Raw genomic sequence first — 57,671 nt, forward strand, 5'->3', positions numbered from 1 at the left:
GCCACACCCTGGACGTCGACCGCAGCGACGCCGCCTACCGGGCCTGGCTGAAAGAAGCCGTCCGCAAGGTCCAGGCGGACAACAACCGCTCCGCCGACACGCACCTGCTGCTCTTCCCCCTGCCGGAACACTGGGGCATCGACCTGTACCTCAAGGACGAGTCGACCCACCCGACCGGCAGCCTCAAGCACCGCCTCGCCCGCTCGCTCTTCCTCTACGGTCTGTGCAACGGCTGGATCCGCCCGGACCGCCCGGTGATCGAGGCGTCCAGCGGCTCCACGGCCGTCTCCGAAGCGTATTTCGCGAAGCTGATCGGCGTGCCCTTCATCGCCGTCATGCCCCGCACGACGAGCGCCGAGAAGATCCGCCTGATCGAATTCCACGGCGGCCGGTGCCACTTCGTGGACGACTCACGGAAGATGTACGAGGAGTCCGCCCGGCTGGCGGCCGAGACCGGCGGCCACTACATGGACCAGTTCACCTACGCCGAACGGGCCACGGACTGGCGCGGCAACAACAACATCGCCGAGTCCATCTTCCGGCAGCTCCGGCTGGAACGGTTCCCCGAACCGGCCTGGATCGTCGCCACGGCCGGCACCGGCGGCACCTCGGCGACCCTCGCCCGCTACGTGCACTACATGCAGCACGACACCCGTATCTGTGTCGCCGACCCGGACAACTCCTGCTTCTTCGAGGGCTGGACGACCGGCGATCCGGACGTCACCTGCGACTGCGGCTCCCGCATCGAGGGCATCGGCCGGCCGCGCATGGAACCGAGTTTCGTGCCCGGCGCGATCGACCGGATGATGAAGGTCCCCGACGCCGCCAGCGTCGCCGCCGTACGGGCCCTGGAACGGGCCATCGGCCGCAAGGCGGGCGGTTCGACCGGCACGGGACTGTGGAGCGCACTGAAGATCGTCGCCGAGATGGTGGCCGAAGGGCGGCAGGGCAGCGTGGTGACGCTGCTGTGCGACCCGGGGGACCGGTACCTGGACAAGTACTACTCCGACGCCTGGCTGGCCGAACAGGGCCTGGACATCACCCCGTACACGGCCGCCATCGAGTCCCTGCTGCACACGGGCGTGTGGCCCGGCGCGGGCGGTGCCGCGGAGGGGCCGGGCGCCGGTCCGGCGAGGTGACCGCGCGGCGGAAGGGCCGCCCCGGCCCCCTCACCGGTGGACGGGCGTGACGTCACCGCGGAGAACCAGCCACCCGGCCCGGCACGTCCCCGGCGAGGGCCCGGAAGCCCGTGCCGGGCGGAGGTCTCCCGTGCGAAGACCGGACGGACCGGAGCGGCCCCGGCGAAGCCGAGCCCCGAACCGGTGACGCGTCGTTCAGCCGGCGTCGTCCGGTTCGCCCGCCACGATCACCCGCAGATGCTCCGAGACCTCCGCGCGGGCCTCGGCCGGCAGCCCGGCGTCGGTCACCAGGGTGTCGACCCGCCCCAGCGCGGCGAACGAACTCAGGCCCACCACACCCCACTTGGTGTGGTCCGCGACCACCACGACCCGTCGCGCCGACTGCATCAGCCGCCGGTTGGTCTCGGCCTCCGCGAGATTCGGCGTCGACAGCCCGGCCTCGACCGATATCCCGTGCACGCCGAGGAACAGCACGTCGAAGTGGAGCGTTGCGATCGCCTGGTCGGCGACCGGCCCCACCAGCGAGTCGGACGGGGTGCGCACCCCGCCGGTCAGCACCACCGTCGCCGTGCCCGGCCGGGCCCCCGAGGTGCGCTGCGCCACGTGGAAGACGTCGGCCACCCGCACCGAGTTGGTCACCACCGTCAGGTCCGGCACGTCCAGCAGCCGGTGCGCCAGCGCATACGTCGTCGTACCGCCCGACAGCGCGATCGCCGCGCCCGGCGCGACCAGTTCGGCAGCGGCCCGCGCGATGCCCTCCTTGGCACTCTGCTCCAGGCCCGACTTGGCCTCGAAACCCGGTTCGTGCGTGCTCGCCTCGGCCACCGGGACCGCGCCGCCGTGCACCTTCTCCAGCACGCCCTGGCGGGCGAGCGCGTCGAGGTCGCGGCGCACCGTCATGTCCGACACGCCGAGCCTGCGGGTCAGCTCGTTGACCCGGACACCGCCCCGGCGGCGGACCTCGTCGATGATCAGGGCGCGGCGCTGCTCCGCGAGGAGGTTCTGATTCTCACTCACGTCGCTTCCGGTCCTTTCGCCTCAAACATGCACATGCGGTCCGACACACCCTGCGCACCTGCCCCGACGAGGACATTCTCCCCGCCCCGGTGCGCGGACGCCCCATCCTCGCACGCCCCGCCCCGGGGCGTGCCACCACCGACCGACGCGCACATGCCACGTCTGCCTCATCCGTGCGCCGTCCGTCGCACGATTCGGGGAGATTCCGTGCCGAGGGGTGTGCGCGGCCCGTTCAGCGGAGATCCTGGTGCCCGCACGGACACAGCCGACGGCGCGTCACGGGGGAAGTGCGGACAGTGGAACAGACCCAGCAGGGTGTCGCCACGGGCGGAACGGACCGGCCCGGACCGCGGGCCGGGGGCACCGGCACCGCACTGGAACTCCTGGTCCACGGAGTGGGCGGTACGACACCGGAGCGGATGCTCGACGACCCGCGCACGGTGCGGATCACCGGCGACGACGTCGCCGCCCTGTTCCGCCGCACCGAGGACGCCGACGCCGAGGCCCGCCCCGAGGACTACCGGGGCCGCCCGGTGCCCGAGGCGTACGTCTGGTGCAACCTCACCTCCGGCAACGGCACCCGGGCGCTGTGGCTGCTGCTCCTGCCGTTCATGGTGGTCAACCTCGCCCACTGGATGCGGCCCACCGCCCACCGCCGGGACCGGACCGTGCGGCTGTACGGAGTGCTGGTGCGACTGGCCGGACTGAGCCTGACCGTGCTGCTGGTCGCCGCGGCCTGCGAAGTCGCCCTCGACCTCGTCGCCTGGCAGTGCGCGGGCACGCGCGCGTGTGCCGACCGGCACTCCTGGCTGGGCTTTCTGTCCCCGACCGGATCGGGCGGCTGGTGGAGCCCGCCCGGCCGCAGGCTCGCCCTAGCGGCCGCCGTACCCGCCGCGCTCACCGGCCTGCTGTGGTACCTGTCGCTGCGCACCTGGCGTGCGTACGAGTCCCAGCAGCCGCTGGACCGCACCGCCGACGCCGACGAGGAGCCCGGGCCCACCGCGCTCGGCCGGCCCGGCTTCTGGTACGGGCGCCGGCTGGTGGCCCGGCTGCGCGCCGCGCACACCGCCGCGGGCCTGCTCACCGTCGCCGCGGCGGTCGGCGCACCGGCGGCCCGCTTCGACCGCCGGGCCGGCGGGCCCGCCGTGCTCGACACGCTGGGCTGGGCGCTGGAGGCCGTACTGATCGCCGGCGGCGTCCTCGTGGTGGGCGTGGTCTGCCGCCGGGGCCGCAGCGAGAACCGCCTCGACCGGACACTCGACGACCACCTGGTGCGCCGCCTGCCCTTCGCCGCCCTCGGCCTGCTCGCCCTCACCGTGCTGTACGCCGGCTGGGAGCGTCCGGGCTGGGCCTCGACCGGCCGGCTGCCGGGGGACGCGACCTTCGGAGGCATCGCCCTGGTGCAGGGCCTGCTCGTCATCGCCCTCGGCGTGGTCGCCCACCTGCTGCACCGCACCGGCGCCGACCCGCGCGCCGCGATGCGCGGCCTCGGCGGCCCGGCGGTCGCCATGCTGGCCTGCGCCCTGGGCGGGGTGATGTCCGGCGGTGTCTCCCAGCGGATGTCGGACTGGCTGGACGGCACCGGTGCCGCCCTCCCCGGACCCCCGGTCCTGCTGACCTGGCAGGCGTCCGTGATCCCTCCGCTGCTCCTGCTCCTGCTGCTGCTGTGCGCCGCGCTCGCCCTGCGCACCTGGCGGCTGGCCCGTGCCGAGCGCGCCGCCGTGGCCGACGACCACCCCGACGAGCCCGGCGACACCGCACGCACCCGGCGTATCGCCACCGTCCGCGCGATGGCCACCCTCACCGACCGCGCGCCCCTCGTCGTCGCCGTCACCTCCGCCGCGACCCTCCTGGCGGGGGCGGGCGCCCTCGTCGGCGCCCTGGCCACCGACCGCGCCCCGGCCGTCGCCGCCCGCGACACGCCCGCCTTCGTCCACGGCGCCGCCCAGACCGCGCAGGCCCTCGGCTCCTGGCTGATCGGCCTCGGCTTCATACTGTTCGTCACCTGGGGCCGCCGCGCCTACAAGGACGCCTCCGCCCGGCGCACCATCGGCATCCTGTGGGACGTCGGCACCTTCTGGCCCCGCGCCGCCCACCCCTTCGCCCCGCCCTGCTACGCCGAGCGCGCGGTGCCCGACCTGACCTGGCGCATGGCGACCTGGACCCGTACCACCGGCGGGCGGCTGGTCATCTCCGGCCACTCCCAGGGCAGCGTGCTCGCCGCAGCCGCGGCCTGGCAACTGGCGCCGTCCGCCCGCAGACGCGTCGGCCTGCTCACCTACGGCTCCCCGCTGGAGCGCCTGTACGGCCGCTGGTTCCCGGCCCACTTCGGACCGGCCGCGCTCGGCTCCCTGCACCGGGAGGTCGACTGCTGGCGCAACCTGTACCGGCTCACCGACCCCATCGGGGGCCCGGTGCGACTGCCCGGCGAGCGCGGTCCCGCGGTGGACCGCGAACCCCTCAAGGACCCCCTCGCCCACGGCCGTACCGACGCGCATCCGCTGCCCGCGCCGGTCCTCGGCCACTCCGACTACCAGGCCGACCCGGCCTTCGCGGAGGAACGGCAGCGGCTGCTGGCCCGGCTGCGCCCGGAGGTGCCGGCCCCGCGCGAGACCGCCGGGCCGCCGGTGCCGGGGGAGCAGGGCGCGCCGGGCGGGCCGCCTGCACGGGGTCAAACGTCGGTCCCGGGTGCGGACGGCGGGCCTCAGGGCTGCTCGGGCAGGTCCTCGGCGTAGAGCAGCGTGAGGTCGTCCGTGCTGGGGTCGGCCAGCTGGGCGACCCGGCTCGCGTGCCGCTCCACCATCGCCTCGAAGGTCTGGCGCGCGGTACGGCCGTTGCCGAACGCCGGGCCCTTCGGGATCGCCGTGAAATACGTCAGCAGCGCCTCACCGGCGCCCGGCGCCAGCCGGTACTCGTGCTCCTCGGCCTGCTGCTCCACGATCCGCAGCAGTTCCTCGGGGCCGTAGTCGCCGAAGGTGATGGTCCGTGAGAAGCGGGAGGCCACGCCGGGGTTGACGGACAGGAACCGCTCCATCTCCGCCGTGTAGCCCGCGACGATCACCACGACCGCGTCCCGGTGGTCCTCCATCAGCTTCACCAGCGTGTCGATGGCCTCCTTGCCGAAGTCGCGGCCCGCGTCCTCGGGGGACAGTGCGTACGCCTCGTCGATGAACAGCACGCCCCCGCGCGCCCGTTCGAACGCCTCCTGGGTGCGGATCGCCGTGGAGCCGATGTGCTCACCGACCAGGTCGACCCGGGAGACCTCCACGAGGTGGCCCTTGTCCAGGACACCGAGGGAGGCGAGGATCTCGCCGTACAGGCGGGCGACCGTCGTCTTGCCGGTGCCGGGGGAGCCCGTGAAGACCAGGTGGCGTTTGACGGAGGCGGCCTTCAGCCCCGCCTGCTGCCGGCGCCGGCCCACCTCGATCATGTCGGTGAGGGCCCGCACCTCGCGTTTGACGCTCTCCAGGCCCACCAGCGCGTCCAGTTCACCGAGCACGACCTTCGAGGTCCGGGCCGGCGTTCCCGACTCCGGGGCCGGGGCCGGGGCTTCCTGCTCGGGGCTGCGCTGCCCCGGGATCGAGCCCAGCAGCCCGGGGGTCCGGTCGACCGTCTGCACCACCGTCTCCCGGGCCGGGGGCGTGCGCAGGCCCGCGCTCTCGTCGCTGGTGCAGTCCTCCACGAGGGGGCCGCCGTCGAAGGACGAGGTGTCCTGGCCGGCCTCCGCGAACTCGTACCCGCCGCGCGCGCAGCGCTCCGTCCGGCACTTCCTGAGCGTCGTACGGCAACCGTCGATCACGTGGAAGCCGTAGCCTCCGCTGCCCGTCACCCGGCAGTTCAGGAAGCTTCCGCGCCCGCCCGCCGACACATAGACGCCGGCCTCGGCGGGGGAGTCGACCGTGCAGCGCTCGATGGTCGGGTCGGCGCCCTTGGTGACGATCACACCGGTCCGGGTGCCGTCCAGGGTGCAGTTGCTCAGGGTGCCGCCGCTGCCGTGGTCCCGGAACCAGGCGCCGGTCGCGGCGTCCCGGATGCGGCAGTCGTCGAGCTGGGCGGTGGCTCCGTCGCTCACCGACACGGCCGTGTTGCGCACCTGCGACAGGTCGCTGTCGACGACGTCCGCGCGCGAGCCGCGGTCCAGCACGAACAGCGCGTCCGGCACGTCGTGCACCCGGCAGGAGTCCAGCACCGCGGTGGCGCCGTCGCTGACCCACACGGCGGGGTAGTCACCGGTGCTGTCGAAGATCTCGCACTGGTTGGCGTCCACGCGCGTGCCCGGGTCCCACACCGACAGTCCGTTGCGGCCGAACTGCCGCACGCTGGTGCGGGTCAGGGTGAGCACCGAGCGGGAGCGCAGGTCGACCGCGTTCTCCGGGATGTCGTGGATGCGGCAGTCGGCGAGCGTCAGCACCGCGTCGGTGTCGAGCGTGACGCCGTCGGCGGTGGTGCGGTGCACGTCGCAGTCGGTGAGGTGGCCGGTGGCGCGGGCGGTGATCTGCACGCCGCTGCCCCGCACCTCGTAGACCTCGCATCCGACGGCCTCCAGCGCGGAGTGCTCACCGGTCGCCGTCAGCCCCGAACCGGCGGCGTGGTGGACCCGGCAGCGCTCCAGGCGCGGGTGGGCGCCGGTACGCACCGCCACGCCCGCCTGCCCGGCGGCGACGACCTCGCACTCCTCGAACACCCCGCCCCCGCCGTCGGCCACGGCGATGCCGATGCCCGCCGGGTTGTCGACCGTGCACCGCCGCACGGTCGGCCGCGCGCTGCCGCGCACCTCGATCCCGGAGGCGGACCGGGTGACCACCCGCAGGTCCAGCAGCTCCGGTGTGCCCGCCTCGACGAGCACCGCGGGCGCCGTCGGGTCCTGCCCCTCGACGTGCAGGTCCTGCACCACCGCCGAGGCGCGCACGATCAGCGGCACCCCGTCCGGGGGCGCGATGCGCACCGAGCCGTGGGCCCCCTCGGGGCCGCGCAGGGTCACCGCCCGCTGGACGACGAGGTTCTCCCGGTAGGTGCCCGGGGCGACGGTGAGGACGTCACCGTCGGCCGCGGCCTCCAGGGCGGCGGCGAGCGATGCGTACTCACCCGTGCGGCGCCGCCACCGCGATGTGCCGGTGTGCGTCACCTGGACGGTGCCCTGTGCCATGGCGTTGCTGTGCCCCCACCTCGTCGTACTGATGGCGTCGTTCGCCGGCAGGGCGCTGCGGCCCCTGCGGCTTCCTCGCCCGCGGGTCGTCAGCCGAATCGGGTCCGGCCGCTACACCGTAGCGTGCGCGCAGGCGGGGGGTTGACCGGAGGCGCAACCCCGTCAACTGCCCGCGCCGGTCAGGCCCCGGTCCCCTCCCGCGCGGTGCCAGGCCCGGTCCAGGCGGGCGTACCGGCGCAGGACCATGCGCCACAGGACGATCCGCCGGGCGGTCTCGACGACGGCCGCGGTCACCAGTGCGGCGCCGGATCCGGCGAGGACCGCGTGGGTGGCGGCCGTGGGGGAGCCGAGGGGGCGGGGCACCCTGCGGCCCTGCCGGTCGGTCCAGCCGGCGAGGACGCGGCTGCGCGGGTCACCGGCGGCGGTCGTCTCCGGGTCGACCGCCGGCGCGGAACGGTCGGGTTCCCTCACCAGGGTGGCCGTCACGAGGTGCCGGGACGCGTGCTGGCCGCGCACGGACCGCTGCAAGGAGTCCTGGGCCATGCCGACGACGACCGTGCCGGCCACGGGTGCGACGCACAGGATGAGCGGCAGCGCCGTCAGGCCCGGCCAGGCCTCGACCAGGTCGGTGGTGCGGCGCAGCGGAGTGTGCCGCCGGCGCCGGAGTCCGCCGACCGCTCGCACCGTCCGCGCCCCCCGGCCCCCTTCCCGCACCCCCCTTCCCGCAGCGGCCCGGACCGCCCCCCGGCTTCGGCGGCCTCTCAGGAACTCACACAGGCCGAACGCGTGGTTCGCGAGCCGGGTTCCCGGATGCGGACGTGCGGGGGCGGTCGTGTCACTCGATGACCGTGACCGGGTCGCCGACCCGGACCGTCCCGGGGCCGAGAGGCACCAGGTTCTGCCCGAAGACCAGCTTGCCGTCACTGCGGCGGTGCCGTCCCAGGGTGTGCAGCGGCTCCCGGCCGCGCCGGGCCGTGGCCTGGTCCGTGGTGGTCACCACGCAGCGGCCGCACGGCTTGGCGACCCGGAAGGCGACCTCGCCGATCGTGATGCGCGACCAGTCGTCCTCGGCCCAGGCGCCGGTGCCCGACACCACCACGTTGGGCCGGAACCGGTTCATGGGCAGGGGCCCCTCGTCCGGGTGGTCGCCCCGCGCGATCAGGGAGTTGAGGGCGTCGAGCGAGGCCGTCGTCGTCACCAGCAGCGGGTAGCCGTCGGCGAAGGAGACGGTCTCGCCCGGCAGCGCGTACTCCGGGTCGACGGGGCGTCGCGTGGCGGGGTCGTCCATGTGCACCAGGCGCACAGCCGTCCCGAGGTAGTCGCTGCACCACGCGTGCGCGGCCTCGCCCTCGGCGGGGACCACCTCCACCTTGTCCCGGAACAGCTCCACCGACACCGTGCCCGCCGGGCGCGGCACCGGCACCGTCAGCGGCTGTGCGCCGGGCGCGGACAGCCGGAGGCCGCCGCCGGGCAGCAGCTCGGCGGCGGCCAGCGCCAGACGCGGCTGCCCTCGTTGCGTGACGACCTTTCCCCCGTCGTCGACCAGCATCCAGCGGCGGTCACCGGCCAGCCCCCAGGGCTCCACGACGGCCTCCCGGAGTGACTGGCCCCGGAACGCCTTGACCGGATGGACGTGGATCGACTGCAGTCGCGTGTTCCCCATGGGGTCATCGTGCCAGGCGGCACCGACGGCCCGGTGGACGGCTCAGTAGCCGCGGTACTGCTGGTTGTTGTACGGGTCCTGGTACGGCGCCGGGGCGGGCCGGGGCGCGGCGGGACGCATCGCCTCGTACCCCGCGGGGCCGGGCGCGACCGGGCGCGGCGGCTGCGGGTGCTGCGGGCCGGGGTAGCCGCGTGGCGCGGTGGCCTGCTGCGGGATGTAGGCGGTGGGCGCCTGGTGCAGCGGTGCCGGCTGGGGCGCCTGCGGATAGCCGTAGGACGGCTGGGACGGGGCCGCCGGCAGGGCCGGCATCGCCGACGGGAGTGCCGGCAGATGGCTGCCGGGCGCGTCGTACGCGGCGGGGACCCGGATCGGGGCGATCTGCGGGGTGCCCCGCTCGGCCACGAGCGAGTCGTAGATCGGGGTGTCCGGGAAGGAGGCGGAGTAGTAGCCGCCGCCATAGGTGGAGCGGGGGGACGTCATGGCACATAAGTTAAGCCCACGATGTGCTGGTTGGGGAGACCGATAAGAGGGTTGTTTTCCGTGTCCGCCGTGACCTGGGATCCCCAATGCGAGCGAACATGTCGAAAAAGGGCAGACGCGAGGCATGATTTTCTGATAAAGGCCGGTTTCCGGCCGGGTTGCCGGCGGTCGCCCGCCCGTCCTGCCGCTCTCCCGCGGAAGTTCTCCGGACGGGGCATAGGTTGGTCACGACAGAATTGACGTGACGGCCGGGGTGCTGCCCGGCACGGTGACTGGTGATGGGGGCAGGCATGTCCATGCCGAAGGGATCGAACACTCCCGTGCCGACGACGGCGTTGCGGGTCGAGGTGGGCCGGCGATCCGGCCCCGGCGTGCCCGACACGGACGCGTCGGCGCTGCTGCTGGTCGGCGGGAAGGTCCGGTCCGACGCGGACTTCGTCTTCTACAACCAGCCGGCCCACTCCTCCGGTGCGGTCCGGCACGAGGGCAAGCAGGACGACGGCGGCCGGGTGACCGACAGCCTGCTGGTCGACCTCGCGCGCGTGGAGCCGGCCATCGAGACCGTGATCGTCGCCGCCTCCGCCGACGGCGGCTCGTTCGGGCAGATCCCCGACCTCTGCATCGAGGTCCGTGACCCCTCCCAGGACACGGTCGTGGCCCGTTTCGACAACCCGGGCGCGACGGTGGAAACGGCGTTCGTGCTCGGCGAGTTCTACCGCCGTCAGGGCGCCTGGAAGTTCCGCGCCGTCGGCCAGGGCTACGACAGCGGGCTGGAGGGCCTGGCCACGGACTACGGCATCTCGGTGGACGAGCCGCAGCAGGCGCCGCCGGCCGCCGCACCCGCGCCCCCGCCCGCTCCGGCGGCGACCGTGGCCCCGCCGCCGTCGCCGCGGCCGGCCGCGGCCCCGGTGCCGCCCGTCGCGCCCCCGGCGGAACCGGTCCGCCTCACGAAGGTGACGCTCACCAAGGCGGCCCCCTCGGTCTCCCTGACGAAGCAGGGCGGCACCTCGGGCTCCCTGCGCGTCAACCTCAACTGGGAGGTGCACAAGCAGTTCTCCGGCTGGGCCCGCAAACTGAGCCGCCCCGTCGCCCTGCACAACGACCTCGACCTCGACCTGTGCGCCCTGTACGAACTCACCGACGGCAGCAAGGGAGTCGTCCAGGCCCTCGGCAACGCCTTCGGCGACCTGCACCGGCCCCCGTACATCCAGCTCGACGGCGACGACCGCACCGGCGCCGTGGCGACCGGTGAGAACCTCACCGTCAACCTCGACCACCAGCAGTCGTTCCGGCGCATCCTCGTCTTCGTCACCATCTACGAGGGCGCGCGCTCCTTCGCCGACCTGCGGGCCACGGTCACCCTCCAGCCCCAGCACGGCGCACCGGTCGACTTCTCGCTCGACGAGTGCACCGTCCCCTCCACGGTGTGCGCGCTCGCCCTGATCACCAACAACGGCGGCGACCTGGTCGTCCAGCGGGAGGCACGCTACCTGGTGCCCGAACGTGGCGTGAGCCCGCAGCGGACCGTCGACCACGCCTACGGCTGGGGCATGAACTGGACCCCCGGCAGGAAGTGAGGCCGAGGGCTCAGCCCTCCTCGGGCACGGCACCCGGACGGGCGTAGGTGCGGCCCTTCCAGGCCGCGCCCCGCCCCCGGTGGTGCTGCACCGCGGAATCGACCGTCATCAGCAGATACAGGAACGCGGTGAACGGCAGCAGGAGCGCCGACCACGGCGGCAGGCGGTAGTAGCGCAGCATCGGCAGGTAGGTCCCCGCCATCACCAGCCACGCCGGCGCACCGAGGGCCACGGTGGCCGCGTTCCCGGTGACCGCGCCGACGACGACGGCGAGGGGCGGCACCAGATAGACGAGGGCGAGCCCGAGGACCGTCCCCGCCAGCAGCAGCGGCTGATGCCGCAACTGGGCGTACGCGCTGCGCGACACCATCCGCCACAGGTCGGGCAGCCCCGGATAGGGGCGCACGCTGTCGACCCCGTCGGCCAGGCCCAGCCAGACCCGGCCGCCGCCGCGCTTGACGGCCCGGGCGAGCGCCACGTCGTCGATCACGGCGTCCCGGATGGCGTCCGGAATCCGCGCCCGCTCGGCGGCCTCGGTGCGCAGCAGCACGCATCCGCCCGCCGCGGCCGCCGTCCGCGCCCCCTCCTTCGCGATCCGGCGGAAGGGGTAGAGCTGGGAGAAGAAGTAGACGAAGGCCGGCACCACGAGCCGCTCCCAGGCGCTCGCCACCCGCAGCCGGGCCATCTGGGAGACGACGTCGAACCCGCCGGTGCCGGCCGCCTCCACCAGCCGCCGCAGACTGTCCGGCGCGTGCGCGATGTCGGCGTCCGTCAGCAGCAGATACTCGGGCGCACGCGCGCGTGCCAGCACGATCCCGTGCCGCACCGCCCACAGCTTGCCCGTCCAGCCCGGCGGCGGTTCGCCGGGCGAGGCCACGGTGAGCGGCAGGCCGTCCTGGTGCCGGGCCAGCTCGCGGGCCAGCTCCCCGGTGCCGTCCGAGCTGCCGTCGTCGATGAGGAAGACCTCCGCCCGTCCCGGATACTTCTGGCCGAGCAGCGACGGCAGGCTCGCCGGCAGCACCGCCGCCTCGTCCCGGGCGGGCACGACCACGCACACGGAGGGCCACGCGTCGGGCCGGCGGCGCGGCGGCAGCCGGACGTCCGTGCGCCAGAACATGCCCTGGCCGAGCAGCAGCCACAGCCAGACGGTGAGGGACACGGCGGAAACGGCGGAAGTCCACAGGGCGGCGCTCACGTGCGCAGTCTGCCCCACCGGACCGGCCCGGCGGCGGACATCGTCTATCGTGGCCGGGTGAAGATCGCGCTCATGGACTCCGGAATCGGTCTGCTGGCGGCCACCGCCGCGGTACGGCGCCTGCGACCGGACGCCGATCTCATCCTCTCCCTGGACCCGGACGGCATGCCCTGGGGCCCGCGCACGCCCGAGGACCTCACCGGGCGCGCCGTGGCCGTCGCCGTGGCCGCCGCCGCGCACCGGCCGGACGCCCTGATCGTCGGGTGCAACACCGCGACCGTGCACGCGCTGCCCACCCTGCGCGCCCGCCTCGAACCCGACCTGCCGGTCGTCGGCACCGTCCCGGCGATCAAGCCCGCCGCGGCCGGCGGCGGCCCCTTCGCCATCTGGGCGACGCCCGCCACCACCGGCAGCCCCTATCAGCGCAACCTGATCGAGGAGTTCGCCGCCGGGGTCCCCGTCACCGAGGTGCCGTGCCCGGGGCTCGCCGAGGCCGTCGAGCACGCCGACGAGGCCGCCATCGACGCGGCCGTCACCGCCGCCGCCGCCCTGACGCCCCACGACGTCACCACCGTCGTCCTCGGCTGCACCCACTACGAACTGGTCGCCGAACGCATCCGGGCGGCCGTCCAGCGCCCCGGCCGTCCGCCACTCGTGCTGCACGGCTCGGCCGGAGCGGTCGCCGCACAGGCGCTGCGCCGCATCGGCGCCCGGCCCGCCGTCCCCGGAGCCCCGGCCGAGGGCACGCTCACGGTGCTGCTCAGCGGACGCGAGGGCGCGCTGCCCGCGCCCGCACTGGCCTATGAGGAGGGCCGGCTGCTGCGCGCGGTCGCGCCCGCGCGCTGACCGCCGGTCGGCCCAGTCACCCTCCTCGGCGAGCCATCCACCCAGCGAAAGCTGAGTAACCTCATAGCCATGAGGGACCACCGCCACGGCGAGCCCGCGCCCCACCCCGATGTCTGGACCGGACGCGCCACCAACCGGATGCAGTGGCTGCCGGCGCTGCTCGGTGCGGCCTGCCTGGCCCTCGGCATCGTGCTGGCCGTCGACCCCGCCTGGGAGTCCGGCATCGCCGCGCTGGTCATGGCGGTCGTCGGCTGCATCGCCGCCGGCCTGCTCGTCCTGTTCGGCACCCTGGCGTTCGTGCACGTGGCGCTGAGAGTCGACGAGGACTGCCTGGAAGTGCGCTGCGGCCATATCGGCGTGCCCCGCCGCCGGATCCCGCTCTCGCACGTCGCCGGCGCCGAGTTCACCCCGCACGTCACTCCGCGTCACTGGGGCGGCTGGGGTTACCGCTGGCGCCCGGAGAAGGGCACCGCCGTCGTGGTGCGGCGCGGTGAGGGCGTGATCCTTCGCCTGTGGGACGGCCACACCTTCACGGTCACCGTGGACGACGCGGAGGCGGCCGTACAGGTGATCAGGGACCGGCTGCGACCGAAGACGCCGGGCCCGGCCGCCTGAGGTCCGGCCCCGTCGTCTGAGACCCCGCCCGGCCGCCTGGGACCCGCGCGGCTCGCCCGGGGGCCGGCCCAGCACCCCGCGCCCCGGGTCCGGTGGTCCGGGACTCGGCGAGGCCGCTTGGGGCCCGCGTCGGTCGTCTGCGCCCGGGGGGCCGGTCGCCCGGTGCTCGGCGAGGCTGCTCGAGGCCTGCGTCGGCCGACTGGGCCCCGGCCCCGGTGCCCGGGACCCGGGCCCGGTTGCGCGGGACCGGCGAGGCCGCGGGCCGCTGCCCGGCCGTCCGGCTCCCGACGAGGTCCCGGTGCCGCGCGGTGGGCCGCTCCCGGCCTTGCGTGCGCCGGCCGTGCTGTCCGGCGGGAAGTCACCGGTCGTAGACTCCGCAGGGTGACCGTCACCGCAACACCCGTCGGCGAGTCGGAACCGGCCGAGCCCCCGACCGCGCCCCCCTCGCGCGCCGCGCGGCTCGCCCGCCGGCTCGCCCCGGCCGTCGCGTCCGCCCTCGCCGGCGTGCTGCTCTACGTCAGCTTCCCGCCGCGCACCCTGTGGTGGCTGGCCCTGCCGGCCTTCGCCGTCTTCGGCGGGGTGCTGCGCGGGCGCGGCTGGAAGGCGGGCCTGGGCCTCGGCTACCTCTTCGGGCTGGGCTTCCTGCTGCCGCTGCTGGTGTGGACCGGCGTGGAGGTCGGCCCCGGCCCCTGGCTGGCCCTGGTCGCGATCGAGGCGGTCTTCGTCGCCCTGGCCGGCGCCGGCACAGCCGCGGTGTCGAGGCTGCCGGCCTGGCCGGTGTGGGCGGCGGCCGTGTGGATCGCCGGCGAGGCCGCACGCGCGCGCGTGCCCTTCGAGGGCTTCCCCTGGGGCAAGATCGCCTTCGGACAGGCGGACGGCGTGTTCCTGCCGCTGGCCGCGCTGGGCGGCACACCGGTGCTCGGCTTCGCGGTGGTGCTGTGCGGCTTCGGCCTGTACGAGGGGGTGCGCCTGGCCGCCCGGGCGCACCGCACCGGCGCGGTACCGCGGGGTGCGGCGGCCCTGGCGCTGCTGAGCCTGGCCGCTCCGGTGGTGGCGGCCCTCGCCGCCCGGCCGCTGGTGACCGACGCCGCCGAGACCGGCACGGCGACCGTCGCCGTGATCCAGGGCAACGTGCCCCGCGCGGGTCTCGACTTCAACGCCCAGCGCCGCGCGGTGCTCGACCATCACGCGCGCGAGACCGAACGGCTGGCCGCCGAGGTCGGGGCGGGCCGGGTCGCGCGGCCCGACTTCGTGCTGTGGCCGGAGAACTCCTCCGACATCGACCCCTTCGCCAACCCCGACGCGCGCGACGTCATCGACCGGGCGGCCAAGGCCATCGGGGCACCGATCTCGGTCGGCGGTGTCGTGGCGCGCGACGGCAGGCTCTACAACGAGCAGATCCTGTGGGACCCGGTCGACGGCCCCGTCGACACCTACGACAAGCGGCAGATCCAGCCGTTCGGCGAGTACCTGCCGCTGCGCTCGCTGATCGGGGCGATCAACAGCGAGTGGACCTCCATGGTCCGCCAGGACTTCAGCCGGGGCAGCGAGCCGGGCGTGTTCACCATGGCCGGCACCGAGGTGGGCCTGGTCACGTGTTACGAGGCCGCCTTCGACTGGGCGGTGCGCTCCGAGGTCGCCGACGGCGCCCGGATGATCTCCGTGCCCAGCAACAACGCGACCTTCGACCGCAGCGAGATGACCTACCAGCAGCTCGCCATGTCCCGCGTCCGCGCGGTCGAGCACAGCCGGACCGTCGCCGTGCCGGTGACCAGCGGCGTCAGTGCCATCATCATGCCGGACGGCCGGGTCACCCAGCGGACCGGCATGTTCGTCGCCGACTCCCTGGTCCAGGAGGTGCCCCTGCGCTCCTCCGAGACGCCTGCCACACGCCTCGGCGTGCTCCCGGAGATCGCCCTGCTGCTGGTCGCCGCCGGCGGTATCGGCCGGGCCGTCGCCACGGGCGTGCGCGGTCGGCGCGCCGGTGACGTGTAGCCGTACGCCCGCCGCACGCCCCGCGAACGGGCCGGGTGAGCGATGGGTGGCCGGTTAGGCTCGGGCGCATGGCTACTCCCGACTTCATCACCGCCCTGCGCGTCTCGGCCGGACACCAGTTGCTGTGGCTCCCCGGCGTCACCGCCGTCGTCTTCGACGACGAGGGCAGAGTGCTGCTGAACCGTCGGTCCGACAACCTCCGCTGGTCGCTGATCGGCGGCATCGCGGAGCCGGGGGAGCAGCCCGCCGTCTGCGCCGTCCGCGAGGTGGAGGAGGAGACCGCCGTGCGGTGCGTCGCCGAGCGCGTCGTCCTGGTCCAGGCGCTGGACCCGGTGACGTACGACAACGGCGACGTGTGCCAGTTCATGGACATCACCTTCCGCTGCCGCGCCGTCGGGGGCGAGGCCCGGGTCAACGACGACGAGTCGCTGGAGGTGGGCTGGTTCGCGGTGGACTCGCTGCCCGACGTGGGCGAGTTCGGGTGGTTCCGGATCAAGCAGGCCCTGTCCGACGCACCCACGTGGTTCGAACCCACTGGTTCGGTCTGAACTATAGGGCGTGAGCACATGGGGCAGGGGGCGGGCGGTGCCTAGGGTCGGCATATGACCTCGCCCAGCGTCCTCCCGGCCTCCCACGCCTCCTCGCCCGACCTCGGCGGCCGAACCGCTCTCGTCACCGGCGCCGCCGGCGGCATCGGCCGCGCCTGCGCGCTGCGACTGGCCGCCGCCGGAGCCAAGGTCAGAGCGGTCGACCGGGACGCCGCGGGCCTGGACGCGCTCACCGAGCGCGCCGGTGATCTCGCGGGCACCGTCGAACCCCACGTGGTGGACCTGACCGACCTGGACGCCGCCGAACTCGCCGCCGCCGGCACCGACGTCCTGGTCAACAACGCAGGACTGCAGTTGGTGCGGCCCATCGAGGAGTTCCCGCCGGACGTCTTCCACACCGTGCTCACCGTCATGCTGGAGGCGCCCTTCCGCCTCATCCGCGGTGCCCTGCCGCACATGTACGGGCAGGGCTGGGGACGCATCGTCAACATCTCCTCCGTGCACGGCCTGCGCGCCTCCGCCTACAAGTCGGCGTACGTCTCCGCCAAGCACGGACTGGAGGGGCTGTCCAAGACCGCCGCCCTCGAAGGCGCCGCGCACGGCGTCACCTCCAACTGCGTGAACCCCGGCTACGTGCGCACCCCGCTGGTCGAGAAGCAGCTCGCCGACCAGTCCCGGGCGCACGGCATCCCGCGGGAACGGGTGCTGTCCGAGGTACTGCTGCGGGACAGCGCCCTCAAGCGGCTCATCGAACCCGAGGAGGTCGCCGAGGCCGTGGCCTACCTGTGCAGCCCGCAGGCGTCCTTCGTCACCGGCACCTCGCTCGTCCTGGACGGCGGCTGGACCGCGCACTGAACCGGCCGGCTCCTCCGGCCGCCGGGTTTTCCACAGGGCTGCCGGGGCGGCCCTGCGATGGGGAATCCTGTGAGCATGTCCCGCGATCACCTGCAGTCCGCCGAGCGCTCCGTCCACGGTGCCGGGGCGCCGGCCGGCGCCCCGGAGAACGGGGACCGGCCGCTGCCCCACGGCACCGAGACGCCGTTCCTGGAGCTGCTCGCCCGCGGTGCCTCCGCCGACGCCTACGAACAGCCGGTGCTGCTCGCCCGCGCCGAGGGCCGCCCGGCCGACCGGATCGCCGCGCTCGAACAGGCCAAGCTGCTCGCCCTGCGGGTGCGCTCCGAGCTGGAGGGACGGCGCCGGCGTGAGGCCGAGCTGTCCGCGCTCTTCGAGACCGCCCACGACCTCGCTGGACTGCGGGACCTGGACGCCGTCCTGCGCGCGATCGTGCAGCGCGCCCGCTCCCTGCTCGGCACGGACGTCGCCTACCTCAGCCTGAACGACCCGGAGCGCGGCGACACCTACATGAGAGTCACGGAAGGATCGGTCGCGGCCCGCTTCCAGCAACTGCGGCTCGGCATGGGCGAGGGGCTCGGCGGTCTCGTCGCCCAGACCGCCCGGCCCTACGTCACCGACGACTACTTCCGGGACGACCGCTTCCGGCACACCCACGCCATCGACGCCGGAGTGAAGGACGAGGGCCTGGTGGCCATCCTGGGCGTCCCCCTGACGCTCGGGGACCACGTCATCGGCGTGCTGTTCGCCGCGGACCGCCGGGCCCGGGTCTTCGAGCGGGAGCAGATCGCCCTGCTCGGCTCCTTCGCCGCCCTGGCCGCGGCCGCCATCGACACCGCCAACCTCCTCGCCGAGACCCGCTCGGCCCTGGCCGGCCTGGAGCGGGCCAACGAGATCATCCGCGACCGCAGCGGCGTCATCGAACGCGCCTCCGACGTCCACGACCGGCTCGCCGAACTCGTCCTGCGCGGCGGCGGGGTCCACGACGTGGCCGCCGCCGTCTCCGAGGTCCTCGACGGCACCGTCGAGTTCACCGAGGCCGCCGCCGCACCGGCGACCGCCCTGGAGGCGTCCCGGGCCGAAGGCCACGCGGTGCGGCACCAGGACGACTGGATCGCCGCCGTCGCCGCCGGCGGCGAACTGCTCGGCGCGCTCGTGCTGCGCGGCCACCCCGGCCTCGACCCCGTCGACCAGCGCACCCTGGAACGCGCCGCGATGGTCACCTCCCTGCTGCTGCTCGCCCGCCGGTCCGCCGCCGAGGCCGAGCAGCGGGTACGCGGCGAACTGCTGGACGACCTGCTCGACGCCCGCGACCGCGACCCGCGCCTGCTGCGCGAACGCGCCTCCCGGCTGCGCGCCGACCTCGACGCCACCCATGCCGTGCTCGCCGCCCGTCTCGACGGCCCCGCGGCCGACGCCGAGCAGGAGGCGGACGCGCGCAGACGGCTGTGGGCCGCCGCCTCCCACCTCGCCGCGACCCGGCACGGCCTGGCCGCCGCCCGTGACGGCGGCACCGTCCTGCTGCTGCCCCTCGGCGCCCGGGACACCGCCACCGACCTGGCCCGCCGCACCGCACGGCAGCTCGGCCGGGCCGTCCACGAGGCCGTCACGGTCGGCGCCTCGGCACCCGTGGAGGATCTCGCCGCCCACCCGGACGCCGTGTCGGCCGCCTACACGGAGGCCCGGCGCTGCCTGGACGCCCTGCGCCTGCTGGGCCGCACCGGGGACGGTGCGGCGGCCGAGGACTTCGGCTTCCTTGGCCTGCTGCTGGCGGGGGACCGGGACATCGAGGGCTTCGTCGGCCGCACCATCGGCGAGGTCGTCGCCTACGACGAGCGGCGCGGCACCGAACTGCTGCGCACCCTCGACGCCTACTTCGCCTGCGGCATGAGCCCGGCCCGCACCAAGGACGCCCTGCACGTCCACGTCAACACGGTCGCCCAGCGCCTGGACCGCGTCGGCCGGCTCCTCGGCGAGGACTGGCAGAGCCCGGCGCGCGCCCTGGAGATACAACTCGCCCTGCGCCTGCACCGGCTGTCGTCCCCGGCACAGCACTGACCCCCGCACGCGAGGGCGTACGGGGGCCGGTGCCGAAAGCCGTCAGACCTTGTGCGCGTCGGTGGCCCGGGCGGCCGGCACCGCCCGGTCGCCGCCGGAGCCGCCCACGTCGGCCAGGTCCCGGTTGCGGGTCTCCTTCGCCGCCAGCACGGCGACCACGGTGAGCAGGGCCGCGGCGATGACGTACAGGGAGATCGGGGTGGAGCTGCCGAAGTCCGACAGCAGCGCGGTGGCGATGAGCGGCGCGGGGGCACCCGCCGCAACCGAGGAGAACTGGGCGCCGATGGAGGCACCGGAGTAGCGCATCCGGGTCGCGAACATCTCGGAGAAGAAAGCCGCCTGGGGCGCGTACATCGCGCCGTGCAGCACCAGGCCCACGGTCACGGCGAGCAGCAGGCTGCCGAAGCCGCCGGTGTCGATCAGCCAGAAGAACGGGAACATCCACAGCCCGACCCCGACCGCGCCCACCAGGTACACCGGGCGGCGGCCGATCCGGTCCGACAGCGCACCCCAGGCCGGGATGACCGCGAAGTGCACGGCCGAGGCGATCAGCACCGCGTTGAGTGCCGTCTGCTTGGAGACGTCGGCCTCGGTGGTGGCGTAGACGAGGATGAAGGCGGTGATCACGTAGTAGCTGATGTTCTCCGCCATGCGGCAGCCCATGGCGATCAGCACATCGCGCCAGTGGTGCCGCAGCACGGAGACCAGCGGCAGTTTCCCGGCGTCCGTATCCTGGGCGGACTTGCGGGCCTCGGCCTGCGCCAGCGCCTGCTTGAAGACCGGCGACTCGTCGACGGACAGCCGGATCCACAGACCGACGATCACCAGGACCCCGGAGAGCAGGAACGGGATCCGCCAGCCCCAGCTGGTGAACGCGGCGTCCGACAGCAGCGCCGTCAGCAGCGACAGCACACCGGTCGCCAGCAACTGCCCCGCCGGTGCGCCGGTCTGCGGCCAGGAGGCCCAGAAGCCGCGCCGCCGCGCGTCCCCGTGCTCCGACACCAGCAGGACGGCGCCGCCCCATTCGCCACCGAGTGCGAATCCCTGCACCAGGCGCAGCACGGTCAGCAGCACGGGAGCGGCCGAGCCGATCGTCGCGTGCGTCGGCATCAGCCCGATCGCGAAGGTCGCCCCGCCCATCAGCAGCAGGCTCAGCACCAGCAGCTTCTTGCGTCCGAGCCGGTCACCGTAGTGTCCGAACACCAGGGCGCCCAGCGGCCGGGCGGCGAACCCGACGGCGTAGGTCATGAACGACAGCAGTGTGCCGACCAGCGGGTCGGAGTCCGGGAAGAACAGCTTGTTGAACACCAGTGCGGCGGCGGAGCCGTAGAGGAAGAAGTCGTACCACTCGATGGTGGTGCCGATGAGGGAGGCGGCGACGATGCGCTTGAGGTTGTTCGGGGTTGGCGGAGCGGTCGCGGGGGAGGACATCGGCACCACTTCCTGGCGTGTGACGGGGACGTTTGCGTGTCGCCACACGGTAGGAACGCGCAGTTCCGTGGCGTATGTGGTGGGACACCATAGTTCTGGGTGCGGAAGTGCGTGCATTCACTATGTAGGCGAGGCCAGGCCTTCCTGAGGCGTTCGAGCTCCGTGGACGCCCCGACCTCATCGCCCGCTTCGCGCACAACGGGGCCGGCAGAGGCGCTCCTCGCTCAGCCGACGTCGGCCCGATGACGGACGCGGTGCCCGTCCGTGCGAAAGGTCCGGGTCTGGGCCCGGTAACTCCGCACCGTCCCGGGCCAGACGGCCGTGTTCAGCCCTTCGCGGGCGTCCAGGTACCAGCTGTGACAGCCGCCGGACAGCCAGACGGTGCGCCGCATGCGCCGGTGGAGCCGCTCGCTGAACCCGAGCTGGGTCTCGGGAAGCACGTCCACGTCGGCGAGACCGCGCCGACGCATCCGCGCCAGGCAGTCGACCACATAGTCGAGCTGCGCTTCGAGCAGCAGTGTGAGGGCGGAGTGGCCCAGCCCGCTGTTGGGGCCGAGCAGCAGGAACATGTTCGGGAAGCCCGGCACCATGATGTTGCGGTGCGCCGCCATCCCCCCGCTCCAGGCCTCCGACAGGCGTCGCCGCTCGCGGCCGACGATGCGCCGGGCGATGGGCGGCCGGTCGGCCGAGAACCCGGTGCCGAGGACGAGTACGTCGGCCGGGCGGACGGTGCCGTCACGGGTGACGACACCGTCCGGGGTGACGCGGGCGACGGTGTCCGTGACGGCCTCGACGCCGGACCGGCGCAGCGCCGGGTAGTAGTCGTTGGACAGCAGCACCCGTTTGCAGCCGAGGCGATAGGACGGGGTCAGCAGTCGGCGCAGTTCCGGCTCGGGCACCCGGCAGCGCAGATGCAGGCGGGCCAGGGCGGCCACGCCCCCGCCGACGATGCGGTGGAGCGGCCCGGTGAAGCACAGCAGCCAGCTTTCGCGGAACCAGTAGGCAACGGCTCTGACCAGTCGGCGAAGGCGCGGCGAGCGGTGGTACGCGGACCACTCGGCGGCCGGGACGCGCCGTTCCAGCCGGGGCAGCACCCAGGGCGGGGTCCGCTGGTAGACATCGAGCGCCTCGGCCAGCTCCGCGAGGCGCGGGACGCACTGGACGGCCGACGCGCCGGTACCGATCAGCGCGACGCGCTTGCCCCTGACGTCACACGTGCCGTCCCAGCGCGCGGTGTGCACGACGGTGCCCCGGAAGGTGCCGAGTCCCGGCAGGTCGGGAACACGGGGCTCGCTGAGCAGACCCGTGGCCGTGATGAGGAACCGGGCGCGGTGGAGACGCCCGGCCGCCCTGACGTACCACCGCCCCTCGGTCTCGTTCCAGTCGGCCTGCTGAACCTCGCTGCGCAGGCGCACATGCGACGCGAGCCCGAAGTCGGCCACGCAGCGGCGCAGATAGGCGTGGATCTCCGCGGCGGCCGGCAATGTCGTGCGCCACCGGGGGACGGGGGCGAAGGAGTAGGCGTACAGGTGCCCCGGTACGTCGCAGGCCGCCCCGGGATAGCGATTGTCGCGCCAGGTGCCGCCGACGTCGTCGGAACGCTCCAGGACGACGAAGTCGTCGATGCCCGTCTGCCGCAGGCGGATGGCCGCGCCCAGCCCGGACAGGCCCGCACCGATGATCACGACTTGGTGGTCCTCGGCGGCGTGCGATTGTGGGGAACGTGCGTCTGCCGACTGCATGCGTGCGTCCATGGGAGAGGTGCGGTCGAGGGGGTGGTCGTGGGTCAGCCGGCCGGAGTGCGGGCGCAGTCGCTGCTGGTGCCGATGACGGTCGCCGGGGCGTCCACCCGGCCGGCTCGTGCCCACAGACCACGGGCCTCGACGTCGGTGAGCAGGAGGTAGGGCACGGGCAGGGGCGGCACCGCACGGGTGGACAGGGACACCGGGAGCAGCCCGAAGACCCGCCCCCGCAGGGACTCGGCACGCAGGCGGACGTCGCCCGTCAGGGTCAGGCGCCCGAACACCGTGCAGGTGGCGCCGCGGGGACCGGTGTAGTCGATGCGGGGGGCCCGCATGTCGACGCTCGTGGCCCGGCACGACGTGGACCCCGGTGGGCAGAACAGCCCGGTCACGGTGAGCGTGGCCGCCCGCAGGGTGGTGCCCGGGTCCCCGGCGGCCGGGGCGACACCGGGCAGACAGGCGGCCACGGCGCGCGCCGCCTGCGCGCGCCGGTCGCGAGCGGGGTCGTCGACGGGCAGGTTCTCCCGCGAGCAGCCCGTCGGCAGCGGTATGCGTGCCGGAACAGGCTGGGGCGCGGCACCGTCGGTCCGGTTCTCGGACCGGTCCGGTCCGGGCGCGGCCGTCGCCAAGCCGAAGGACATGGCCACCGTGCACGGGAACGCGAGCGCTGCCAGCGCCCGGCGCCAGGCGGTCGCGTCCGTCACTCAGCGCCTCGCATCGGCGGCTGCCATGCCAGCGCCAGACACCCGCCGATCAGCGCCAGCAGCATGCCGAGGAGGAACCCTCCGAGGTTGGCCAGCGGATACGACAACAGGCCGAGGACGATCGCTGCCGTGCCGCTGAAGGCGGCGTGGGCGGGTCTGGTCCACAGATGTACGGCGCACCCGGCCAGGGCCACGGAGAGGAGCACGGCCGTGGCCCCGCTCAGCCCCTGGACGGGGAGCAGCGCAGGGTCGGCCAGGGGGAAGTAGCCGAGTTCCAGCCCCGCGGCCGTGACACAGACGCAGGCGCCGACGGGGCGGCTGCCCGACGCTAGCCGCATCGGTGCTCCCCCGCGCGTACGTCCATGGTGGCGCCGTCCAGCGTGAACATCCCGGCCGACAGCGACCAGGCACGCAACCGCATGTTCTTGATCGTCAAGGTGCGGGCCTGCTGGCCGTACGTCCCCGCCGGTCCGGTGAGGCCGCCCTCGAGCGTGCTGGCGTCACGGCCCATCTCCACCGACCGGAACGTCATGTCGCCTTCCAGGCGGGCCAGATCGAGTGCCATTCCCTTGGCTCGTACGGGATGTTCCCGGCCCGCGCGGATCTGGAGGGTGGCGGTGCCGAGCGGGGTGCGGGCCACGGCGGACTGGCACAGGTCCCGGATGCGGGCCTGCCGGATGCCGACGACAGCGGTCGGACGGCTCCGGCCGGAGGCGTCCTCGCGGAAGGAGGCGAACTGGACGGCCCCGTCGGCATGCAGGTGTTCGGCCGTGACGGAGAAGGGGCTGCCCGCGACGGCGAAGGAGACGGGGACCGAAGCCGCCGTCGTGGTCGCCACGGTGCCGAAGGCCAGTGCCAGCGCGCCGACGCTCGCCGCGGCGAAGCGCCGCCAGTTGGTCCGGCCGCGGGGGCAGGCCGCATGGCGTCCGTGCCGTTTCCCGGCGGCCCGTGGCGCTGTCAGCCGGATCACGTTGTCCTCTCTTGATGCGTCGTGGTGTGCGTCGTGGTGCGTCGTCGGCGGATGGAGCGCCCCGGCGGGCGCCGGTGCCGGACCGGCGGGTGGCCGCCGGGAACCCGCCCGAGGAGCATCACGCGGGCAGGAGCGCCTCCGCGGCGCCGAAGGCGCGGGCGAGGTAGGCGTCGTCGACGGGCTCGGGATCGGGCAGGTCACCCACGGCCCGCAGCAGGTTCGAGCGGTCGTAGGTGCGGTGCTGGGCACTGAAGCCGAGCAGCCTCTCACCCTGCTGGGCGATCACGGCCTCCAACGGGCTGGGGCACGGCACGTCCGGGACCAGGTCCACGCGGATGCCCGGGTAGCGGGCCTGCAGTGCCGAAGTGACCGACCCGGCCGAGACGTTGTGCGGATGGGTCACGTGCAGGGTGCGCACGCCTGCCCGGCCGTCGGTGTGTGCGGCCGCCCGCACCATGGCCCGCGCGGCGTACTCGGCGGGCACCACGTTGCCCTCGCCGCCGGGGTCCGCCTGGACCCGCACCCGCAGGCGCTCCCCGCGCAGACCCGCACCCGTGAGGTACCGGGACAGACCGCGGACGCGGGTGGCGCGTGCCCGCACGACGTCGTCGATCAGCCGGAGGAGGACGTCCAGCGGTTGTCCGGGCAGGTGCGCGGGGACGGGCCGGTCCGTGGCCAGCAGGCTCGGCCGCAGGATCGTGGCCCGCCGCCCGTTGCGCCGCGCCCAGGCGTGCACCAGGCGTTCGGCGGTGTACTTGCTCTCCTCGTAGGAGGTCTGGAAGCCGTACTCCTCGGTGAGATCGTCCTCCAGGACGTGCCCGGTGAGGCGGCGGCCGGCCACGTAGGCCGTGCTGACGTGGAGCAGGTGGGCCCCTGGCGCCGCGTCGGCGAACTCCAGGACGTGCCTGGTGCCCAGGACGTTGGAGGTGTGCAGGGGGACGGGGTCGCCCTCCAGGTTCAGCAGGGCCGCGCTGTGCCAGATTTCGGTCAGGCCGTCGGCCGCCCGGGCGCGGTCCCCGGCCGACAAGCCCAGATCCGGCAGCGTGATGTCGCCGCTGAGGAACCGCAGCCGGTCGAGGGACCCTTCCGGCAGGGGCGGAGCGTCCAGCCACGTCACCGCGGCCTCGGTGCGGGCCCGCAGTCTCTCGCTGCTGCCCCGGGCCAGTACGACGATCGGTTCGTCACCTCCCTTGCCGAGCAGTTCGCGCAGGATGCGGCTACCGAGGAATCCGGTGGCGCCGGTGAGCAGGATGGACAAGGCGTCTCCTCACGCGCGGGGGTGAGTCGGGTCGGAGTGCGGCGCCGTCATGCTAGGACGCTTCTGACGGTTCGTCGCCGAACGCCGTGCCCGGCCGGTCGGGCCGGCTCCGGGCTTCCCGGTTCGACCGGCACCGCCTCGCCGTCCGTGCTCGCGCCGGTCGGCAGACGGGTTCGACAGCCGTCACAAGCGCCTTCGAGGCGTCGGCCGAGCGCACGGGACGAAGGCGTGACCCGGGCCCGGCAATCACTCCAAAGGGTGGTGGCGTGCGATGACTCACCGTATTGCTATTTCGGATGAATCGGGCGAAGGAGCGCCACTCGCCAGGAGTTTGTGACACTAGGTGATCGGCAGGTGACTTTATGCTGCGCCAGTGGAGCCGGCTGCCAGCCGGCCGGCAGACAACCCCGTTGCGAGGAAGGCCGGATCCGTGAACCTGGAGCCAACCCCCTACGACGAACGAGCCATCGCCGTCGTGGGCGTGTCCTGCAGACTGCCCGGCGGAATCGCCGGCATGGACAGTCTGTGGAGCGCCCTGCGCGACGGGCGTGACCTGGTGACCGACATGCCCGAGGACCGCTTCGACCCGGACCGCTTCGTGGACGCCGAGATGCCCCGGGCCGGCAAGAGCTACACGGCGGCGGGCGGTTTCCTGAACGACATCGAGCGCTTCGACGCCGCGTACTTCGGCATCTCACCGAAGGAAGCGGCGCACATGGACCCCCAGCACCGGCTGCTGCTGGAACTGACCACCGAGGCGCTGGACGACGCCGGCGTCGCCCCGGCGACCCTCGCGGGCACGGACACGGCCGTCTACATCGGCATCTCCGACGCGTCCTACGGCGCCCTGCAGATGCTCAGGCCGCGCGGCATCGGGCCCTACACGATGTCCGGTGCCGCCTCCTCCATCGCCGCCAACCGGCTCTCCCACGCGTTCGACCTGCGGGGGCCGAGCATGGCGGTGGACACCGCCTGCTCCTCCTCGCTCGTCGCCCTGGACCGCGCCTGCCGCACGCTCTGGGACGGCACGAGCCGTACCGCACTGTGCGGCGGCGCCAACATCCTGCTCAGCCCTTACCACTACGTCGGTTTCTCCCAGGCCGCGATGCTCTCGCGGCGCGGCAAGTGCGCGTCGTTCTCCGCCGACGCCGACGGCTTCGTGCGCGCCGAGGGCGGCGGAATGGTGCTCCTCAAACCGCTGAGCGACGCCCTCGCCGACGGCGACCGGGTGCACGGCGTGATCCTCGGCACCGCCAGCAACTGCGACGGACGCACGATGGGGCTGGCCCTGCCCAGCGCCGAGACGCAGGAGGCTCTGCTGCGCCAGGTGTACGCCGACTTCGGCGTGCACCCCGACGAACTGGTCTACTTCGAGGGGCACGGCACGGGCACCCCCGTGGGCGACCCGATCGAGGCGCAGGCGATCGGCCAGGCACTGGGCATCCGCCGCATCACCGGCCCGCTGCCGCTCGGTTCGGTCAAGACCAACCTGGGCCACCTGGAGCCCGCCTCCGGCATGGCCGGCCTCTGCAAGGCCCTGCTCGTGCTGCGCCACGGCACCATCCCCGCCTCGCTGCACGCCGACTCACCCAGCCCGATGATCGACTTCGCCGGCCTGGGCATCGACCTCGTCACCGAGAACCGCCCCCTCGCCGAGGCCGAACGACCGGTCATCGGCGTCAACTCCTTCGGATTCGGCGGCGCCAACGCCCACGCCATCGTCGCCGCCGCACCACCGCGGCCCGAACCGTTCCCGCCCACGGCCGCACCCGGCGAACTGCCCGTCGTGGTGACGGCGCGCACCGCCCAGGCACTGCGCGAAGCCCTCTCCCGCATGGCCGACCGCCTGGCGGCCGCGGACCAGGACGACTTCTACGACATCGCCTACACCTCCTGCCTGCGCCGCGGACAGCACGAGCACCGGGCGGCGATCCTCGCCGCCGGCGCCTCGGACGCCGCCGACCGGCTCACCCGTGTCGCCGACGAACCGTCCGGCGCGACGGTCCAGGCGGTACGCCACGGCCGGGTGGCGTTCGTCTTCGCCGGCAACGCCTCGCAGTGGGCGGGCATGGGCGCGGACCTGCTCGCACACGACGACGTGTTCCGCGCCGCGGTGGCGGCCGTGGACGCCGAACTCGCACCGCGGCTCGGCTGGTCGGTGGCGGACGAGCTGGCCCGGCCGGCGGATCAGTGGCGGCTGGAGGCCACCGAGGTCGCCCAGCCGCTGCTGTTCGCCGTGCAGGTGGGCGTCGTCGCCGTACTGCGGGACCAGGGCGTGGAGCCGGCCATGGTCCTCGGCCACAGCGTCGGAGAGGTCGCCGCGGCCCACACCGCGGGAGCCCTGACGCTCGCCCAGGCGGCGCAGGTGGTATTCGAGCGAAGCCGGGTGCAGGCCGCCACGGCCGGCACCGGCCGGATGGCCGCCGTCGGGCTGGGCCATGAGCAGGCCGCACAGGCACTGGAGCCGTACCGGGGCAGGCTGGAGGTGGCGGGCGTCAACAGCGACAAGGACGTGACCGTCGCCGGCGACGCCGCCGCGCTGGCCGCCCTCGGCGAGGAACTGACCGCACGGGGCGTCTTCTTCCGCGATCTCGGCCTGGACTACGCCTTCCACAGTCACGCCATGGACGGGCAGCGCGCCGCGCTCGCCGCCGCGCTGAAGGGGCTGGAGCCGGGCCCCGCCTCGGTGCCCTTCTACTCCACCGTCACCGGATCGCGCGCCGCCGGCCCGGATCTGGACGCGGAGTACTGGTGGCGCAACGTCCGGGAGCCGGTGCTGTTCGGCGCCGCCGTCGAGGAGGCCATGGAGGACGGCGCCGACGTCTTCCTGGAGATCGGCCCCCACCCCGTACTCCGCACCTACCTGCGGCGTATCGCGGGCACCCGCCCCCAGAGGACGACAGCCGTGCTGGCCACCCTGCACCGGGACGCGGACGGACCGCGCGACCTGACCGCCGCACGCGCCCGCCTGATCGCCGCCGGAGCGGTGACCGACTGGAAGCGGTACTTCCCCGCGCCGGGCAGGGTCACCGAACTGCCGGCCTACCCCTGGCAGCGGGAGCGCCACTGGGGCGGCGGCAAAGAGCTGTGGACCCCGGCCGGCCCCTACCGGCACCCCCTGCTGGGCTCCCGGATCACCGCACCCACTCCCCTGTGGTCGGGCGCCGTCGAACCGGTCCTGGTGCCGTGGCTCACCGACCACCGGGTGGCCGGGTCCTGCGTCATGCCCGCCACCGGCTACGTGGAGATGGCGCTGGCCGCGGGACGCGAGGCACTCGGCGAAGCGGCCGAGATGGAGCACCTGGAGATCAGCACCGCACTGGTCGTTCCCTGGGCGACCGCCTCCAGCGTCCAGCTCCACGTGTCGCTGAACCCGGACGACGGCGTCCTGCTGGTCGCCAGCAGCGACGACCAGTCCGACGAACCCCGCACCCACGCCCGGGCCCGCGTACGGCGCCTGATCACCCCCCGGCCGGCCCCGGCCGACCCCGCCCCCGGGTACGAACGGTGCCGGCAACGCCTCACCGCCGAAGACCACTACGCGCGCTGCGCGGCCGCCGGCCTCGGCTACGGCCCGTCCTTCCAGGTCCTGACCGAGCTGCACGTGGGCGAGGGAGAAGTCCTGGCCCACTACTCCTACGACCCGCCGGCCGCGCCCTGCGTCGTACACCCCGCCCTCCTCGACGGCGCCCTGCAGGCCGGCGTGCCGTTGCTCGCCGCGCGGCTGGACGAGGGCGAGGCCTACCTGCCCGCGCTCATCGCGGCCGTCCGCGTCTGGGACACGCCCGCGCCGACCGGCACGATCCGGCTGGTGGAACGGTCCCGGACCAACGACGAGGTGTGCTGGGACATCACCGTCAGCGATCCCGACGGCTCGGTGAGCGTCCAGCTCGACGGCTGCCGCATGCGCCGCTTCACCGCCGCCCAGCGGCCCCCGCTCACCGTCCTCGACACGGTGCTGCGCGCCGCGCCCTGGGAGCACGAGCCGAGCGCTCCCGCACCGATGCCCGCCCCCGAGCGGATCGCGGCGGCCTGCGCCGAGCCCATCAGGCGACTGCGGGAGGACTGGCGGACGCTGCGCTACGAGGACGTCGCACCCCTCGTCACCGACATGTACGCCGATCTGGTCGGCGACGTACTCGCCGACATGGTCCCCGACACCGGGTCACCGATCACCGACGACATGCTCCGAGCGAACCTGCACGAACGGCACACCAGGTTCCTCGACCTGATGCGACCCGCCCTGTGCCGGCGCGGGGTTCTCCTGCCCCAGCCGGACGGCCGGTACCGCCTCGAGCGCAAGGAGGTGGACCGCGCCTCGGTGATGTCGCGAGCCGCGAGCGAGGCGCCGGCGTTCGTGCACGTGCAGGCACTGCTCGCCCAGCAGGTGAACAAGCTCTCCGATGTGCTCCGGGACCGCCGCGACCCGATGGAACTGCTGGCCGACGACGCCTGCGTCAAGGCGCTGGAGCAGTTCTACGACACGGCCCCGGTCTGCCGCTTCCACAACCGGCTCGCGCGGGAGCTGCTGCGCGAGATCGTGCGCGCCTGGCCCGCCGACCGGCCGCTGCGGGTGCTGGAGGTGGGCGCGGGCACGGGTGGCACCACGGCCGCTCTGCTGCCGCTGCTGCCCGCGGAACGCACCTCGTACTGCTTCACCGACGCCTCGGCGTTCTTCTTCCCCCGGGCCCAGAAGCGCTTCGCGGACTACGCCTTCGTCGACTACCGCACCTTCGACCTCGATGTGGATCCCGTCGAGCAGGGCTTCACCGCCCACTCCTTCGACCTGGTGGTGGCGGGAAACGCACTGCACACGGCCAAGGACCTGAGCGCCGCCCTGCGCGGAGTCGCATCCCTCCTCGCCCCGAACGGCGGCCTGCTCGCCGTGGAGACCCACGAGGCGGACGTGCTGGCACCGTTGTTCGGCACCCTCGACAGCTTCTACGGGCAGACCGACACCGACCTGCGCCCGCACTCGCTGCTGCTGGCCCGCGACGCATGGCCCGGCCTGCTGGAGAAGTGCGGGTTCGCGGACGTGATCCAGACCGGTGACGACCGGGCCCCCGCCCGGGACCACTACTCCGTCCTGCTGGCCCGCGCGGGTGCGGCCCTGCCCGAGGCGACCGGGTCGACCGAGGCCCCCGAGGCGCCGGAGGAAACCGAGACCTCCGAGGGAGCCGGGGCGTCCGAGGCATCCCGGGAACGGGCCGCCGAACCGCTGGAGGTCCCGGCGACCCGGAAGGACACGGTGTTCCTGACCGCCGCCGAGACCCCCGGGGCACTGCCGCTGGCCACCGCGCTCACCGGCACCCTCACCGCGAGCGGCGGCAGGGCGACGGCACCGGCCCTGGCCGCCACCACCCGCCAGGACTGGCAGCGCCTCCTCGGCACCGCCGTCGGCGAGGAGAGCCCGGGCACCCTCGCCATCGTGCTGCTGCTCGGCGAGGCGGACGAGACGTCCCCGTCCGACGTGCTGGCGCGCGCCACGCAGCGGGCGGAGACGGTGCGCACCTGCGCCGTCGCCTGCACCGAACTGCCGGACGGTGTGCGGACGGAGCTGTGGCTGGTGACACAGCCCTGCGGGATCGCGGAGGGCGCCGAGAGCAGCCACCCCGCCGACGCCGTCCTGTGGGGGCTGGGCCGTTGCCTGGTCAACGAACTGCCGGACCTCGACTGCCGGCGGCTGTCCCTCCACCGCGGCGACGACGCGGACGGCGACGGGCGACGGCTCGCCCGCGAGCTGCTCCTCCCCGGTGACGAGGACGAGATCGTCCTCACCCGGCAGGGCCGGTTCGTGCCCAGGGTGGTGCCGCGCCCCGTCGCCGAACCCGCGACCGAGGGGATGTCGTACCAGCTGAACGTGCGCAACCCCGGCCTCTCCTACCAGCTCGAATGGCAGGAGACGGAACGTCCCGAACCGGGGCCGGGAGAGGTGCTGATCGACGTACGGGCCACCGCTCTCAACTACCGCGACATCATGCAGAGCGTCGGCCTGCTGCCCGCCGAGGCCGTCGAGGGAACGCCCACGGAGTCCGGCTGCGGACTGGAGTGCGCGGGCGTCGTCGTGGCCTGCGGACCGGACGTCACGCGATTCCGGCCGGGCGACCGCGTCGCCGGGCTGGCCGCCGCGTCACTGGCCTCCCACACCGTGACGACGGAGACGGGCCTGTGGCCGCTGCCCGACGACATGACGTACACGGAGGCGGCCACCATGCCGGTGGCCCTGACCACCGTCCACTACAGTCTCATCACCCTGGCACGGCTCCAGCCGGGAGAGACCCTCCTCGTGCACGGAGCGGCCGGCGGCGTCGGACTCGCCGCACTGCGCTACGCCTTCGAACGCGGTGCCGAGGTCATCGCCAGCGCCGGCAGCGAACTGAAGCGGGACTACCTGCGCGGCCTCGGCGTGAAGCACGTCCTGGACTCCCGCTCCCTCGACTTCGCCGACCACGTGCGGGACATCACCGGGGGCCGCGGAGTCGACGTGGTCCTCAACTCCCTGGCCGGCGAGGCCATCACCCGCAGTCTCGAACTCCTCCGCCCGGGCGGCCGCTTCCTGGAACTGGGCAAGCGCGACATCTACGAGAACAAGCCGCTGCTGCTCAACCCCTTCAAGAACAACATCGCCTTCTTCGGCGTGGACCTCACCAAGGTACTCAGCGAACCCGGACAGATCGACGCCCTGCTGCGGGACATGAACGGCGCGGTGGAGGGGGGAGCCTGGCGCCCGCTGCCGCACACCGCCTTCCCCGCGTCGCGGGTGGCCGAGGCATTCGCCCACCTGCAGCACTCGCGCCACATCGGCAAGGTGGTCGTCGCCTTCGACGACCTGGACGAACCACCGCTGGTGGTACGCCGACGCCAGGCACCGCGCCTGGACCCTGAGGGCACCTACCTGGTCACGGGAGGAACCGGAGGGTTCGGCGCGGCGACCGCGGCATGGCTCGCCGGCCTCGGCGCCCGGCACATGGCCCTCGTCAGCCGCCGCGGCGCACAGGCCCCGGAGGCCGAAGCGGTCCTCACCGGGCTGCGCGAACGCGGTGTGAGCGCCACGGCATACGCCGCCGACGCGGCCGACCCCGCCGCCATGGCGGAGGTGGTCGCGCGCATCGACGCCTCCGGACACCCCCTGCGGGGCGTCGTGCACGGGGCGATGCACCTGGACGACGAGGAGTTCGTCGCCCTGGACGCCGAGCGGATGGCCGCGGTGATGGCGCCGAAGATCGGCGGATCGATCGTCCTGGACACCCTGACCCGGGACCGCGACTGCGACCTCTTCCTCGTCCACTCCTCCGGCACGGGCACCGTCGGCACCGTGAAGCAGGCACCGTACGCCGCGGCCAACCTCTACATGGAGGGACTGGTCCGCAAGCGCCGCCGGAGCGGCGAGCCCGGCCTCGCCACCGCCTGGGGCGCGATCGGCGAGAGCGGCTATGTGGCACGCAACGAACTGGCCTCCGCCATGGCGGCCCTCGGCCTGCTGACGATCCACCCGTCCGAGGCGTTCGCCCAGGCGGAATTGCTTCTTCGCTCCGGCTGCGAATCGGCCTTCGTCTCACGGACCGACTGGGCCCGCCTGAGCAGACTGCTCGCCGTGGTCACCACGCCCCGACTGGCCGGCATGGTGCCGGCCGGCGGCGCCGGCGACGGGGTGAGCAAGGAGGAGCTGCTGCGCAAGCTGTCACAGATGACTCCCGAGGAGGCGCTCACCTACCTCACCGACCACCTCGCCGGCATGCTCGCCGAAGTCATGCAGATGGATCCCGCCCAGATCGACCCGCACCAGCGCGTCGACACCTACGGTCTGGACTCGCTCATGGCCGCGGAACTCCTCGTCACCCTCCAGACCCGTTACGAGGTCGAGATCCCGCCCATGGAACTGCTCCGCAGCGCCAACGGCACCCTCGCCGACATCGCCAAGCTCGTGCACCTCCGCCTCGGGCTGGCCGGCAGCGTGGCCACCGAGGCCCCGGGCCTGCCGTCACCGCGAGAGGCCGGCACACCCGGGACCGACGGGGTCCAGGTACCTCACCAGTCGGACACCGAAGAGCAGGCGACTGCCACCGGTTCCTGAACCCTCTCGTCGTCTCCGTCCCTGTGCCGGGCGCCGCAGCCCGGACGGCCACCGGGCCCGGCACAGGGAACCGCAGCGGCATCGAAGGAGAAGCGTCACCGTGACTGATCCGTTTACTCCGGGCGGCTGCGTGTCGACGCCGTCCGCGTCACCCAGCGGGCCGTGGACCCGGACCAGGAGCCGGCGGCCGGGCGCGGACGTGCGGCTGTACTGCTTCCCGTTCGTCGGGGCCGCGGCGGAGCTGTACCTGCCGCTGGCCGCCTTCCTGCCCGAAGCCGTCGACTGGTGTTCCCTGGAACTGCCCGGCCACGGCATCCGGTTCCGTGAGCCGCTGGTGCGCGACGTGACCGGGCTGGCCCGGGTCCTGGCGGAAGTGGTGGCTCGCGACGCGGCGGGCCGGCCGTTCGCCTTCTTCGGGCACTGCACCGGCGGGCTGCTGGCGTACGAGACCGCTTGTGCGCTGGCCGTCGCCCGGCTGCCCGGTCCCGAACTGCTGGCCGTCTCGGCGATGGTCCCGCCGCACCGTTACCAGCGCCACATGGCGAACGCAGTGCGGCGCCCCGCACTGCGTCCCCTGCTGTCCGACATGATCGCGGACGCGCACCAGCGCGGCGCCACCGTGGGGGCGTTCGCCAAGTGGGAGCTCGCCGCCTACATGACGCACACCCCGGTTCTCGCCCCGGCCCTGACCTGTCCGGTGACCGTCACCGGTGGCGACGACGACTACTTCTTCCCGCCCGATCAGCTCGACGGCTGGGCGGCCCACACCACGGCCGGCCCGGTCGTCGTCCGGCTGTATCCGGGACGCCACATGTACCTGATGGATCACTGGCAGCGTCTCGCGGAAGATCTCGCCGGGGATCTCGAACGGGTGACCGGCGTCGCTCGATGAGAGGAGCAGCCGTCGCCGGCGGGCCCCGCGGCACGGTGTGACGCCCGCTATCGCAGCCGTTCCATGACCAGAAGCGCCGCGTCGTCGTCGAGGTCGCCGTCGACGTGGTGGAGGAGGTCCTCGCGCAAGCCGGCGACGAGCGCGGGAAGCCGCCGGGAGGCGTGGGCCTGGGCGCGGGCGGCCAGGTCGTAGAAGCGACCCGTGCGGTCGCGGGCCTCGATGAAGCCGTCCGTGTACAGCAGGAGCCGGTCACCCGGGAGGAAGGGGACGGACTGTGCCGCCGGTGCGATGCCGATCAGGTCGCCCAGGCCCAGCGGCGCCCCGGGCTGCTCGCAGGTGTGGCGGCGGACCCGGCCGGAGCTGAGGCTCAGGGGCTCGGGGTGACCGCAGTGGACCAGGCGGGCCACCGGCCGGTCGGGAGCCACCTCGACCAGGAGGGCCGTGGCGAAGCGCTCGGTGAACAGCGCACGGCACTCCCCGTCCACGGACTCCCGTTCCAGGGCGGCGATCCGCCGCCGGGCGCTCTCGTCCAGCCGGCGGGCCACCGCGGCCAGGGACGGCTCTGTGTAGGCCAGTTCGCGGAACGCGCCGAGCAGCGCGGCCGACGCGCCGACCGCGGTCAGTCCCTTGCCCCGTACGTCACCGATCAGGACGCGGATGCCGTAGGGCGTGGGAAGCGCCTCGTAGAAGTCACCGCCGATCCTCGCCTCCGCCTCGGCGGGCAGGTACACGCCGCACAGTTCCAGGGGATCGATGCGGCGGGGCAGCGGGTGCAGCAGCGCGCGCTGCGCGGTCTCGGCGACGGAGCGCACCTGGCGCAGTTCCCGTTCCCCGCGCCGCCGCAGCGCACAGGCGGCGAGACCGGTGAGCGCCATGACGAACACGCTCAGCAGCGTCACGTCGGAGTCCGGGGTCCCCCACAGCCCGGTGGCCACCTGCAGCAGGGCGGTGGCGACGAGGGCGGCGCAGGCCATGACCGCCGTCCCCCACAGGGGCAGGGTGACGGCCGCCAGTACCGGGACGGCGGCCATGACCGGCGTGACGTGCAGCCAGCCCGGGGTCAGCAGGTCGGTCGCCGTCACGGCGATCAGCAACAGGACCGGGGCGAGGCCCTGCAGGGTCCGGAGCCGGTGCGCGCGGGCCGCCTTGCGCGCCGCCGTGGAGGCGATCTCGGGGAGTTCGGTGTCGATGGGGGCGTCATGCATGGTGCTCGTGGGGTGCCGGTCGGGAGGGTGCCTCGGGGGATGTGGCGGGCACGGCGCTGGCCAGGCCGGTCAGGATCGCGTCCAGGTGACACAGGAGGGCGTCCTCGACGCCGGGACCGGGGCCCGGGCCGGGATCGGGGGCGGTGCCGCGGCCGGGACCGGGGCCGTCGGCTTCGGCATGAGCCGTGTGGAGGCGGCCGAGCGCCCGGCGGGCAGGCGGCAGCGCCGGGTGGGGCCGGCCACCCCGGCAGTCGTACACGCACACGGCGGTGGTGCGCAGCAGCCGGGCGTACCACCGGGTGCGTGAGTGGCCGTCAGGGCCGGGTGAGCGCGCGGACTCCCGCGCCGGCCGCTCGTCCAGCAGGCGGCCCATCGCGCACACATGCTCCGCCACCTCGGCGAGGGCACCCAGGACGCAGTGGTCCAGATGCCAGCGGCGTCGGCGCGCGACGGGCCGGACGTTCCAGCGCATGCTCTCGTGCGCCTCCCGCACGGCGGTGCGTGCCTCGGCCACCGCCTCACCGACAGCGGACCGCCAGTCGGGTCCGAGCACGTCCTGGGGCCGCTCGCCCCGGTCCACCGCTCGGGCCAGCTCGTCGAGACAGCCGGCGAGCCGGGACCGCAGACGGTCCAGCGCGTATTCCGCCGGCCGTATCCGCACCGCGGGGAGCAGCAGCGCGCTGCTCGCCAGTCCCACCACGATGCCCACCGCGATCTCCGTGACGTGCGTCGACAGTTCGGCCGTGTGGCGTCCGCGGACCAGGGCGAAGGTGAGCAGGGCGGTCATCGGCACGTGCAGGCCGTGGTGTCCCAGGAACCCGCGCCGGGTCGTCAGCACGCAGACGAAGACGATCAGCCCCAGGCCCACCACGTCCGGCCCGCCGAGCAGGGCGGCCGGCACGGCGAGCACCGCGCCGATCAGGCATCCCGCCGCGTACCGGGCCGCGGACGCGGCCGTTCCCACGACGGTGGTCTCCACGACGAGCAGCGCTGCCAGCGCACCGCTGTACGGCTGCGGTTGGTGCAACAGGCTGTCGCACACCTGCCAGGACACACCGGCCGCCACGGTGGCCCGCGTGGCGTCCGCCCAGCCGGCCGTGTCCCATCGCGGGGCGGCCGCCGGTGGGCCGGTGCCCGGCAGCCCGGCGGACGGCACCGCGGCGGTGGGTTCGCCAGGAGGCCACGGACGGCTTCCGGGTGTCTGCATGCGCATACCGGGCGTCCCTCCAACCCTGTTGGCTCCGCCGTCACCGCGGCGCTCCACGGCCCGGCCGACGATCGACCAGAATAGTGCGACAAATAGGGCATAAAGCAAATAAGGTTCTCTTTGGGTGTCTCAAAGAGCGGCAGCGGTACTCCGGTCTCGGCGGATGGCGCGGGCGACCAACGCGCGCAGGAAGCGGACGTACGGGGACCACCGGGCCGGGCGGGACACCGATCCCGTGCAGGCGAGTTCGGCGCGGTCGAAGGCATCCTCCATGCAGGCGTCGTGCATGGGGCGGAAGGCCAGCGGCCAGGTGAGCCGGGCCAGTCCGCTGGTGGACATCGTCAATGTGTGGTGCAGCCGCGTGTGCTGCGGGCCGGCCGGCAGCACGGCCAGCTCGTGGAAGCCGTGGAAGCCCCGGGGGCCGGTGAACTCGAAGCGGATCCAGCGCCCGGGTGCGTATCCCGACACGGAGTACCGCACGGGCCCGTGGCCACCCACCGCGCCGGGCCCCAGCGGGCGGTCGAACTCCATCGGCGACCAGTGGTGGCCGGGCCACAGCCGGTCGCCGTCCCCGCTCGCCAGGGTGTCGATGAGCGCCCCCACCTCGCCCTCCTCGGCGGCCAACAGGCGTTCGTGCACGTTGTGGACGCCCATGCGTCCTCCCTCCCTCATATTGGAGACCTCTCTCCAATAAATTGGAGGGTACTCTCTGATTCATGGCGAGACCACCCCGCTTCCACACCGACCAGCTCCTCGACGCCGCCGTCCGTCTCGCCGCCGCCGGCGGACCGGCCGCCGTGACCATGTCGGCGGTCGCCCAGGCCGTCGGCGCCCCCAGCGGCTCCCTCTACCACCGCTTCGCCGGGCGCACGGCACTTCTTGCCGAGGTGTGGCTGCGGACCGTCGAGCGCTTCCAGGAGGGCTACCACGCCGTCCTCGGCAGCGAGAGCGACCCGCGCCGGGCGGCGCGTGCCGCCGCCCGCCACGTGGTCGCCTGGAGCCGGGAGCATCCGGACGAAGCCGCCCTGCTCCTCTACGGTGCCGCCGACTTCGGCCGCGCCGAGTGGTCCGAGGAGCACACCCGGCGTGCCGACTCCGGCAACCGGCGGGTGTACGCCTCCCTGCATGCCCTCGCCGAGGCCCTGGGTGCCACGGACGAGCAGGGCCGCGACCGGGTCGCCCTGGCCCTGGTCGACCTGCCGCTGTCCGTGGTCCGCCGCCACCTGCGCGCGGGCACGCCGCTGCCGCGGTACGCCGAGAACCTCACGGAGGAGTGCGCGGAGGCGCTGCTGCGCTGACGGCTCGGGGCACAGCCGCCGGCGTCACTTGGTCGCTCCCTGCGCGAAGCCGTTGTAGATGTAGCGCTGCAGGAACAGGAACACCAGCAGGGTCGGCACGATCACCAGGACCGTGCCGGCCGAGATGTGCTCCCAGTGCGCCCCGAAGGGTCCCTTGAAGCGGAACAGCGCGGTGGAGATGGTGCCGAGTTCCTCCGCGGGCATGTAGAGGAACGGGATGTAGAAGTCGTTGTAGACGGTGATCCCCTTGATGATCACGACGGTGGCGACGGCCGGCTTCAGCAGGGGCAGGATGATCTTCCAGTAGATGGTGAGGGCGTTCGCCCCGTCCAGGCGTGCGGCCTCGTCGAGGGAGACCGGGATCCCCCGGATGAACTGCAGGAAGACGTAGATCGAGACGATGTCCGTCCCCATGTAGAGCAGGATGGGCGCCCAGAGGCTGTTGAACAGGCCGAAGCTGTTGACCACTTGGAAGGTGGCGACCTGGGTGGTGACCCCCGGGACCAGGGTGGCGATCAGGAACAGCGCCATGACCGGCTTCTTCGCGCGGAAGTCGAACCGGTCGACGGCGTAGGCCGTCATCGACCCGATGAGGACGGTTCCGGTGATCGAGAAGAGCAGGATGAACGCCGTGTTCCCGAAGGCCGAGAGCATCCTGCCGTCGGTGAACGCCGTCGCGTAGTTGCCGAAGTTGAGCCAGTCGTCCGGCAACGACAGCGCGCCGCCGTCGGCGACCTCCTCGGACGTCTTCAGCGAGGTCAGGAAGACGACGGCGAGCGGGACCAGCACGATCAGCGACGCGACGACCAGCGACAGGTAGGTCAGGGCCGGTGCGATCCGGCGACGGCGCCGGGCGGGCAGGAGCGTGGTCATACGAGGTCCACCTTCTCGTCGGGCAGGACACGGCGCTGGATCCAGGTGATCAGCAGGATGATCAGCAGCAGGACGACCGCGGCGGCCGACGCCAGGCCCGTCTTGTTGAACTGGAAGGCGAGCTTGACCGTCTGGATGACGAACGTCTCGGTGCCGGTCGCGCCGCCGGTCATGATGTACGGGATCTCGAACACGGACAGGGACCCGGAGATCGCCAGGATGACGCTGAGGCTGACCACCGGCCGGATGCTCGGGGCGATGATGTGCCGGAACTGCTGCCACCGGGTGGCCCCGTCCAGCTCGGCCGCCTCGTACAGCTCGGCGGGAATCGACTGGATCGCGCCCAGGAACAGCACGAAGTTCAGTCCGGTGAACCGCCACACGGAGACCCCGGCGAGCGAGGTGTTCGCCGACGTGGGGTCGCCGAGCCACGCGTGGTCGGAGCCGGCGCCGAACCAGGACAGCACCGAGTCGAGCGTGCCGCCGTCCTGGAAGAAGTAGAGGAAGACGAAGCCGATCGCCACGCCGTTGATCAGGTAGGGGAAGAACAGGATCCCCTTGAAGAGGTTCCTCAAGCGCAGGTCGAAACTGAGGACGGTCGCGAAGTACAGGGCGATCGCGATCTGCACGGCGGAGGCCGCGAGGTAGTAGAGGCTGACGAAGAACACCCGGAACAGCTCGGAGCGGGTGAAGATCTGCCGGTAGTTGTCGAAGCCCGTGACGTCGCGGTCGGGGCTGACGCCGTCCCAGTCGGTGAAGCTGAAGTAGATCATGTTCCCCACGGGCACGTAGGTGAACGTGACCAGCAGGCCCAGGGGGAGCGCGAGGAAGAGCCACGGAGTGAGGCGGCGCAGCAGGGTGCCGCGTGGGGGCGGGGGCCGGCGCACCGCCTGGTGGGGACGGGCGGCGCTTGGCACTTTCGCGGGTGCCGTGTCGATCGTCTCTGGCATGTCGGGCCTTTCGTCGTCCGCTGATCCGCGGCGGGCGGCCGGCCCCGTCCGCGGGTCCGGGGGCGGGGCCGGTGAGCGACGGCTGGGGGAGTGGGAGGGCGCCCGTGGTGCGTCAGGAACCCACGGTCCTGGCCGCCTCGTTCCACCTCTTGTCGAGGTCCGCGAAGAAGTCCCGCACGTTGCCCTTCCGCGCACCGCGAGCGGTGTCGATGAGCTTCTGCCGGTAGTCCGGCTTGTTCAGGCCGATCTCGGCCGCGTTGTCGATCGCGTTCACCGCGCCGGTCTCGGCCTCGGAGCGCTCCAGGAGGGTGACATCGTTGTCAAGGAAGTCCCCGAGCGTGCTGGGCATCGGGGCGGACTTCAGCGCCGGCACGGCGCCCTCCTCGGCGGAGAAGCCGGATTCCTCCGTGAACCAGTCGATCCAGGCCCGCGCGGCGGTCTTGTGGCCGGAGTGGATGTTGACCGCCTGCTGGTAGTCGGAGGCGAGGACGGCGCAGTACGCGCCGTCCTTCTGTGCCGGGAAGGGCATGAAGCCGATGTCGTCCGGGTCGGTGCCGGCCCGTCGCGCCGCGTCGCGCATCTGGGTGATGGCCCAGGAGCCCAGCTGCATGGTGGCGACCTCCCCCTTGGCGATCATGCCCTTGGACGCCTCCCAGTTGGTGGTGTTGGGGTCCTTCTCGGACAGGCCGCCCTCGACGATGTCGTGGAGCAGCGAGTCGATCGTGTGCAGCTCGCTGCCCTCCCGCCACGGGGACACCGGCCCGGCGAGCTTGTCGTTCGCCTCGGCGTCGCAGGTGACCGAGCCGATGCTGTTGCTCCACGCGGTCAGTGGCCAGCCGTCCTTGAAGTTCGTGTAGTACGGCACCGAGTCCGTCCTGGACCCGATGGCCTTCAGGTTCGCGAGGAACTCCTCGGGGGTGGCCGGCCACTCGGTGATGCCGGCCTTCTTCCAGACCGCCTTGTTGTAGAGGAAGCCGTTGGCGGTGCCGAAGCTGGCGATGCCGTAGACCTTGCCGCCGACCTCGCTCTTGTCGCTGAAGCGGTACTTGCCGCCCAGCTCTCCGGCGCCGCCCAGCGGGGCGAAGAACTTCGGGTAGTCGTTCTTGGCGACGGCGGCCGGGATCATCAGGACGTCGCCGTAGTCCTCCGTGTTCATCCGGATCCTGACCTCACCCTCGTAGTCGGTGAGGGCCTCGAACTCCACCTTCACCTTGGGGTAGATCTTGTTGAACTCGGCGGCGTACTCGTCCATCGTCCCGTCCTGGACGAGGTCGGTGCGGTGGGTCAGGACCTTGATGGTGCCCGAGGCGTCGGCGGGACCGGCGGGTGGCTTCGCCGTCTCACCGGTGGCCGCGCCCTGTCCGCCGCATCCCGTGACGGTCAGGATCGCGACGGCCAGAAGCGCTCCCGTGAGCGTCTTCTTCTTCCCCATGTGCCCAGCTCCTTCAGGTTCGCGGCTCAGCTCTGCGGGTGGGATGTCGGCACTATGGCAGGCGGGTGTGAACCGGTAAAGCTCCGATATCCGGCGCGATGCCCAATCGTTACCCGAGGGGTCGAGTGGATGGATCTGACGTGCTGAAATCGATGAGGCACGAAACTCGTGATCACTAGACCGGTTTATGGACAGTGGCTGATCAGCGGGGTTAGGTTGTCGGCCGTCGACCATCCACCGGCCTGAGTCAGGCGATTGGAGCCGCGCCATGAAGGACGTCACCCAGCTCACCGAGGGCTGGAGCCTGTGCCATGGGGAGGAACTGCTCAAGGCCACGGTGCCCGGCTGCGTCCACACCGATCTGCTGGCCGCCGGGGTCATCCCCGACCCGTTCACCGGCCGCAACGAGACCGACGTCGCGTGGGTGGGGCGGCGCGCCTGGACCTACGTCCGTCACCTGGAGTACGACAGTGCGCACGAGCGCACCGACCTGGTCTTCGACGGCCTCGACACGGCCGCGTACCTGACGCTGGCCGGCCGCCCGGTCGGCACCACCCGCAACATGCACCGCCGCCACCGCTTCGACGTCACCGGCCGCACCGGCCGGCTGGAGGTCCGCTTCGCCTCCGCCTACGACGAGGCCGCGGCCGTGCGCGCCGCCACGGGGGAGCGGCCCAACGTCTATCCGGAACCGTCGCAGTACATCCGCAAGATGGCCTGCAACTTCGGATGGGACTGGGGCCCGACGCTGGTGACCGCCGGCATCTGGCGTCCGGTGCGGCTGGAGCACTGGTCCACCGCCCGCATCGCCCACGTGCGCCCCCTGGTCACCGTGGACGAGGACACCGGCCGGGTGCAGGTACGGCTGGAGATCGAACGCACCGCACCGGGGCGGGGACGCGCGCTGCGCGCCGAGGCCCGGGTGGCCGGCGCCCGCGCCGAGGCCGTCCTCGACGGCGACGAGGCGGTGCTCGACCTGGAGGTGCCCGGTGCGCGCCTGTGGTGGCCGCGCGGCTACGGCGAACAGCCCCTGTACGACCTCCACCTCACCCTGGGCGACGACGAGGGCGCCCTCCTCGACACCTGGCACCGCCGGATCGGCTTCCGCACGGTCGAGCTGGACCGCACGGCCGACGAGCACGGCACCGGCTTCACCCTCGTCGTCAACGGCGTGCGGATCTTCGCCCGCGGCGTCAACTGGATCCCCGACGACGCCTTCCCCTCCCGCCTCACCCCCGAGCGCTACCGGACCCGGCTCACCCAGGCCGCCGAGGCCAACATCGACCTGGTGCGGGTGTGGGGCGGCGGCATCTACGAGGACGACGCCTTCTACGACGCCTGCGACGAGCTGGGCCTGATGGTGTGGCAGGACTTCCTCTTCGCCTGCGCCGCCTACCCCGAGGAGCAGCCGCTGCGCGGCGAGGTGGAGGCCGAGGCGCGTGACAACGTTGTCCGGCTCATGCCGCACCCCTCGCTCGTGCTGTGGAACGGCAACAACGAGAACCTGTGGGGCTTTCGCGACTGGGACTGGGAGGGCCCGCTGGCCGGGGACTCCTGGGGCGAGGGCTACTACCTCGGCCTGCTGCCCCGCATCGTCGCCGAGCTGGACCCGACCCGCCCCTACACCGCCGGCAGCCCCTGGTCCGGTTCCTGGGACCGCCACCCCAACGACCCGGCGCACGGCACCCATCACTCCTGGGAGGTGTGGAACCGCCGGGACTACGCCGAGTACCGGGCGAGCGTCCCCCGGTTCGTCGCGGAGTTCGGCTGGCAGGCACCGCCCGCGCAGGCCACCCTGCGGCGCGCCCTGCCCGGTGAGGACCTCGCCCCCGACTCCCCGGGGATGCTCCACCACCAGAAGGCCGAGGACGGCAACGGCAAGCTCGACCGCGGCGTCGCCCGCCACTTCCCCCTGCCCGAGGGCGACTTCGACCGCTGGCACTACCTGACCCAGCTCGTGCAGGCCCGTGCCGTCGCGGCGGGCATCGAGCACTGGCGTTCGCACTGGCCCGTCTGCGCCGGCACGGTCGTCTGGCAGCTCAACGACTGCTGGCCCGTCACCTCCTGGGCCGCCATCGACGGCGACGGCCGCCTCAAGCCCCTGTACCACGAGCTGCGCCGGGTGTACGCCGACCGGTTGCTGACCCTCCAGCCGGGCACCGACGGCCCGGTGCTCGCCGCGGTCAACCAGTCCGCCGGGCCGTGGCGGACGACGGTGACGCTGCGCCGGTCGGAAGCGGACGGGACCCCGGTTCGCGAGGGCGTCCTCGACGTGACCGCCGAGCCCCGCTCGGTCGTGCGGCTCCCGGTGCCCCCCGGCCTCGTGCCGGACCGGCAGTCCGGCAAGGAGTTCCTGGTGGCCGACGCCGACGGGCTGCGCGCGCTGCACTTCCCGGTCGCCGACAAGGACTTCGCCTACCCGCGGCCCGCCTACGACGTCGACGTGGAGCCCGTGGCCGGACGGGAGGATAGAGTCGACATCGTGGTGAGCGCCCGTACCCTCGTCCGAGATCTTCTGCTCCAGGCCGACCGGCTCGGCCCCGCCGCCGTCTGCGACCGCGGCCTGCAGACCCTGCTGCCCGGGGAGCGGACACGCATGCGGGTCACCGGCTGCGGCACCGTCGGCGTGGAGGACGTCAGGGCCGCTCTGCACTGCGTGGACGTGACGTGAGTGGCTCGGCGGAGCGGGTCACGATCAAGGACGTCGCCGCCCGGGCCGGGGTGTCCAAGGGTGCGGTGTCGCTGGCCTTCAACCACAAGCCCGGGGTGTCCGCCGCCACCCGGGAGCGGATCTTCGCGGCGGCCCGGGAACTGGGCTGGGCCCCGAGCGCGACCGCGCGCAGCCTGTCCAGCCGGCGGGTGGACGTCGTCGGCCTCGCCCTGTGCCGGCCCGCCCGGCTGCTCGGCCTCGAACCGTTCTACATGGACTTCATCTCCGGTATCGAGAGCGTCCTGGTGGAGCGGTCCTGCTCGCTGCTGCTGCGGCTGGTGCGCGACCTCGACGAGGAGATCGCCCTCTACAAGGAGTGGTGGGGCGGCCGGATGATCGCGGGGGCGATCCTGGTGGACTTCCGCGAGAACGACCCCCGGCTGCCGTCCCTGCAGGGCATCGGGATGCCCGCCGTCGCCGTCGGCCACCCCTCCCTCACCGGCCCGTTCCCGGCGGTGTGGACCGACGACGCCTCCGCGGTCGCCGAGGCCGTCCGTTACCTGGCGGCCCTCGGCCACCGCAGGATCGCCCGCGTCGGCGGCCCGGCCGACCTCGGCCACAGCGCCATCCGGGAACGCGCCTTCGCGGCCACCACACGGGACCTCGGGCTGGAGGAGGCCCGGCAGATGGCCACGGGCTTCGACGAGAAGGAGGGCGCCCGCGCCACCCGCTCGCTGCTGCTCGCCGCGGACCGTCCCACCGCGATCGTCTACGACAACGACATCATGGCGGTCGCCGGCGCGGGTGTCGCCGCCGAGATGGGATTCACGGTCCCCGACGACCTGTCGCTGGTCGCCTGGGACGACTCCCAGCTGTGCCGCATCACTCACCCGACGCTGTCGGCGATGAGTCACGACGTGCACCACTTCGGTGCCGAGGTGGCGCGTGTCCTGTTCGACGTGATCAGCGGAACGCACACCGGTGCGCACCAGGCGCCGACGCCCACCCTGACACCACGCGGCTCCACCGCCCGGGCGCCGGAGGCCGGCCCGTAGGCGGTGAACGCGCGCAGGGCCGCACCCTCTGGGTGCGGCCCTGCGCGCGGTGACCCCCTGTCAGCTCTTCGTGCAGGCCGAGCCGTTGAGGGCGAAGGAGGCGGGAGCCCCGTTGGGCCCGGCGGAGGAGCCGTTGAAGCCGAAGCTCACGGTGCCGCCGGCCGGAATCGTCTCCGTCCAGGACTCGTGGGTGGCCCGCACCTGGCCGCCCTGCTGGGTCGCCCGGGCGTTCCAGACCCGGTGCAGCTTCTGATCCCCGGGGAAGGCGAAGTCGAGCCGCCAGCCCTTCACGGCCGTCGTTCCGGTGTTGCGTACGGTCACGTCCGCGTTGAACCAGTCGCCCCAGTCGCCCCAGTCGCTGAGCCGGTAGCCGACCGCACAGCTTCCCCCGGGGGAACCGTCGCCCGGGCCGGAGGCGAAGACGCTGGCCTCGCGCGCGGTCTGCCGGATGCCGTCGGCGCCCTCGAAGATGCGCCGGCCCCAGTCGGTGAGCCGGGAGGCGTCGAAGCCGGTGGCCATGTCGAGGTATTCGACGCCGCCGCCGTTGCCGCTCCAGGACCAGCCCAGGTAACCGACGCCGAGCTGCCGGGTGGCGGCCAGGATCGCGTCCTCGTCCGGGTTGCCGTCGGAGTGGTCGTGGCCGAACTCGCCCACCACGATGGGCAGACGCCGTTCGATGAACCGGTTCAGATAGTCGGTCACCTCGGCCGCGGTGTCGAAGACGCCGTACATGTGGATCGAGAACACCGTGTTGCGGTCGGGGTCGGCGGCGAACACCCGGTCGGCGTTGTCCCGCATGGTGAAAGACCAGTCCTGGCCCCAGTTGGGCGCGTCGACCACGAGGGTGTGGCCGAATCCGGCGTCGCGCATGCGCACGATGGCGTTCCGCGTGTCCGAAGTCCATGCCGTGTAGCCGGTGTTGCCGTGCGGTTCGTTCCCGAGGTTGAGGACGACGTACTTCTCCTGGCCCAGGAGCGCGTCCTTGATGCTCACCCAGTAGTCCACGGCACGGGACAGCGGCACCGCCCCCGCCTGCTCGCCGTAGCCGGTGGTGTCGTGCGCCTCCAGGACGCAGACCAGGCGGTTCTGCTTGCACTGGGCGACGATCGCGGCGACGTCGGCGGCCTCGGTCCTGGTCCAGCGGTCTCCCGTGGCGAGGACCACGCGGACGGAGTTGGCGCCCAGCGCCTTGATGTCCTTCAGCGCCCGGGGCGTTCTCGTGGGGTACCAGGCATGGGCGTGGTTCACGCCGCGCATGACGAAGTCCTCGCCGTTGGCGTCCAGCAGGCGGCCGTCACCGACGCGGAAGCCGGATGCCGCCCGCGTCTCCGTCTGTGCGGGCGTCGTGTCCGCCTGTGCGCGGGACGTCTCCGCCTGTGCCGCGGACGGCGTGGCCAGTAGCGAGGTCGCGACGGCCAGCAACGCTCCCGCCGCGGTGGCCAGTCTTCTTCTCAATGCTGCTCCCAGGGTTGTCGCGGACGCGGACACGCAGACTCACCGGTCCCGGCCGTGACCGGGCGAGGAAAGGGAGGCTGCGAGCCGGAGGGGAACCCCGCTGCCCGGGCTTCGGTGTGCGGCTCGCACCGGGCAGCGGGACGTCGTACCGCCGAGGAGGACCGCTCCGTCATTCGCCTTGAGCAGGGCAGAAGCACTGCCCTGCTCAAGGGGAAGGCGGGTGGCGGTGAACGCCTCACTTCGGCGACTGGAAGTGAGGCTAGAAGGAGATGTGTGCGCAGACAACCATTCGAGCGAAACCGGTTAAGTTTAGCTGCGGTTCAGTTCCCGGAAGGAATGGCGGCGGTGGCACGGAAGAGCGTTCCCGGGCCCGAGACCCGGTTCCCCTCACCGGCCGGCGCGTAGCCGGACCGGCCCGCTTCGAGCGCCGTCTCCTCCCGGCGGCTGGCGAGGCGGATCCGGCCCTGTGTGCAGTCCAGGATCTGCGGGGCGTACCCGCGCAGTACGCGGGCACTGTGCAAAACCGGTTCAGTTCCACAGCATGGTGCGCCGTATCGTCGTCGACAGGACGCAGGCATCCTGTGGGTGACTTTCCTCCCTTCCTGCCCCATTTCGTCTTCGGCGCCGCCACGGCGGCGTACCAGATCGAGGGCGCGGCCCGAGAAGACGGCCGAGGCCCCTCCATCTGGGTCACGTTCGTGCGGCGCCCCGGAGCGGTGCTCGGCGGCGCCACGGTGATGTCGCATGCGACCACTACCACCCAGCGCAACCTCATCTGGACCGAGCCGCTGCTGAAGGGGCGGTACCCGGCCTCCGTCCGCGGCGCGCCGTACCGGGAGGCGGACCCGGATTCGCGCACGGCCGACGACAACCGCTTCGAGGGGGCCGGTCTTCCGGGGGCCCGGTGCACGGCCATGGCTGGCCGGTCGCTCCGCACACCCCGCACGACCTGCTCGTCTCCCTGCGGGACCGGTACGGGGACGCGTTGCGGCCGATCCGGATCGCCGAGAACGGCTCGGCCGGGGATGACGTACTGACGGCCGACGTGGCGGTGCGCGACGCCGAGCGGATCTCCTCCCTCGACGGCCACCTGAGGGCCGTGGCCCGCGCCATGGCGGACGGCGTCGCCGTACGCGGCCACTACGCCTGGTCCCTCCTCGACAACTTCGCATGGGCGTACGGCTACAACAAACGGTTCGGTCTCGTGCACGTATCGGCCGGGTGCTGTCCCCGGGCCCGGGTCCTGGGCCAACAACTGTTGCGTACCGAACCGTTGACAAAGTCGATACCTGGTAGAAACCTGTGCCCTCAGCATTGCAAGAAATCGACGATCTAACTCAACTTTCCGATGAGCGCTCTGGAAAAGAGGCGACGGGACCGTCGTCGGGCGCCGGGGAAGGGGATGAGAGGGCACATGAGACGAAGGCATCACGGCCGGCGGTGGTGCGCCGGCCTGGTGACGGCGGGGCTGCTGGCCGCAGGGCCGCTCCCGGTGACAGCGAACGCCGCGGCGGGCACGCCGGACGCCGCGGCTCAGGCGGCGAACCTGGCGCTCGGCAGACCGGTGACGGCCGGCGGAGCGCACAGCGGCTACCCGGCGGGCAACGTCACCGACGGCAGCCAGGCCTCCTACTGGGAAGGCCCCGCGGGCTCGTTCCCGCAGTGGGTGCAGATCGACCTCGGAAGCACGGCCGACGTCGACGAGGTGGTGCTCAAGCTCCCGGCGCAGTGGGAGGCGCGCACCGAGACCCTCAGCGTCCAGGGCAGCACCGACGGCAGGGACTTCACCGGTCTGGCCGACAGTGCCGAGCGCGCGTTCTCCCCCTCGTCCGGCAACACCGTGGTGGTGGACGCCACCGGCGAGGCGCGGTACGTACGCGTGCGGATCACCGGGAACACCGGCTGGAACGCCGCCCAGCTGTCCGAGGTGGAGGTCCGCGGCGAGGCCGGCGACCAGGGCCCCGGCGAACCTCCGCCGACGGGCACCAACCTGGCGCTGCGCAAGCCCATCGAGGCGTCGTCGCACACCCAGAACTACGTCGCGCCCAACGCCAACGACGGCAGCACCTCCACCTACTGGGAGGCGAGCGGCCAGTCCGCGGCGCTGACCGCGAAGCTCGGCGCCGACGCCGACCTGACCGGCGTCGTCGTCAGGCTGAACCCGGACCCGGCCTGGAGCAAGCGCACCCAGAGCATCCAGGTGCTGGGCCGCAAGGCCGCGGAGTCGGGCTTCACCTCGCTCACGGACCGGGCCGACTACGTGTTCAGCCCCTCGGAGAACAAGAACACTGTGACCATCCCGGTCTCCGGCCGGTACGCGGACGTACGCCTGCAGTTCTCCGGCAACACCGGCGCCCCCGGCGGACAGGTCGCCGAGTTCGAGGTCGTCGGCACGGCCGCCCCGGCCCCCGACCTGACCCTCACCGACCTGACCTGGTCACCCGCCTCCCCGTCCGAGGCGGACCCGGTCACCGTCGAGGCGACCGTCCGCAACGCCGGTACCGCCGCGTCGCCCGCGGCCACCGTGGACGTCAGCCTGGAAGGCACGGTCGCCGGCAGCGCCGAGGTCGGTGCGCTGGCCGCCGGCGCTTCGGCCAAGGTCCCGGTCGAGGTCGGCAAGCGGCCCACGGGCAGCTATACCGTCTCCGCCGTGGTCGACCCGTCCGGCAAGGTCACCGAGCTCGACGACAGCAACAACAGCCGCAACGCCGCCTCGAAGCTGGTCGTCGGCCGGGCCCCCGGACCGGACCTGGAAGTCACCGGCATCACCACCGACCCGGCCGCCCCGGCCGTCGGCGCCGAGGTCACCTTCACCGTCAAGGTGCACAACCGCGGCACCAGCGCGGTGCCCGCCGGATCCGTCACCCGCCTCACCGTCGGCGGCACCACCCTGAACGGCACCACGGACGGCATCCCGGCCGGCGGCACCGCCACCGTGGCCGTCAGCGGCAGCTGGACCGCCACCAGCGGCGGGGCCACGCTGACCGCGACGGCCGACGCCACCGACGTGGTCGAGGAGACCAACGAGGACAACAACACCTTCGCCCGCTCCCTCGTCGTCGGTCGCGGCGCGGCCGTGCCCTACGCCGAGTACGAGGCCGAGGACGGACGGCACAACGGCACCCTGCTCAAGGCCGATGCCAAGCGGACCTTCGGGCACACCAACTTCGCCACCGAGTCCTCCGGCCGCGAGTCGGTGCGCCTCGACTCCACCGGCGAGTATGTCGAGTTCACCTCCACGACGTCCACCAACTCGATCGTCGTGCGCAACTCCATACCGGACGCCCCGGGCGGCGGCGGCCAGGAGAAGACCATCAGCCTCTATGCGAACGGCGAGTTCGTGCGCAAGCTGACCCTGTCGTCCAAGCACAGCTGGCTCTACGGCAACACCGACGACCCCGAGGGCCTGACCAACCGACCCGGCGGCGACGCCCGGCGGCTGTTCGACGAGTCCCACGCGCTGCTCACCGACACCTACCCGGCGGGCACCACCTTCCGCCTCCAGCGCGACTCCGGCGACGACGCGGCCTTCTACATCATCGACCTGATCGACCTGGAGCAGGTCGCGCCGCCGGCCGCCAAGCCGGAGCAGTGCGCGTCCATCACCGCCTACGGCGCCGTCCCCAACGACGGCATCGACGACGCGGACGCCATTCAGCGCGCCGTCACCGCCGACCAGAAGGGCGAGATCCCCTGCGTCTGGATCCCGGCGGGCCAGTGGCGCCAGGAGAAGAAGATCCTGACCGACGACCCGCACAACCGCGGCCAGTACAACCAGGTCGGCATCCGCGACGTCACCGTCCGGGGCGCCGGCATGTGGCACTCCCAGCTGTACTCGCTCACCCCGCCGCACGAGGCCGGCGGCATCAACCACCCCCACGAGGGCAACTTCGGCTTCGACATCGACGACAACACCAGGATCTCCGACATCGCCATCTTCGGCTCCGGCACCATCCGCGGCGGCGACGGCGGCCACGAGGGCGGCGTGGCCCTCAACGGACGCTTCGGCAAGGACACCAGGATCACCAACGTGTGGATCGAGCACGCCAACGTCGGTGCCTGGGTGGGCCGCGACTACACCAACATCCCCGAGCTGTGGGGACCCGGCGACGGGGTCGAGTTCAGCGGCGTACGGATCCGCAACACCTACGCCGACGGCGTCAACTTCGCCAACGGCACCCGCAACTCGACCGTCCACAACTCCTCCTTCCGCAACACCGGTGACGACGCCCTCGCGGTGTGGGCCAGCAAGTACGTGAAGGACACCTCGGCCGACATCGGCCACGACAACCACTTCCGCAACAACACCATCCAGCTGCCCTGGCGGGCCAACGGCGTGGCGATCTACGGCGGGTACGGCAACACGGTCGAGAACAGCCTGATCTCCGACACGATGAACTACCCCGGGATCATGCTCGCCACCGACCACGACCCGCTGCCCTTCTCCGGACGGACGCTGATCGCCAACAACGGGCTGTACCGCACGGGCGGCGCGTTCTGGGGCGAGGCGCAGGAGTTCGGCGCCATCACCCTGTTCGCCCAGGGCCACGACATCCCCGGCGTCACGATCCGCGACACGGACATCCGCGACTCGACCTACGACGGCATCCAGTTCAAGACGGGCGGCGGTGCCACGCCGGGCGTGCAGATCCAGAACGTGACCATCGACAAGTCCAACAACGGTTCCGGGATCCTCGCGATGGGCGGGGCCCGCGGCAGCGCGACCCTCACGGACGTCACCATCACCGACTCGGCGGAGGGAGACGTCGTGAAGGAGCCCGGGTCCCAGTTCGTCTTCCACGGTTCCGCGAACTGAGCACCACCGCACGAGGGTGCGCCGGCGCTCCGGACACCCCCACCGGTGCGCCGGCCGCGGTGGCGCACCGCGTCCGCCCATCCCACTGACCGGCCCCGCCGTCCGCGGCGGGGCCGAGATCGGGGACGTATGAGAACTGCGTGCGCGCCAGGGACGCGGCGGGCAACCAGTCCCCGAACAGCGACACCGTCACCCGCACCGCGGACGACCCGTAGGAGGCCGGCGGAAGGACCCGGGCAGACGACCTCGGCCGAAACGCGTAGCGCAAGCTCTTGCGGAGCTTGCGCTACGCTTGCGTTCATGACGCGACGACTTGCTCAGGTGGCGAAGAAGGTTGGGGTCAGCGAGGCCACGGTCAGCCGGGTCCTCAACGGCAAGCCCGGGGTCTCGGAGTCGACCCGGCAGTCGGTGCTGACGGCGCTGGACGTGCTGGGCTACGAGCGTCCGACGCAACTGCGCGGCGAGCGGGCCCGCCTGGTGGGCCTGGTGCTGCCGGAGCTGCAGAACCCGATCTTCCCGGCGTTCGCCGAGGTGATCGGCGGCGCGCTGGCGCAGCAGGGGCTGACCCCGGTGCTGTGCACCCAGACGAAGGGCGGCGTGTCGGAGGCGGACTACGTCGAGCTGCTGCTCCAGCAGCAGGTCTCCGGGGTCGTCTTCGCGGGAGGGCTGTTCGCGCAGGCGGACGCGCCGCACGAGCACTACCGGCTGCTCGCCGAGCGCCGCATCCCGGTGGTGCTGGTCAACGCCGCGATAGAGGGGCTCGACTTCCCGTGTGTGGCCTGCGACGACGCCGTGGCGACGGAGCAGTCCTGGCGCCATCTGGTGTCGCTGGGGCACGAGCGGATCGGGCTCGTGCTCGGCCCCGCGGACCACATCCCCTCCGGGCGCAGACTGCGGGCCGCCGCGCGGGCCGCCGGCGGCCGTCTGGACGACGCCTTCGTGGAGCGGTCGATGTTCTCCCTGGAGGGCGGCCAGGCAGCGGCGGCGCGCCTGCTGGAGCGCGGGGTGACGGGGATCGTGTGCGCCAGCGACCCGCTGGCCCTGGGGGCGGTGCGGGCCGCGCGCCGGCGCGGTCTGCGGGTGCCGGACGACGTGTCCGTGGTCGGTTACGACGACTCCGCGTTCATGACCTGCACCGAGCCCCCGCTGACCACGGTGCGCCAGCCGATCGAGGCGATGGGGCGCGCGGCGGTCGAGCTGCTGGCGTCCCAGATCCAGGGCAGCGACGTGCCGCACCGAGAGCTGCTGTTCGAGCCCGAGCTCGTCGTCCGCGCCTCCACCGCGCAGGCGGCCGGTCTGCGCGCGGTGATTCCCGCCTGACTGTCAAACAATTACGAAATCAGCGCGAGATATTGCGTTCACTTGTTCGCGGTGGTTGAGTGAGCGGCGCCCCACCAGGCATCGGCGGTGGGGCGCCTTCCACGTTCATGCCCGAAGGGGTCCACCCATGAGAAGTGCTCGGTTCCGCCGCGTCCGCAGTGCGGGCACCATGACCCTCGTCTCCGCGCTCACGCTCACCGCGCTGGCTGCCTGTGGCACGAGCAGCAGCGGCGACGAGTCCGGGGCCTCGAACGGCGGGTCCTCGGACCCCGCCGCTCCGCTGGACCCGAAGACGAAGGTCACCATCACCATCGACTGCATGCCCCCGGCGGCGAAGGCGGCCGAGCTGAAGGAGTGGAAGGAGGACGTCAAGGAGTTCCACAAGACGTACCCCAACGTCACCATCGAGGGCCACTCCACGCCCGGCCAGTGCCTGGAGCCCCCGCGGTTCACGGCCATGCTCAAGGCCAAGTCCCAGCCGGACGTGTTCTACACCTACTTCACCGACCTGCCGCAGGTGCTCGACCACGACGGCGCGCAGGACATCACCGCGTACGTCAACGACACCACCGTGCCGCTACTGGACGACATCGACCCGAACGTCCTCGGCACGCTCAAGCGGGACGGCAAGCTCTACGGCCTGCCCACCAGCAACTACACCATGGGCCTGCTGATCAACCGCAAGCTCTTCGAGCGGGCGGGCCTCGACCCCGACACCCCGCCGCAGACCTGGGAGGAGGTCCGCGCCGCGGCCAAGAAGATCGCCGGCCTCGGCGACGGCATCGCCGGCTTCGGCGAGTACAGCGCGGGCAACACCGGCGGCTGGCACTTCACCGCGCAGATGTACAGCATCGGCGGCGACATAGTCGACGACAGCGGCACGAAGGCGGCGTTCAACAACGAGAAGGGCAGGCAGGTCGCCGAGAACCTGCACGCCATGCGCTGGCAGGACGACAGCATGGGCAAGACGCAGCTGCTGAAGTGGGGTGACCTGCAGAAGCAGATCGCCACCGACAAGCTCGGCATGTTCCTCGCGGCGCCCGACGACATCACCTACATGGTCCAGCAGCTCGGGGCCGAGTACGAGAACTTCGGCATGGGGCCGATCCCCGGTGGTGAGCACACCCTCGCCGGCGGCAACAACTACATGATCAAAAAGGGCATCTCCGGCGACAAGATCAAGGCCGCGATCGCCTGGCTGAACTTCAAGAACCTCACGGTCGGCAAGGGGGAGTTCGACTGGGCGCGCAAGAAGGCCGACGGTCTGCCGGTCGGCATCCCGCAGCCCAACTTCTGGCAGGGCGAGACGAAGAAGAAGGACGACGCCGCACGCGTCGAGCACGCCACCATGCCGGTCGCCAACTTCAAGGCGTTCATGGACAACCCCGTCCCGGGCAAGGCCGAGCCGCCCAAGGCGCAGGAGATCTACAAGGTCCTGGACAACGTCATGTCCGGCATCCTCACCAACGAGGACGCCGACATCGACAAGCTGCTGGACACGGCCGAGAAGCAGGTCGACCAAGTCCTCGCCAACCAGTGACCGGACCCCGGCGGGGCCGGCCTCGCCGGGCCCCCGCCGGGCGCCGCTGCTCCGAGCGGCACGGACCCGACCCCCCCTCGCCGCGCGCGACAGCACCCCGGCAGACCAGCATCAAGGAGCGACGATGTCGGCCCCCAGCCTGACCCCGAGAAAGGCGGCCAGTCACCGCCGCACCCCGCCGCGCGCGGCGGACCCCGTGCCCCCCGGCGGACGCTTCACCCGGAGCCTGCGGCGCAACCTCACCGCCCACGGGTTCCTCATCGGCGCGGTGATCTGCTTCGCGACCTTCTCGTGGTACCCGATGGTCCGGGAGTTCTTCCTGGCCTTCCAGACCACGGCCGGCGGCGAGACCTCCTGGGTGGGGCTGGACAACTTCACCACCGTCTTCAACGACCCGGCGTTCTGGCAGGCCTGGCGCAACACCCTGCTCTTCACGGTCCTGGCGCTAATCCTCGGTTTCGCGGTGCCGTTCGTGGTCGCCGTCGTGATCAACGAGTTCCGGCACGGCAAGGGGTACCTGCGGCTGCTGGTCTACCTGCCCGTGATGCTCCCGCCGGTCGCCTCGGTGCTGCTGTTCAAATACCTCTACGACCCGGGATACGGGCTGCTCAACGAGATGACCGGGTTCTTCGGCATCCCGGAGCAGCAGTGGCTCCAGGACCCCGACACCTCGATGATCTCCGTCGTCATCGCCTCCACCTGGATGAACATGGGAGGCGCCGCCCTCATCTACCTCGCCGCGCTCCAGGGCATCCCCGGCGAACTGTACGAGGCCGCCGAGCTGGACGGCGCCGGTGTGCTCCGGAAGATCTGGCACGTCACGATCCCGCAGACGCGGCTCATCCTGTCGCTGATGCTGCTGATGCAGATCATCGCCACCATGCAGGTGTTCGTCGAACCCTTCCTGCTCACCGGCGGCGCCGACCCCGAGGGGTCGACCACGACGGTCGTCCACCTGATCTACCAGTACGCCTTCAACTTCAACGACTACGGCGCCGCGGCGGCCCTCGGCCTGCTCCTGCTCGTACTCCTCGCCGGTTTCTCGGCGGCGTACGTCAAACTCAGCCGCGCCGAGAACGAGTAGGACCGGGAGAGGCCCAGCATGTCCACACGCACGCTCATATCACCGGCCCAGCTCGCCCGGCCCCGGGGCAGGGCCGTCTACTGGCTGACGTTCGCCGTCGTCGTCGGGGGCTTCACCCTCGTGTTCCTCGGCCCCCTGTACTGGCTGGTCTCCAGCGGCTTCAAGGACGCCCAGGAGGTGATCCGGACCCCGCCGACCCTGGTCCCCGGTTCCTTCGAACCGGGCAACTACAGCCGGGCCTGGGAGGTCATGGACCTGGCCAAGCTGCTGTTCAACACCCTGTACTACGCGTTCGGGGCCCTGGCCTTCCAGCTCGTCCTCGACGTGGCCGCGGCCTACTCGCTCTCCAAGCTGCGCCCCGTCTTCGGCAAGGCCGTCCTCGGCATGATGCTGGCGACGCTGATGATCCCCGCGACCGTCCTCGTCGTCCCCCAGTACCTGACCGTGCTGGACGTTCCGATCGTCGAACGCAACCTGCTCAACACGCCCTGGGCCATCTGGCTCCCGTCGGTGGCGAACGCCTTCAACATCTTCCTGCTGAAGCGGTTCTTCGACTCGATCCCGAAGGAACTGCTGGACGCGGCGGCCATGGACGGCGCGAGCCCGATGCGCACGCTCCGGTCGGTGGTCCTGCCGATCTCCCGGCCGATCCTCGGCGTGGTCTCCATCTTCGCCGTCGTAGGCGTCTGGAAGGACTTCCTCTGGCCGATGCTCACCCTTCCGGACCCGGCCCTGCAAACCCTCAACGTCGGCATCTACTCGCTGTCCAACGGCGTCCCCGTGAACGTGCTGATCGCCGCGCTCACGATCGCCTCCCTGCCGACCCTGCTCATCTTCCTGATCTTCCAGCGCAACATCATGAGCGGCCTCACCGCCGGCGGGCTCAAGGGCTGACCCGTCACCGGACCGCGCGGACACTTCCCGCCCGGCCCGCGCCGACACCCCGTCACCTCACCGCCGTATCCCGAGCCTTCGCCGTCGGCACGTCCGACGCCCCGCCCTCCGTGCCGACGGCGAAGATCCACCCTGCCCGAAAGGACCGCACCGTGGCAGCCCCTCTCCCGCCCCGCACCGACAACTGGTGGCGCGACGCCGTCATCTACCAGGTGTACCCACGCAGCTTCGCCGACGGCGACGGCGACGGCACCGGGGACCTCGCGGGCGCCCGGGCGAGGCTGCCCCACCTCGCCGCCCTCGGTGTCGACGCCGTCTGGTTCACCCCCTGGTACGCCTCCCCGCTGGTCGACGGCGGGTACGACGTCGCCGACTACCGCACCGTCGACCCGGCCTTCGGCACCCTCGCCGAGGCCGAGAAGCTGATCGCCGAAGCCGCCGAGCTGGGCATCCGGGTCGTCGTCGACATCGTCCCCAACCACGTCTCCGACCGGCACCCGTGGTTCCGCGCCGCCCTGGCCGCCGGACCCGGCAGTCCGGAACGGGAGCGCTTCCACTTCCGGCCCGGCCGCGGAAGGAACGGCGAACTCCCGCCCAACGACTGGCCGTCACAGTTCTCGGGCGGCACCTGGAACCGGGTCCCGGACGGCGAGTGGTACCTGCACCTGTTCGCTCCCGAACAACCCGACCTCAACTGGGCGCACCCGGACGTGCGCCGCGAACACGAGGACATCCTGCGCTTCTGGTTCGACCGCGGCGTGGCGGGCGTCCGCATCGACTCCGCCGCACTGCTCGCCAAGGACCCGGCCCTCGCCGACTTCCGGGAGGGCGTCGACCCGCACCCGTACATCGACCGGGACGAGCTGCACGACATCTACCGCTCCTGGCGAGCGATCGCCGACGAGTACGGCGGCGTGTTCGTCGGTGAGGTCTGGCTGCCCGACGCCGAACGCTTCGCCCGCTACCTGCGACCCGACGAACTGCACACCGCCTTCAACTTCAACTACCTCACCTGCCCCTGGGAAGCCGATCGCCTGCGCCGCACCATCGACGCCACACTCGCCGAGCACGCACCCGTCGGCGCCCCCGCGACCTGGGTGCTCAGCAACCACGACGTGACCCGGACCGTCACCCGCTACGGGCGCAAGGAGACCGGCTTCGACTTCGCCGACAAGGCCTTCGGCACACCGACCGACCTCGCCCTCGGCACCCGCCGCGCACGCGCCGCCGCCCTGCTGACCCTCGCCCTGCCCGGCTCGGTCTACCTCTACCAGGGCGAGGAACTCGGGCTGCCCGAGGCGGACATCCCCCTGGACCGCATCCAGGACCCCATGCACTTCCGCTCCGGCGGCACCGACCCGGGACGAGACGGCTGCCGGGTGCCGCTGCCCTGGGCGGCCGGCGAACCGTGGTGCGGGTTCGGTTCGGCGTCCGAGCCCTGGCTGCCCCAGCCGGCGGACTGGGCCCGCTACGCCGTGGACGTTCAGCGCACGGACCCCGGTTCGATGCTTTCGCTGTACCGGGAGGCCCTGCTGCTGCGCCGGACCGGCGAGGGTTTCGGCGACGGCCCCATGACCTGGCTGCCCGCCGAGGAGGGAGTCCTGGCCTTCGGCCGGCCGCACGGCCTGCTGTGCGTGGTCAACCTGTCCGAAGAGGCCGTCGTCCTGCCGCCGCACGAGCGGACGCTGCT

General features: G+C 72.7%; 40 protein-coding genes and 1 pseudogene (2 of these 41 cut by a window edge). 21 read left to right on the forward strand and 20 right to left on the reverse strand.

All coding sequences use genetic code 11. The features are described 5' to 3' along the window. Positions 1-1,139: the 3' portion of an L-cysteine desulfhydrase Cds1 gene (gene cds1 / locus ACLGIH_RS30790; protein ID WP_416528555.1), read on the forward strand. Its footprint begins 28 nt before the window's first position; only the last 1,139 of its 1,167 coding nucleotides appear in the window; its start codon lies off the left edge, out of view; its stop codon occupies positions 1,137-1,139. Between the two features lie 195 nt (positions 1,140-1,334). On the opposite strand, the gene ACLGIH_RS30795 is transcribed toward cds1, so the two are convergent. Beyond that, on the reverse strand, positions 1,335-2,156 hold the full coding sequence (locus ACLGIH_RS30795) for a DeoR/GlpR family DNA-binding transcription regulator (protein ID WP_416528556.1): 822 nt from the start codon (positions 2,154-2,156) through the stop codon (positions 1,335-1,337). A 419-nt stretch (positions 2,157-2,575) separates the two neighbouring features. On the opposite strand from ACLGIH_RS30795, the gene ACLGIH_RS30800 reads away from it, so the two are divergent. After that, positions 2,576-4,891 (forward strand): hypothetical protein, encoded by a 2,316-nt coding sequence (locus ACLGIH_RS30800; RefSeq protein ID WP_416529520.1) that lies wholly within the window; start codon positions 2,576-2,578, stop codon positions 4,889-4,891. Here the strand turns inward: ACLGIH_RS30800 and ACLGIH_RS30805 are convergent. From ACLGIH_RS30805 to ACLGIH_RS30820, 4 genes are all read right to left on the reverse strand, one after another. Next, on the reverse strand, positions 4,861-7,302 hold the full coding sequence (locus tag ACLGIH_RS30805) for a right-handed parallel beta-helix repeat-containing protein (RefSeq protein ID WP_416528557.1): 2,442 nt from the start codon (positions 7,300-7,302) through the stop codon (positions 4,861-4,863). The two genes, ACLGIH_RS30800 and ACLGIH_RS30805, sit on opposite strands and share 31 nt — an antisense overlap. A gap of 162 nt (positions 7,303-7,464) precedes the next feature. Then, on the reverse strand, positions 7,465-7,986 hold the full coding sequence (locus tag ACLGIH_RS30810) for a hypothetical protein (protein WP_416528558.1): 522 nt from the start codon (positions 7,984-7,986) through the stop codon (positions 7,465-7,467). 151 nt (positions 7,987-8,137) lie between these two features. Beyond that, positions 8,138-8,965, reverse strand: a complete 828-nt coding sequence (locus ACLGIH_RS30815; RefSeq protein WP_416528559.1) for an MOSC domain-containing protein — start codon at positions 8,963-8,965, stop codon at positions 8,138-8,140. A 42-nt stretch (positions 8,966-9,007) separates the two neighbouring features. After that, a complete protein-coding gene (locus tag ACLGIH_RS30820) occupies positions 9,008-9,445 on the reverse strand; it encodes a DUF6643 family protein (RefSeq protein WP_416528560.1) in 438 nt (145 codons plus the stop codon). Between the two features lie 296 nt (positions 9,446-9,741). Between ACLGIH_RS30820 and ACLGIH_RS30825 the strand changes: the two genes are divergently transcribed. Continuing rightward, a complete protein-coding gene (locus ACLGIH_RS30825) occupies positions 9,742-11,022 on the forward strand; it encodes a TerD family protein (protein ID WP_416529521.1) in 1,281 nt (426 codons plus the stop codon). Between the two features lie 10 nt (positions 11,023-11,032). Here ACLGIH_RS30825 and ACLGIH_RS30830 read toward each other — a convergent pair whose 3' ends face one another. Further along, on the reverse strand, positions 11,033-12,235 hold the full coding sequence (locus ACLGIH_RS30830) for a glycosyltransferase (RefSeq protein ID WP_416528561.1): 1,203 nt from the start codon (positions 12,233-12,235) through the stop codon (positions 11,033-11,035). Positions 12,236-12,274: 39 nt separating this feature from the next. Here ACLGIH_RS30830 and ACLGIH_RS30835 point away from each other — a divergent pair, with 39 nt between their 5' ends. The 6 genes from ACLGIH_RS30835 to ACLGIH_RS30860 all read left to right on the forward strand — a co-directional run bounded on the left by ACLGIH_RS30835 (position 12,275) and on the right by ACLGIH_RS30860 (position 19,131). Then, the gene (locus ACLGIH_RS30835) at positions 12,275-13,063 is read left to right on the forward strand and encodes a glutamate racemase (RefSeq protein WP_416528562.1); all 789 of its coding nucleotides are present in this window, start codon (positions 12,275-12,277) and stop codon (positions 13,061-13,063) included. Between the two features lie 69 nt (positions 13,064-13,132). After that, complete coding sequence (locus ACLGIH_RS30840) at positions 13,133-13,678, forward strand: hypothetical protein (protein ID WP_416528563.1); 546 nt, start codon at positions 13,133-13,135, stop codon at positions 13,676-13,678. Positions 13,679-14,059: 381 nt separating this feature from the next. Further along, positions 14,060-15,673, forward strand: a complete 1,614-nt coding sequence (gene lnt / locus ACLGIH_RS30845; RefSeq protein WP_416528564.1) for an apolipoprotein N-acyltransferase — start codon at positions 14,060-14,062, stop codon at positions 15,671-15,673. Positions 15,674-15,741: 68 nt separating this feature from the next. Further along, positions 15,742-16,221 (forward strand): NUDIX hydrolase, encoded by a 480-nt coding sequence (locus tag ACLGIH_RS30850; RefSeq protein WP_416528565.1) that lies wholly within the window; start codon positions 15,742-15,744, stop codon positions 16,219-16,221. Between the two features lie 54 nt (positions 16,222-16,275). After that, complete coding sequence (locus ACLGIH_RS30855) at positions 16,276-17,076, forward strand: 3-hydroxybutyrate dehydrogenase (RefSeq protein ID WP_416528566.1); 801 nt, start codon at positions 16,276-16,278, stop codon at positions 17,074-17,076. A 75-nt stretch (positions 17,077-17,151) separates the two neighbouring features. Next, complete coding sequence (locus tag ACLGIH_RS30860) at positions 17,152-19,131, forward strand: helix-turn-helix domain-containing protein (RefSeq protein ID WP_416528567.1); 1,980 nt, start codon at positions 17,152-17,154, stop codon at positions 19,129-19,131. Between the two features lie 42 nt (positions 19,132-19,173). On the opposite strand, the gene ACLGIH_RS30865 is transcribed toward ACLGIH_RS30860, so the two are convergent. The 6 genes from ACLGIH_RS30865 to ACLGIH_RS30890 all read right to left on the reverse strand — a co-directional run bounded on the left by ACLGIH_RS30865 (position 19,174) and on the right by ACLGIH_RS30890 (position 25,236). After that, positions 19,174-20,562, reverse strand: coding sequence for an MFS transporter (locus ACLGIH_RS30865; protein ID WP_416528568.1), 1,389 nt, complete (start codon positions 20,560-20,562; stop codon positions 19,174-19,176). A gap of 224 nt (positions 20,563-20,786) precedes the next feature. Beyond that, the gene (locus tag ACLGIH_RS30870) at positions 20,787-22,247 is read right to left on the reverse strand and encodes a flavin-containing monooxygenase (protein ID WP_416528569.1); all 1,461 of its coding nucleotides are present in this window, start codon (positions 22,245-22,247) and stop codon (positions 20,787-20,789) included. Between the two features lie 101 nt (positions 22,248-22,348). After that, on the reverse strand, positions 22,349-23,008 hold the full coding sequence (locus tag ACLGIH_RS30875) for a hypothetical protein (protein WP_416528570.1): 660 nt from the start codon (positions 23,006-23,008) through the stop codon (positions 22,349-22,351). Further along, positions 23,005-23,346 carry a DUF6114 domain-containing protein gene (locus ACLGIH_RS30880; RefSeq protein ID WP_416528571.1) on the reverse strand — a complete coding sequence of 114 codons (342 nt, stop codon included), beginning with the start codon at positions 23,344-23,346 and terminating at the stop codon, positions 23,005-23,007. Before ACLGIH_RS30880 ends, ACLGIH_RS30875 begins: the two co-directional genes overlap by 4 nt. Beyond that, complete coding sequence (locus ACLGIH_RS30885) at positions 23,337-23,978, reverse strand: DUF6230 family protein (RefSeq protein ID WP_416528572.1); 642 nt, start codon at positions 23,976-23,978, stop codon at positions 23,337-23,339. Before ACLGIH_RS30885 ends, ACLGIH_RS30880 begins: the two co-directional genes overlap by 10 nt. A 118-nt stretch (positions 23,979-24,096) precedes the next feature. After that, a complete protein-coding gene (locus ACLGIH_RS30890; RefSeq protein WP_416528573.1) occupies positions 24,097-25,236 on the reverse strand; it encodes an SDR family oxidoreductase in 1,140 nt (379 codons plus the stop codon). 430 nt (positions 25,237-25,666) lie between these two features. Here ACLGIH_RS30890 and ACLGIH_RS30895 point away from each other — a divergent pair, with 430 nt between their 5' ends. After that, positions 25,667-33,310, forward strand: coding sequence for an SDR family NAD(P)-dependent oxidoreductase (locus ACLGIH_RS30895; protein ID WP_416528574.1), 7,644 nt, complete (start codon positions 25,667-25,669; stop codon positions 33,308-33,310). Positions 33,311-33,410: 100 nt separating this feature from the next. Next, positions 33,411-34,202 (forward strand): thioesterase II family protein, encoded by a 792-nt coding sequence (locus tag ACLGIH_RS30900; protein ID WP_416528575.1) that lies wholly within the window; start codon positions 33,411-33,413, stop codon positions 34,200-34,202. A 47-nt stretch (positions 34,203-34,249) separates the two neighbouring features. On the opposite strand, the gene ACLGIH_RS30905 is transcribed toward ACLGIH_RS30900, so the two are convergent. From ACLGIH_RS30905 to ACLGIH_RS30915, 3 genes are all read right to left on the reverse strand, one after another. After that, positions 34,250-35,407 (reverse strand): PP2C family protein-serine/threonine phosphatase, encoded by a 1,158-nt coding sequence (locus tag ACLGIH_RS30905; protein WP_416528576.1) that lies wholly within the window; start codon positions 35,405-35,407, stop codon positions 34,250-34,252. Then, entirely contained in the window at positions 35,400-36,614 is a 1,215-nt protein-coding gene (locus ACLGIH_RS30910; protein ID WP_416528577.1) for an FUSC family protein, read from the reverse strand. Before ACLGIH_RS30910 ends, ACLGIH_RS30905 begins: the two co-directional genes overlap by 8 nt. A 129-nt stretch (positions 36,615-36,743) precedes the next feature. Next, entirely contained in the window at positions 36,744-37,268 is a 525-nt protein-coding gene (locus ACLGIH_RS30915; RefSeq protein WP_416528578.1) for an SRPBCC family protein, read from the reverse strand. Between the two features lie 62 nt (positions 37,269-37,330). Here ACLGIH_RS30915 and ACLGIH_RS30920 point away from each other — a divergent pair, with 62 nt between their 5' ends. Then, on the forward strand, positions 37,331-37,912 hold the full coding sequence (locus tag ACLGIH_RS30920; RefSeq protein WP_416528579.1) for a TetR/AcrR family transcriptional regulator: 582 nt from the start codon (positions 37,331-37,333) through the stop codon (positions 37,910-37,912). A gap of 24 nt (positions 37,913-37,936) precedes the next feature. On the opposite strand, the gene ACLGIH_RS30925 is transcribed toward ACLGIH_RS30920, so the two are convergent. The 3 genes from ACLGIH_RS30925 to ACLGIH_RS30935 all read right to left on the reverse strand — a co-directional run bounded on the left by ACLGIH_RS30925 (position 37,937) and on the right by ACLGIH_RS30935 (position 41,167). Next, a complete protein-coding gene (locus ACLGIH_RS30925; protein WP_416528580.1) occupies positions 37,937-38,785 on the reverse strand; it encodes a carbohydrate ABC transporter permease in 849 nt (282 codons plus the stop codon). Further along, a complete protein-coding gene (locus tag ACLGIH_RS30930; protein WP_416528581.1) occupies positions 38,782-39,735 on the reverse strand; it encodes a carbohydrate ABC transporter permease in 954 nt (317 codons plus the stop codon). Before ACLGIH_RS30930 ends, ACLGIH_RS30925 begins: the two co-directional genes overlap by 4 nt. Positions 39,736-39,847: 112 nt before the next feature. Next, complete coding sequence (locus tag ACLGIH_RS30935) at positions 39,848-41,167, reverse strand: ABC transporter substrate-binding protein (protein ID WP_416528582.1); 1,320 nt, start codon at positions 41,165-41,167, stop codon at positions 39,848-39,850. Positions 41,168-41,435: 268 nt separating this feature from the next. Here ACLGIH_RS30935 and ACLGIH_RS30940 point away from each other — a divergent pair, with 268 nt between their 5' ends. Together ACLGIH_RS30940 and ACLGIH_RS30945 are read left to right on the forward strand one after the other, a co-directional pair. After that, positions 41,436-43,838 carry a glycoside hydrolase family 2 protein gene (locus tag ACLGIH_RS30940; RefSeq protein ID WP_416528583.1) on the forward strand — a complete coding sequence of 801 codons (2,403 nt, stop codon included), beginning with the start codon at positions 41,436-41,438 and terminating at the stop codon, positions 43,836-43,838. Continuing rightward, complete coding sequence (locus ACLGIH_RS30945; protein WP_416528584.1) at positions 43,835-44,872, forward strand: LacI family DNA-binding transcriptional regulator; 1,038 nt, start codon at positions 43,835-43,837, stop codon at positions 44,870-44,872. The genes ACLGIH_RS30940 and ACLGIH_RS30945 overlap by 4 nt, the downstream gene beginning before the upstream one ends. A 60-nt stretch (positions 44,873-44,932) precedes the next feature. Here ACLGIH_RS30945 and ACLGIH_RS30950 read toward each other — a convergent pair whose 3' ends face one another. Then, on the reverse strand, positions 44,933-46,327 hold the full coding sequence (locus tag ACLGIH_RS30950; protein WP_416528585.1) for a cellulase family glycosylhydrolase: 1,395 nt from the start codon (positions 46,325-46,327) through the stop codon (positions 44,933-44,935). Between the two features lie 320 nt (positions 46,328-46,647). After that, entirely contained in the window at positions 46,648-46,848 is a 201-nt protein-coding gene (locus ACLGIH_RS30955; protein WP_416528586.1) for a hypothetical protein, read from the reverse strand. Positions 46,849-46,908: 60 nt separating this feature from the next. Between ACLGIH_RS30955 and ACLGIH_RS30960 the strand changes: the two are divergent. The 7 genes and pseudogenes from ACLGIH_RS30960 to ACLGIH_RS30990 all read left to right on the forward strand — a co-directional run. Next, a pseudogene (locus ACLGIH_RS30960) lies at positions 46,909-47,540 on the forward strand (family 1 glycosylhydrolase); the annotation flags it as partial. A gap of 201 nt (positions 47,541-47,741) precedes the next feature. Beyond that, on the forward strand, positions 47,742-51,143 hold the full coding sequence (locus ACLGIH_RS30965; protein ID WP_416528587.1) for a CARDB domain-containing protein: 3,402 nt from the start codon (positions 47,742-47,744) through the stop codon (positions 51,141-51,143). Between the two features lie 300 nt (positions 51,144-51,443). Then, a complete protein-coding gene (locus ACLGIH_RS30970; RefSeq protein WP_416528588.1) occupies positions 51,444-52,463 on the forward strand; it encodes a LacI family DNA-binding transcriptional regulator in 1,020 nt (339 codons plus the stop codon). Between the two features lie 127 nt (positions 52,464-52,590). Continuing rightward, complete coding sequence (locus ACLGIH_RS30975; RefSeq protein ID WP_416528589.1) at positions 52,591-54,003, forward strand: ABC transporter substrate-binding protein; 1,413 nt, start codon at positions 52,591-52,593, stop codon at positions 54,001-54,003. Positions 54,004-54,127: 124 nt separating this feature from the next. Beyond that, positions 54,128-55,087, forward strand: coding sequence for a carbohydrate ABC transporter permease (locus tag ACLGIH_RS30980; RefSeq protein WP_416528590.1), 960 nt, complete (start codon positions 54,128-54,130; stop codon positions 55,085-55,087). 18 nt (positions 55,088-55,105) lie between these two features. Next, positions 55,106-55,981 (forward strand): carbohydrate ABC transporter permease, encoded by an 876-nt coding sequence (locus ACLGIH_RS30985; protein WP_416528591.1) that lies wholly within the window; start codon positions 55,106-55,108, stop codon positions 55,979-55,981. A 152-nt stretch (positions 55,982-56,133) separates the two neighbouring features. Next, on the forward strand, positions 56,134-57,671 hold the 5' portion of the coding sequence (locus tag ACLGIH_RS30990) for a glycoside hydrolase family 13 protein (RefSeq protein ID WP_416528592.1). It continues 67 nt past the right edge of the window; the window shows 1,538 of its 1,605 coding nt (coding positions 1-1,538); its start codon is at positions 56,134-56,136; its stop codon lies off the right edge, out of view.

The organism is Streptomyces hamibioticus (assembly GCF_047946815.1).
Lineage (GTDB): Bacteria > Actinomycetota > Actinomycetes > Streptomycetales > Streptomycetaceae > Streptomyces.

Coding starts and splice junctions, on each gene's coding strand:
- ACLGIH_RS30800 (WP_416529520.1), top strand. CDS start 2,576: ATGCTCGACGACCCGCGCACGGTGCGGATCACCGGCGACGACGTCGCC.
- ACLGIH_RS30805 (WP_416528557.1), bottom strand. CDS start 7,302: ATGGCACAGGGCACCGTCCAGGTGACGCACACCGGCACATCGCGGTGG.
- ACLGIH_RS30815 (WP_416528559.1), bottom strand. CDS start 8,965: ATGGGGAACACGCGACTGCAGTCGATCCACGTCCATCCGGTCAAGGCG.
- ACLGIH_RS30820 (WP_416528560.1), bottom strand. CDS start 9,445: ATGACGTCCCCCCGCTCCACCTATGGCGGCGGCTACTACTCCGCCTCC.
- ACLGIH_RS30825 (WP_416529521.1), top strand. CDS start 9,742: ATGCCGAAGGGATCGAACACTCCCGTGCCGACGACGGCGTTGCGGGTC.
- ACLGIH_RS30840 (WP_416528563.1), top strand. CDS start 13,133: ATGAGGGACCACCGCCACGGCGAGCCCGCGCCCCACCCCGATGTCTGG.
- ACLGIH_RS30850 (WP_416528565.1), top strand. CDS start 15,742: ATGGCTACTCCCGACTTCATCACCGCCCTGCGCGTCTCGGCCGGACAC.
- ACLGIH_RS30855 (WP_416528566.1), top strand. CDS start 16,276: ATGACCTCGCCCAGCGTCCTCCCGGCCTCCCACGCCTCCTCGCCCGAC.
- ACLGIH_RS30860 (WP_416528567.1), top strand. CDS start 17,152: ATGTCCCGCGATCACCTGCAGTCCGCCGAGCGCTCCGTCCACGGTGCC.
- ACLGIH_RS30865 (WP_416528568.1), bottom strand. CDS start 20,562: ATGTCCTCCCCCGCGACCGCTCCGCCAACCCCGAACAACCTCAAGCGC.
- ACLGIH_RS30880 (WP_416528571.1), bottom strand. CDS start 23,346: ATGCGGCTAGCGTCGGGCAGCCGCCCCGTCGGCGCCTGCGTCTGTGTC.
- ACLGIH_RS30905 (WP_416528576.1), bottom strand. CDS start 35,407: ATGCATGACGCCCCCATCGACACCGAACTCCCCGAGATCGCCTCCACG.
- ACLGIH_RS30910 (WP_416528577.1), bottom strand. CDS start 36,614: ATGCAGACACCCGGAAGCCGTCCGTGGCCTCCTGGCGAACCCACCGCC.
- ACLGIH_RS30915 (WP_416528578.1), bottom strand. CDS start 37,268: ATGGGCGTCCACAACGTGCACGAACGCCTGTTGGCCGCCGAGGAGGGC.
- ACLGIH_RS30920 (WP_416528579.1), top strand. CDS start 37,331: ATGGCGAGACCACCCCGCTTCCACACCGACCAGCTCCTCGACGCCGCC.
- ACLGIH_RS30925 (WP_416528580.1), bottom strand. CDS start 38,785: ATGACCACGCTCCTGCCCGCCCGGCGCCGTCGCCGGATCGCACCGGCC.
- ACLGIH_RS30930 (WP_416528581.1), bottom strand. CDS start 39,735: ATGCCAGAGACGATCGACACGGCACCCGCGAAAGTGCCAAGCGCCGCC.
- ACLGIH_RS30935 (WP_416528582.1), bottom strand. CDS start 41,167: ATGGGGAAGAAGAAGACGCTCACGGGAGCGCTTCTGGCCGTCGCGATC.
- ACLGIH_RS30940 (WP_416528583.1), top strand. CDS start 41,436: ATGAAGGACGTCACCCAGCTCACCGAGGGCTGGAGCCTGTGCCATGGG.
- ACLGIH_RS30965 (WP_416528587.1), top strand. CDS start 47,742: ATGAGACGAAGGCATCACGGCCGGCGGTGGTGCGCCGGCCTGGTGACG.
- ACLGIH_RS30970 (WP_416528588.1), top strand. CDS start 51,444: ATGACGCGACGACTTGCTCAGGTGGCGAAGAAGGTTGGGGTCAGCGAG.
- ACLGIH_RS30975 (WP_416528589.1), top strand. CDS start 52,591: ATGAGAAGTGCTCGGTTCCGCCGCGTCCGCAGTGCGGGCACCATGACC.
- ACLGIH_RS30980 (WP_416528590.1), top strand. CDS start 54,128: ATGTCGGCCCCCAGCCTGACCCCGAGAAAGGCGGCCAGTCACCGCCGC.
- ACLGIH_RS30985 (WP_416528591.1), top strand. CDS start 55,106: ATGTCCACACGCACGCTCATATCACCGGCCCAGCTCGCCCGGCCCCGG.